This is a genomic window from Campylobacter sp. 1569 (assembly GCF_024723675.1).
Classification (GTDB): domain Bacteria; phylum Campylobacterota; class Campylobacteria; order Campylobacterales; family Campylobacteraceae; genus Campylobacter_D; species Campylobacter_D jejuni_C.
Map to the genome: position 1 here is coordinate 1 of NZ_JANQDB010000012.1, position 48,316 is coordinate 48,316.

Below are 48,316 nucleotides of genomic sequence, written 5' to 3' on the forward strand. Positions count from 1 at the left end.
GGGTTTTGGTTTTTATTGCTTATGTTTTTGCTTTTTTATTAATCTGATAAATTAGGTTTTTTATTTTTTTAGTTGTTTGGTTAGCTTGGTTGTTTTAGTTATTTTTTATGGCTTAGAATTTGTGTTGTTGGTTATTGAATTGTTTTAATGGTTTATTTGATGGGTTGGTTGTTTGGGAATTTAGTCGTTTTAGCTTTAAAATGTTTATGGTGAGTTTGATAAATAAGATATTTACTATGAATTAGAGGATTTAGTTGTTAATATAGGGTAGTGTTTTTTAGTTTACAAAATAAAAAGAAGATTTTAGTGTTTGTTAAGTGGTAGAAAATCAGAAAAGTTATTTAGAAATTTTATTTAGTAGTAATACTTTAATTTAATGTTTGAATCAATTGCGGATGATAGGTTTTAGTTTTTATTTGATTCTTTTATTGATTTGCTGAATTATATTTTTATATATTTATCGGAATTTTAGTTTTTCTTTTTTTAGCTATTGGGTTGAACGGTAGAGTACGTTTTATTGTGAAATTTTTAATTAATCTGTAGCTTTAAGATTGGATAGAATGCTTACTAAGAATTAGATGGTTTGGTTGTTTTAGCATATTGCAGATTGAAAGGGTATTTAGAGTGTTGTGCGGTTTTTTAGTTTTAGGTTGATATAAAGATTGAATAAATTAGTTTAATTTATTGGCATAATAAAGGTGTTAATATGGTGGTTGCTAGTTAAGAAGTATATTGTAGTTTTTTAGTTAGGTTGGATAGTTTAATGTTTGTAATAAGGTAATTGTTAATGGTTAAAAATTAGTGTTTTATATATCTTATGCTTTTTTGTTTTTATTATTAATAGTACTTGAAATTATTTATTAAAGGTTTGATCTAGTATAAGTGGAGTAGGTTGGTAGGGTGTTTTTTGGTAAATAAAAAAAGGTTTTTGATATAATAATACTATCATAAGGGTGCATGATGTTAGATAATAAGTATGATGATAATATTTTTTTTGATAAATATGCTTTAATGTTAAGATCTAAAGCAGGATTGGATGGTGCTGGCGAATGGGAGGATTTTAAAGCGTGTTTGCCAAGTTTAAAAGATAAAATTGTATTAGACTTAGGTTGTGGATATGGGTGGCATAGTGTTTATGCTTTAGAAAATGGCGCTAAAAAAGTTATTGCTGTTGATTTATCTTTAAGAATGTTAGAAAAAGCAAAGATTAAAACAAAAAAATATAAAAATAAAATATCCTTTTATAGAAATTCTTGTGAAGAAATAGATAAAATCATTAATTTACAAAATATAAAATTTGATATAGTTATTAGTTCTTTAGTTTTTCACTATATAAAAGATTATGAAAAATTAATTTTTAACATCTCAAATCTTCTTAATGAAAATGGTAGTTTGGTTTTTAGTGTTGAGCATCCTGTTTTTACCGCAAATATTTCTCAAGATTTTATATATGATAATTATGGGGATATTCAATGTTTTCCTATTAAAAATTATTTTTACGAAAATAAAAATAAATATAATTTTTTAGGCGAGGATGTAGTTAAATACCACCGTACTTTAACAAGTTATATATCTACTTTATTGCAAAATAATTTTAAAATAACTAATATTATTGAACCAAAACCTTCTGATAAAATTATCAATCTTTTTCCTGAATTTAAAAACGAATTTAAAAAAGAATGGCATAGGCCTATGATGTTGATAATATCCTGCGTGAAAGAGTAGCTTGAATTTAGTTGTAGATAATTTAAGATTTTTTTTAAAAAATAATAATGTATTTTTAAGTGGTGGTGCAGGTGTTGGTAAGTCTTTTTTAACTATGGAGCTTGTAAGATCTTATAGAGTTCAAGGGAAAATCGTCGTTGTGTTGGGTTCTACTGCACTTAGCGCTTTTAATATAGGCGGGGTTACTTTACATAGTTTTTTTGCTTTTAAAAGATGTCAAAATTATGATGAGTTATATTATGAAGATAGAAAGCAAAAAGATAAACTAGAAAAATTAAAGAGAATTTTAAAACAATGTGATTTGTTGGTTATTGATGAAATCTCTATGGTGAGTGCTTCATTGATGGAAATGATTTATTATAGATTATCAAGAAGTGGTTTTAATGGTAAAATTTTATTAGTTGGAGATTTTTTTCAACTTCCACCTGTGATTAATTATAGAGAAAATCAAATTCAAAGCACTTTATTTCAAAATACTTTATATGCTTTTTCTTCGCAAGCTTGGAATGATCTTAAATTTATTAATCTAAAACTTAGCGTTACAAAAAGAACTTTAGATAAGCAATTTTATGAATATTTGTTTTTTCTTAGAATGGGTGAAGTAAATAAAGAAATGCTAAATTTCTTTAAAAAAATGTTAATTAGTTCAAAAAATTTACTTGAATATATGGATGAGTATACTTTATTGTGTGCTACAAATAAAAAAACTAATTATATTAATACTGAAAAATTAAATCTTTTACAAGGCAAAGAAAGTGTATTTAAGGCAAAAGCTGAAAAACTAGATTCTACATTAGATGATAAAACTTACGAGCAGTGGATTAATGGGCTCAATTCTTTGGATGAATTAAAATTAAAAATAGGCGCTAAAATTATTTTTTGTGTGAATAATAAAGAAGAAAATTATTATAATGGGGAGCAGGGTGTTGTTTTAGATTTTATAAAAGATAAAGAGCAAGAATATATTCTAATAGAAAAAAATAACGGTGAAAGATTGAGGTTAAAACCATATGAATATACCTTAGAAGAGTATGAGTTAGACAAAGATGAAAAACTAGAAGTTAAGATAAAAGCTAAATTTGTTCAATTTCCTATAAAACTAGCTTATGCTATAACAATCCATAAATCTCAAGGTATGAGTATAGATAAATTAATATGTGATATTGATGGAATTTTTGAAAAAGGACAGTTGTATGTATGTTTATCAAGAGCCATTAATCCAAGTAATTTAAAAATCGTATATAATTATAAAATGCCTTTTGAGGATTATTTTTTAAAAATTTTAAAATTTGATAAAGAGGTAAAGCGATTTTATCTGCAAGAAAAGTTTATAAATTTAGAAGAAGATAGGGAGTGATTATGAGATGGGTAGTAATTTTATTTTTTTCTTTTTGCGGTATTTATGCTAATTCTTTAAGCATAGAAGATTTTAGAACAGATTTGTATTCAAAGGTTGGAAATAATACTTTAAAAAAGATTGAAATGACTTTAGATTTTGAAGGAGAAAATTTAGAACAAAAGAAAATCATAGATGCTTTAAATACTATTGTATCTAGTTATTTTTATGAAGATTTATTCACAGAAGTGGGAAAAAACAATTTCAAAGAAACTTTGCTTAAATTTAGCAATAAAAAATATAAAACCCAAATAAAAAATATTTACATTCTAAAAATTAATTCAGTGAGTCAATTTGATATAGAAGAGTTGAAGCGTTTTGTAAAAGATTTAGAAAAAAAGGAAGAAGATTTAAAAGAAACCACTAAGCAAGAAGAAATTCAAAATATTCTTAAAGTTACTAAAACTTCAGATCAAAATAATACTCAATCAAAAGATATGAATGCTACTCAAATAAGTAGTGTTAAAGATGGCAATATAAGTTTCAATCAAGATGTTAATACAAGTAAAGAAGCCATGGATATGATTTTAAAAACTATGGAAAATACACAAATGCAAATGTTAGCACCAAGTAAAGAACAAGATTTGTTTAAGGAGATACCATTTTGATTATTGGATTATATCAAAATGACTTGGGATTTTTGGTATAAAAATATTTTCGTTAATATTTTGATCAAATTTTTGGTTGTAAAAATAAATACTGACCAAATTTCCTAATTCATCTTTATAAGAAATACTGTTAAGGCTACCGTTTTCTAGTTTGATATTATATGTGATATTTTCGTATTTTGCCTCATAGCTTTCGTGAGATATTAATTTTGCATTTTTAAAAATTGCTTGAAGATTTGGTAAATTTTGCAATTGTGTATAAACGGCTTGTTCTAATTCAGGTTCTATGATAATAACTTCTTTATGATTGATATAAATTTGCTTTTTATTTGGTTTGGTGTAATTCCAAAAGGCTTTATTTTGAGTAATGATAAAATTTCCTTTATAATTTAGCGAAGAATTATTACTTTGCACTTTTTGCTCAAAATCACTGCTAAAATTTTTAAAATTTATATCAAAAGCAAAAATATTATAAGCAAATATCATTAAAAATATAAAATATTTCATAATTATCCTTTAAAATTTAACAAATTATATAAAATTTATGCAAATAAAACTTTTATATAGTTCTAATTAAAATCAAGGTATAATCTAGCATATATTTTTGTAATTAAAGGTAAAAAAATGTTTTCTAGCGTATTTAAAGCAATATTTGGCACAAAAAACGATCGAGAAGTAAAAAAATATTTAAAGAGAGTTGCACAAATTAATGCTTTAGAGTCAAAATACCAAAATTTAAGTGATGATGAATTAAAACAAAATTTTATAGATTTCAAAACACAAATTCAAAAAGAAGAAAAAACTTTAGATCAAATATTAAATGATGTTTTTGCAATAGTTAGAGAGGTAGGAAAAAGAACGCTTAATATGCGTCATTTTGATGTGCAATTAATCGGTGGTATGGTTTTGCATGAGGGAAAAATCGCTGAAATGAAAACCGGGGAAGGTAAAACCTTGGTTGCAACTTTACCTGTTGTATTAAATGCTATGAGTGGCAAGGGTGTACATGTAGTTACTGTAAATGATTATCTAGCCAAAAGAGATGCAGAGCAAATGAGTGCTATTTATAATTTTTTAGGTTTTAGTGTGGGGGTGATACTTTCAGAGCAAAATAGCGATGAGGCGCATAAAAAAGCTTATGAGTGTGATATAACTTATGGTACAAATAATGAATTTGGCTTTGATTATTTGCGCGATAATATGAAATTTTCAAAACTTGAAAAAGTGCAAAGAGAACATAATTTTGTTATAGTTGATGAAGTAGATAGTATTTTAATAGATGAAGCAAGAACTCCGCTTATTATAAGTGGGCCTACAAATAGAACTTTAGATGGTTATATTAAAGCAAATGAAGTAGCAAAACAGATGCAAAAAGGTCAAGCAGCTGCTACTCCTCAAGAATTACCAAGTGGTGATTTTATTGTTGATGAGAAAAATAGGACTATTATGATTACAGAGGCTGGAATTTCTAAGGCAGAAAAGTTATTCGGAGTAGAAAATTTATATAGCTTAGATAATGCAATATTAGCCCATCAGCTTGATCAGGCTTTAAAAGCACATAATTTATTTGAAAAAGACGTGCATTATGTATTAAGAGATAAAGAAGTTGTAATTGTTGATGAATTTACAGGAAGGTTAAGTGAAGGAAGACGTTTTAGCGATGGTTTGCACCAAGCATTAGAGGCTAAAGAAGGAGTAAAAATTCAAGAAGAAAGTCAAACTTTAGCAGATATTACTTTCCAAAATTATTTCAGAATGTATAAAAAATTAGCAGGTATGACAGGTACTGCACAAACTGAGGCAACGGAATTTTCTCAAATATATAATTTAGATGTAGTTTCTATACCTACAAATATACCGGTTGCAAGAATAGATAAAGATGATTTAATTTATAAAACTCAAGAAGAAAAATTTAAAGCAGTTATTGAAGAGATAAAAAAAGCAAATGCAAAAGGTCAGCCGGTTTTAGTAGGAACTGCAAGTATTGAAAGAAGTGAAGTATTTCATAATATGCTTGTAAAAGAACGCATTCCTCATCATGTGCTTAATGCTAAAAATCATGAGCAAGAAGCTTTGATTATTCAAGATGCGGGTAAAAAAGGTGCAGTGACTATAGCTACTAATATGGCAGGTCGTGGGGTTGATATAAAAATAGATGATGAAATAAGAGCTTTAGGAGGGCTTTATATTATAGGAACTGAACGCCATGAAAGTAGAAGAATAGATAATCAACTTCGTGGTCGTGCAGGACGTCAAGGTGATCCTGGTGTAAGTAGATTTTACTTAAGTTTAGAGGATAATCTTTTAAGAATTTTTGGTGGTGATCGCATTAAAAATATCATGGAAAGATTAGGTATAGAAGAGGGTGAGCATATAGAAAGTCGTATTGTTACAAGAGCTGTTGAGAATGCGCAAAAAAAAGTTGAAAGCTTGCATTTTGAAAGCAGAAAACACTTGCTTGAATATGATGATGTGGCGAATGAGCAAAGAAAGACTATTTATAATTATAGAAATGAATTATTAGATGAAGAATTTGACTTGCAAGATAAAATTTTAAAAAATATTGTTGAGTATAGTAATCACTTAGTAAGCCAAATTTATTTAAATGCAGAACTTGAAGATGATGTTAAGCATTTTGAAAGCTTAAAGCAAAAAGTAAGTTATGAGTGTAATCTTGAGCTTAGCGAAGCTGATTTTAAAGATTTAGGTGTAATTGAAGCAGAAAATAAATTAAGTGAAATTTTAGAAAAAGCTTACAAAGATAAAATGAGTATTATTGAAGATAAGGAAGCTAGAAGAATTGAAAGAATCTTATATCTTCAAATTTTGGATAATCTATGGAGAGAGCATTTATACCAAATGGATATTTTAAAAACTGGTATAGGTTTAAGAAGTTATAATCAAAAAGATCCTTTAGTAGAATATAAAAAAGAAAGTTATAATCTTTTCATGGAGCTTGTTGAGCGTGTTAAATTTGATAGTTTAAAATTGTTATTTAATGTAGTTTTTACTCAAAAAGAAGCACAAAATTTTGAAGAAAAAAGCCATGAGCAAAATGAGCAGTTTTTAGCTAATACCACAGAAAGTGGTGTTGATGAAAACGGTGAAGCACAAATTACTAAAGTACCTAGAAATTCACCTTGTCCTTGCGGTAGTGGTAAAAAATATAAAGAATGCCATGGTAAAAGTGGTCCCAAAAAAGGTATTTTAGCTTAAGGTTTGAAATGAATTTAGTTATAGTTGAAGATGATATAAATATGAGAAAATCACTTGAAATTGCTTTGAGTGAGTATGAAGAATTTGCTATAAAATCTTATAAATCAGCAACTGAAGCTTTAAAAAAACTAAATGATGATGTTGATTTGATTATTACAGATATTAATATGCCGGGTATGGATGGTATTGAATTTGTACAAGCTTGTGAGAATAAATATGATTTTATTATTATCACAGGTAATGCAACACTAAATCGTGCCATAGAAGCAGTAAGACTTGGAGTAAAAGATTTTCTAGTAAAACCATTTGATATTAATACTTTAGTAACTGCGATAAAACGTGCAAAAATAATCCAAGAAAAGACTTCTAAAAAAACAAATAAAAAGACTATTAAAAAAGAAGAAAATCAAGATTTTTATGGCACTTCTAAGGCTTTGGAAGATTGTTTAAAATTGGCCACTAAAGCTGCTAAGACAGATGCAAGTGTGCTTTTTTTTGGAGAAAGTGGAGTAGGTAAAGAAGTTTTTGCAAATTTTGTGCATAAAAATTCAAAAAGAGCACAAAAGCCCTTTGTGGCAATTAATATGGCAGCGATTCCATCAAATTTAATAGAAAGTGAGCTATTTGGTTTTGAAAAAGGTGCATTTACTGATGCTAATACTACTAAAATAGGTTTGTTTGAGCTTGCTAATGAAGGTACTTTGTTTTTAGATGAAATAGGTGAAATGCCTTATGAAATTCAAGCAAAATTATTAAGAGCTTTGCAGGAAAAAGAAATTACAAGATTAGGAAGTACTAAAAGTATAAAGATTGATGTAAGAATTATTAGTGCAACTAATGCTCATATAGAAAAAAAGATTGCAGATAATGAATTCAGACAAGATTTATATTATAGACTTAATACTATTCCTATTAATATACCACCACTAAGAGAGCGTCAAGAAGAAATTTTGCAAATTGCACAAAAGGTATTACTTGATACATGTAAAGAATATGATTTTAATGAAAAAACTTTAAGTCAAGAAGCACAAGATGCTTTGCTAGCTTATGATTTTCCAGGTAATATTAGAGAGTTGATTTCTATTATACAAAGAGCGTGTATTTTAAGTGAAAATGATGAGATTAGCGCCCAAGATTTATTTTTAGAAAGTAGAAAAAGTAAAGATATTAAAAATCTTGAAAAAGAATTAATTTTAGAAGCTTTAAAAAATTCACAAGATATTACAGAGGCAGCTAAGCTTATAGGGATGAGCGAGAAAATTTTTAGCGAAAAAATGAAAAAATACAATATTACTTAAAAAGGACGGACAATGAAAAAAATAGCTATTGTAGGTGCAACAGGAGCGGTTGGCGAAGAACTTTTAAATGTTTTAGATGAGCTTGATTTTCCAGTTGAAAGTATTTTACCATTAGCAAGTGCAAAAAGTGCAGGTAGTGAAGTAGAATTTAGAGGAAAAAGTTATAAAGTAAAAGAATTAACTCCAAGTGTTTTTAAAGAAAATCCTGTGGATATTGCTTTTTTTAGTGCTGGAGGAAATATAAGCGCTGAGTATGCAAAATATGCAGTAGAATGTGGTGCTGTGGTGATTGATAATACTAGCCATTTTAGAATGGATGAGAATGTTCCTTTGGTGGTTCCTGAATGTAATAGTGAAGATATTAAAGATTGGGAAAAAACAGGAATTATTGCTAATCCAAATTGCTCCACTATACAAATGGTGCATGTTTTAAAACCACTTGATGATGTATTTAATCTAAAAAGAGTAGATGTAAGTACTTATCAAGCAGCAAGTGGTGCGGGTAAAGAAGGTATGGAAGAATTAGTTCAAGGAATGCAAAGTTTTTTTGCTTTTAAATTAGATGAATTTGAAGCAAAAACTTTTCCATATACCTTAGCTTTAAATTTAATTCCTCAAATAGATGTTTTTAGTGAAAATGGCTACACTAAAGAAGAATTAAAAATGGTAAATGAAACGCAAAAAATATTGCATAAAAAACTTGAAATTTCAGCAACTTGCGTAAGAGTTCCTGTGCTTAGAAGTCATAGTGAGGCTATTACTATGCATTTTGAAAAAGATGTTGATGTTGTTAAAGTTAGAGAGATACTTTCTAAAGCACCAAGTGTTGTTGTGATTGATGATATAGAAAATAAAAAATATCCTATGCCACTTTTTACAAGCGATACTAATGAAACTTATGTAGGAAGAATTAGACGTGATATTAATCATAAAAACATTTTACATTTATGGTGCGTGGCTGATCAAATTCGTGTAGGAGCTGCTACAAATGCAGTGCGTATTGCACAAAAATGGCTAGAGTTAGTTTAAAAAGGAGAAAAATGTTAGAAAGATTTTTTGAAAATTTATTAGTTAAAAGTCGTTTGGTTACTATTTTACCTGTAATTTTTGGTTTAATAGGAGCTTTTGTTTTATTTTTTATTGCAAGTTATGATGTGATTAAGGTTTTAAAATATGTATTTGAGTATTTTATGTTGCCTAATTCTACAGTGGATTTGCATGAAGATATTGTTGGTTTGATTATAGGAGCTGTAGATTTATATTTAATGGCTTTGGTTTTATTTATTTTCTCTTTTGGAATTTATGAACTTTTTATTAGCGAAATAGAAGAATTTAAACAAACTAAGCAATCAAAAGTTTTAGAAGTACACAGTTTAGATCAACTAAAAGATAAACTTGCAAAAGTAATTATTATGGTCTTAGTTGTAAATTTTTTCCAAAGAATTCTACAAATGCAACTAAATACAGTTTTAGATATGACTTATCTTGCAGGTTCTATTTTGGCTCTTTGTATAGGACTTTATTTTTTACACAAAAGTGATCATTAAAATAAGGAATAAAAATGATTTTTATTGATGCGTGTTTTAAAAAATCAACCCCTTATACTCCAGTTTGGATGATGCGTCAAGCAGGAAGATATCTGCCTGAGTACATGGAAGTTAGAGCAAGTGCTGGAGACTTTTTATCACTTTGTAAGGATTATAAAAAAGCAAGTGAAGTTACTTTACAACCAGTAGATATTTTGGGTGTTGATGCAGCTATTATTTTTTCAGATATTTTAGTAGTACCTTTAGAAATGGGCATGGATTTAAAATTTGAAAAAGGCGAAGGGCCAGTATTTTCAAATCCCGTTAAAACTAAGGAAGATTTGGAAAGATTAGATGTTGAAAAAAGTGTTAAAAAACTTTCTTATGTTTATGATGCACTAGCGCTTACTAGAGAAAAACTTGCACTAGATAAAGCTTTGATTGGTTTTTGTGGAAGTCCTTGGACTATTGCTACCTATATGATAGAGGGTAGTGGTAGTAAAAATTATGCAAAATGTAAAAAATTAGTTTATCAAAATCCTGAATTTTTACATCAAATTTTATCTAAACTTACTTTGGCTTTAAAGTATTATATTCAAGAGCAAATTAGAGCAGGTGCTAATGCTATACAGATATTTGATAGTTGGGCAAGCGCTTTAGAAAAAGAAATGTTTTTTGAGTTTTCTTTTAAATATATGCTTGAAATTGCTGATTTTATAAAGGAAAAATATCCGCATATCCCTGTGATTTTATTTCCTAAGGGGATAAGTGGGTTCTTAGATGATATAAGTGGAAATTTTGATGTCTTTGGTGTAGATTGGAGCACCCCTTTAGAATTAGCTAAGGAAAAGCTAGGCACTAAATATACTTTGCAGGGTAATATGGAGCCTTGTAGATTATATGATAAAAAAGCAATTAAACAAGGCGTAGATAAAATTTTAAATATTATGCAAGATGGTGCACATATTTTTAATCTCGGACATGGAATTTTACCTGATATTCCTGTTGAAAATGCTAAATATTTTATCAAGCTAGTTCAAGAGAAATCTAAAAAGTGAATAAAATCACCTTTGGTCCTATAAGCTCAAGAAGATTTGGACTTTCTTTAGGGATTGATTTAAGTCCAAATCAAAAACAATGTAATTTTGATTGTGTATACTGTGAATTGCAAGCTGCAAAACCTATAGAGAAATCTTTGATATATCCAAAAATTCAAGATATTTTAGAACAAGTAAAACAAGCTTTAGCTAGTAATGTGAAATTTGATTTTCTTACACTAACTGCAAATGGTGAGCCTAGTTTATATCCTTATTTAAAAGAATTAGTTTGTGAGTTAAATAAAATAAAGAAAGATAAAAAACTCTTAATTTTAAGTAATGGTAGTGGTGTATTAAATATAAATGCATTTGATGCTTTAATGGATATTGATGTAGTTAAATTTAGTCTTGATAGTGCTATAGAAAAAACATTTTATAGAATAGATAGGGCTTTAAAGCAAATTAAACTTGAAACAATGATAGAAAAAATGATCGCCTTTAGAGAGAAATTTTTGGGTGAACTTATCATGGAAGTGTTGATTGTACAAGGTTTAAATGATAATAAAGAAGAAATATTAGCTTTAAATGAAGCATTTGGTAAAATAAAACCATCAAGAGTAGATTTTAGCACTATAGATAGACCGCCTGCTTATCCTGTTAAAGGGATATCTTTGGAAAAGCTGGAAGAATTAAGTATGCATATTACTAATGTGCCTGTTGTGCTTGCTAAACATTGCTATAAAGGTGAAAAGATTGATTTTAATTCTCATGAGCTTTTGAAGATGTTGCAGCTTAGAGCGCAAAGTGAATTTGATATAGAAAATAAATTTAGTCAATACAGTAAAGATATATTAGAAAAATTAATCAAAGAGCAAAAAGTTATTGTAAAAAATTTAGCAGGAGTAAATTTTTACAAAAAAATATAATTTTTTGCAAAAAAACTCTTGACAAGAATGTTTTTTTCTTATATAATACCATTTCTTATTTATTGATGTTCCGGATTAGCTCAGCGGTAGAGTAGTCGGCTGTTAACCGATTGGTCGTAGGTTCGAATCCTACATCCGGAGCCACTTCTTTATTAATTGAATTCATATATTTTTAATAATCAGAAATATTTTTATATTAATTAATATTTTCTTATGATTAAGAAAATATTAATTTTTAATATCAAATGTGAAAAATTTACTTTTAAAATCGTTCCCTACTTTTTCGTATTGAAATATAGCCGGTTCTATATTTTGTACTTCATGGTATAAAAGTCCCAAAGCAAGCCTTGCTTCCAAAGTTTCCTCGTTTTCTAATCTTGCAAGTTCTAGTAAAGCAATAGCTGAATTTGGATTATTTGAGCCTATTGCAGCAACTGCAGCTAAAAATAAAGTTTGAGCATCTTTAATTTTATAATCATCAATTAAAATATTATAAAGTGTGTATGCTTCTTGGTATTCTTTTGCAAAAATATCGATATAAGCTAGTGCAAAAATCAAACCAATGGAGTTTTTACTACTCGTGGCAAGTCTTTTTTTGATATCATTTCTAACATGATTAAGTAGGCCTGTGATTTGCATAAGTGTTACGTAACTATCTTTAACTATACCAGATCCACCAAATAAAGAATTAAAATCCAATTTTGCATTTAAGAAATATATTTGAGCTTGTTTGGCATATTCTTTAATATCAAGCTCCATATTTTTAGAATTAAAATATAAAATGTTGCTGATAATATCCTCACTAAGTAAATCCTTTAGTTCCTTGATTTTTTGATTTCTAAGGCTATCTAAGCTATTTCCATTTGCAGCTATAATAGTAAACATTAATTCCAAAGGTGTTGATTTTTTATTTGGAAGATTATCTAAGTAAGGAATCATAGAGGTATAGTCATTTCTAGATAGATATAATAAATATTTATAAATATTGTTATTTTGATCAATAGTGCTATCTGCTTGTAAATTTTCTAAAAATTCATTAATTAATTTTGTAGAATCTTTTTTTATTAAATCCATACAAAAAATAGCAAATATTCCAGCTATATAATTTTTTGGATTTAAGTGGTAAGCGGTTGAAAAATGTTTATAGGCATTGTTATAATCTTGTAATTGTGCATAGGTTAGTGCAAGATTATAATGAATTACATCATGGGCATGGTAAATTTCACTTAAGTTTTTAAATTCTTGGTTTGCTTCTCTTAAATGAAAATTAAAAGCTAAATTGATGGCATTAGATAATTCAACATTCACCCCAGATAAAGCTCTACTTCTAACAAGTAATTCATTTTCATACTCATAGCCTTGTATAAAATTTCCCAAGTCAGCTTTTGTGATAAGCTCCATGCTTTGTTTTATGTCAAAAACACGATAAGGTGCAAAATAAAATAACAAGTCATAAATTTGCTGTTTTCCTGTAATTAGCCTTTTAGCAAAATTTTGCTGAGCTATATCAATATTTGAAAAATTCCTTTTTAGTCTCGTTTTGATATTATAGTATTTTGCTCCTATATCTTTGTCTTTTATATATAAAGCTTTTAAAATCTGAGCTCCGCTATCATATTGCCCTGTTTTTAATTCTACTAAAGATAGAGCAACTTGACTCCTTGTTTTATGGGCGTCAATTTTGCTAGATTTTTCTAGATGTTCTTTTGCTTTAGAATAGTCTCCAATTCTAGCATATAGTAATCCTAGAGGAAGATTAACATCATATTCTTCTTGTTTTGATAAGAAATCAATTGCATATTTTTCGGATTGTAAAGCGGAATAAATTTTCCCACTAAGATAATAAGATTTGTCTTTGTATGACTGACTGTTAACTTTCATAAACATTTGTAATGCTTCTGGAAAATAGCCTTGGTAATAATTAATTAAACCAAGATAATAATCATATAGTGAAGATTTTGAGTCTTGAGGAAGATATACCTTTGCAAGGTCGATATAATAATCAAATTTTGTTTTATCTCCTAGATAAAAATAACATACTGCTAAATTAATTGCCGCTGCTACTTTGTGTTCTTCTAATTCTAAAGATTGTTTGAAATTTTCTATAGCACTAATATAATCTTTTTGTTTCATTTGGGCTACGCCAAGATTATAGCTAGATAAAGATTGATTAAAAATATTAATGTTATTATAAAGTTCTAGAGCACTTTCTACATCACCTTTTTCGTATAATAAATTAGCTTTTTGTACTACAAGATCTAATGCTGATTGTTTTACTTTTGTGATGCTTGTGCTAGCATTGTCATCTAAGACTTGAGTATTTAAAACGGATTTTTTGTCTTCTTTGAAAATTATGAGTAAAATTAAGACTATAAGTAGTATTAAAGCAAGACTTCCAAGTGCTGAAACTAAAATAATGAATTTTTTATCAAAATATTTTTTCTTTTCCTCATGTTGTGGCGTTTGAGGTTCATCTTCTACTCTTTGGAAAGTACTTTCTTCTTCTAGTTCAGGAGGAATTATTCCAGGAGGAATGGTTTGCTCTTCCACTCCTGGATTTTCATCAAGATCTGAAAATTGTTTGTCTAGTGCTACTTCTTCAGCCATGTTCCCTCTTAAAAGTATTTTCTTAACACATCAGGAATTCTTATATTTCCATCTTTTTCTTGATAATTTTCCATAATAGCTACCAACGTTCTACCAACAGCTAATGAAGAACCATTAAGTGTGTGAACCAATTCGTTTTTGCCTTTATCATTTTTAAAGCGAATTTTTGCACGTCTTGCTTGAAAATCTTTGCAATTTGACACAGAGCTAATTTCACGGTATTTATTTTGTGATGGAAGCCAAACTTCTAAATCTACTGTTTTAGCAGCTGAAAAACCTAAATCTCCAGTACAAAGCATCAAATGTCTATGTGCTAGACCTAAAGAACTTAGCAAATCACTAGCACAATTTAGCATTTCTTCAAACATCAATTCACTTTGGTCAGGCTTGCATATGCTAACAAGTTCCACTTTTTCAAATTGATGTTGTCTTATAATACCCCTTGTATCTCTACCTGCACTTCCTGCTTCTTGTCTAAAACAAGCACTATAACAAGTCATTTTTAAAGGTAATTCTTCTTGAGTTAAAATTTCATTAGAATAAAGATTAGTTACGGGGATCTCAGAGGTTGAGATGAGGTATAAATCATCATTTTCTATCTTATACATATCGTCTTTAAATTTAGGAAGTTGTCCAGTGCCATACATGGTTGTACTATTTACTAAAAATGGTACATTAACTAATTCAAAACCTCTACTTCTATTAAAATCTATCATATAATTTACTAAAGCTCTACTTAGCAAAGCTCCCTCATTTTTAAGTACACAAAAGCGACTTTGTGAGATTTTAACCCCTCTAGCAAAATCAAGCCAATTTAACTTTTCTCCCAAATCATGATGTTCTTTGATTTCAAAATCAAAGCTTGGTGGAGTCAGAATTTTTTTTAATTCTACATTCTCATCCTCATCTTCTCCAAAAGGCACACAATCATCAGGGATATTTGGTATTGCTAGGGCAATTTGTTCTAATTTTTCTTCTAGTGTGCTAACGATTTTTGATTGAGTATTAATTTTTTCTTTATTTTGACTTAGTTGCGCTTTTAAACTTTCTTTATCTTGCGCTGTTGCAAGTTCTTTACTAAATTTATTTTGAAAAGCTTGAAATTCTTCTAAAAGTGCTTTTTCTTTTTTTAAATTTATAAATAAATCACTCAGCTCTTTAAGTAAATTTTCATCCACTTTTTTAGCTTTTAGTTTTTGTGCAATTTCATCAAAATTATTTTGCAAAAGTTTTAAATCTAACATTCTAGCTCCTTTTATAGTCCTATTTTAGCATAAATTTTTTCCATTGTTTCTTGGGCTTGTTTTTTTGCTTTGCTTGCTCCAAATTCTAAAATCTCTTCAATTTTAGAAGGATTAGCTAGTAATTTTTCATATTCTTCCTTAGCCGAGGCAAAATACTCACTAATGATTTCATTTAGATATATTTTAAAATGCCCATAGCCTTCGCCACCTTTTTCATAGCGACTTTTTAAAGCCTCTTGTTTTGTATTGTCTAAAAATAATTTTGCGATTTTAAATACATTACAATTTTGCCAATCTTTTGGATCTTCTAAAGCTGTACTATCTGTGACAATAGATGAAATTTGTTTTTTAATAGCTTTTGGTGTATTAAAAATATCGATTGTATTTTGATAAGACTTGCTCATTTTGGCTCCATCAGTACCAGGTACTACTGCAACTTCATCATTAACTTTAGCTTGAGGTAGGGTAAAAATTTCACCCCATTCATTATTTACTTTTAAGGCTATATCTCTTGCTATTTCAACGTGTTGAATTTGATCTTTACCTACAGGAACTATTTGAGCATTAAAAAGTAAAATATCTGCAGCCATTAAAACAGGATAGGAAAAAAGTCCATGATTAGCATTTAAACCTTTGGCAATTTTATCTTTATAACTATGTGCTCTTTCTAAAAGTCCCATTGGGGTAAATTGAGATAGAATCCAATAAAGCTCCATCACTTCTTTTACATCACTTTGTAGCCAAAATACGCTTTTTTGTGGATCAATCCCTAAACTTAAAAAAGCTGCCGCAGCCTTAAGTGAATTTTGTTTAAGTTTTTCTCCATCAAAACTTGAAGTCATGGCATGATAATTTGCTATAAACATATACATTTGATTTTCTTCTTGCATATTTAGCATTTGTCTTATAGAGCCAAAATAATTTCCTATATGCAAATCCCCGCTTGGTTGCAATCCTGTAATAACTCTCATTTCACCTCTTTTTTAATTTCTTTAATAATCTCGTTAATGCTTTTATTTTCAATATTTATAGTAATGTTTGCTTTTTTTTCATATTTTTTTACTCTTTGATCAAAAAGAATTTTGGCATTATTTGTATTTGCAAGTAAAGGTCTAGTGGTTAATCCTTCCTTGTTTAATCTTTGTAAAAGATAATCAAAACTCGCTTTTAAGTAAACGATAGTGCCAATATTTTTTAATTTTTTTTGTTCTATGAAGCCACCGCCACTTGCAATAGAGCAATTTTGCAAACAATGTAAAAACAAAGCTATTTTTTGCTCTTCCTTGCGGAATTTTTTTTCTCCATATGTTTTGAAAAAATCATTAATTTCAAGATTAAATTTTTCTTTGATTAAACTGTCTGTATCTAAAAATACTTTATCATATTTTTTAGCATAAGCTCTTGCTATAGTTGTTTTACCACAGCCCATAAAGCCTACAAAAAGGAGATTATCCTTCTTGCTCATCTTTGCTACCTTTTTTTCTTGAAGCTAAAATCAAAGGAACACCTTCAAAGTTAAATTGTTTTCTAATTTGGTTTTGTAAATATCGTTTATAACTAAAATGCAAAGCTTTTGGTCTATTCATAATTAGAGCTATTTTTGGAGGTGCTAAGTCATATTGAACCGCATAATAAATTTTTACTAATTTACCATAATCATGTGGTAGTGGGTGGGCTTTAGTGGCTTCTTCTACCAAGGCATTTAATTTTGCAGTTGGAATTTTTTGTGTGAAATTTGCAAAAACCTCTAAAATTTTATCCAAAAGTACATGCACTCTTTTTCCGCTTAAAGCTGATACGCTTACAACGGGTGCATAAGCTAGAAATTTAAAACGATCTAGTTTTAATTCTTTTAAAGTTTTATCAAAATCAAGCTCACTTTTATCCCATTTATTAAGCACGATAATCACACCTAAACAATGCTTAGCAGCAAGTCCTGCAATACGCTCATCAAGCTCGTTAAAACCTTCAGTCGCATCTAGCACTAAAAGTGCAATTTGAGCATTAGCTAGGGCATATTCAGTTCTATTTAGTGCATAACGCTCTAAGCCTTGTATTTTCCCACGTTTTCTAATACCTGCAGTGTCTACAAATTCGATGATTTTACCTTTATGTATAATGCTTTCATTAACAGGATCGATCGTAGTACCTGCTATATCACTTACCACGCTACGTTCTTCTTTAACTAAGGCATTTAAAAGACTTGATTTTCCTACATTTACCCTGCCGATAATTCCCACTTTAATATGATTTTCATTGATGGTTTTTAGCTTAAAATCTCCGCTATTTTCATCAAAATTTTCTAAATAACTTTCAAAGTCTTCTTCTTCATCTGCATTTAAATAACTTTCATTTAAAAACTTACCAGCCCACATACAAAGTTCATCAATGCCTATATTATGTGTAACCGAGATGTTAAAAACTTCTTTTACTCCAAAATTAGAAAATTCCCAAGATCTTTCTTCGTCTTTTTTGTTATCGACTTTATTGATTACTAAAGCTATGGGTTTGTTAAGTTTTTTCATTTCATAAAAAAATGCTTTATCTTCATCATCAGGTAAAAATTTACCATCCACCATATAAAAGATAATATCGCTATTTTTAGCAGCTTTAAGCGAATTTGCTTTGACATTTTTAAAAAGCTCATTGCTCTCATCAAGTCCGCCACTGTCTATTAATAGGGCTTTTTTGCCATCAATTTCTACTTCTATTTTGTTAGTATCTCTTGTAGTTCCGCTTATGTCACTAGTTATCGCAATGCGTTTTTTTGCAAGTCTATTAAAAAGACTTGATTTACCAACATTTGGTTTTCCTATTAAAATAATACTTTGCATTAATACTCATTTTTTAAATTTTTATTTGTGATTATATAAAAATTGCCTTAAAATTAAGCAAAAAAGACTAAAATAACGGGAATTTTTATATGGAATTTATATGTTAAGAATAGTTAAAAAGAATTTAGGTATATATTTTATGATTATTGCTTCCATAGAATTTGCACTTGTAGGTGCTTGTGCAAAAATTCTTAGTGAAGAATTATCATCGATTGAAATTATGTTTTTTAGAAATATTATAGGAACAGCTTTTATGCTTTATGCGCTTTCAAAATTAAATTTTCATAAAAGTGGCGGACATCTTGGACTGCTTATTTTTAGAGGTATTATAGGAACGATTGCTTTATATCTTTTCTTTTATAATGTTTCTAATATTTCATTAGGCGGTGCTTTTGCTTTTCAAAAAACAGCACCTATTTTTATAGCTTTGATTGCTTTTTTGTTTTTTAAAGAAAGTTTAGGAATAAAAGCTTGTTTTGGGATTTTGATCGCTTTTATAGGAGTGTTGTTAATTTGTCAACCTTTTGCAGATAGCACTACGCATTCAGGTTTTGATTTAAAAAATAGTATTTTAGGAATTTTAAGTGGTTTTTGTGCAGCTTTAGCGCTAACTAGTGTAAGAGAACTTAGAAAATCATACCCAGCACCTTTTATAGCTTTATCTTTTGTTTTAATTGGTACTCTTATGCCTTTAATGTCTATGATTATAGGTTCTTTTTATGAAATAAAAGAGCTTGATTTTTTAATTGCTCCTTTTGTTATGCCTAGTCTTAAAGCTTGGATTTTTATTGTTTTGATGGGAATTTTTGGAGCAATGTATCAAATTCATGTTACTAAAGCTTATGGTGTAGCAAAAAAGGCAGGGATTGTTGCAGGGGTTAGTTATATAGATGTAGTTTTTACTTTATTTTTGGGCATATTATTAGGAGATGAATTTCCTAGTTTTATGGTTTTTATAGGAATTTTTAGCATTATTTTAGGAGGAATTATTTTGGTTAGTAAGCAAACAAAAGGAAAGAAAAATGGAAAATAAAGCAGATTTAATTTATGGTTTAGAAGATAAACCACCCTTTGCTAAGGCGTTTTTTGCTGCATTAGTGCATTTGATGGCTATGTTTGTGGCTGTGATTACACCTGCTTTGTTAATTTGCAAGGGTCTTGGAATAGATGATGCTAATACAGCTAGAATTATATGTATGTCACTTTTTGCTTCAGGTGTTGCTTCGCTTTTGCAGATTAAAACTTGGGGTCCTATAGGGAGCGGACTTTTATCTATTCAAGGGACTAGTTTTAACTTTGTTGCGCCTATTATTTTAGGTGGGCTTGTTTTAAAAAATAATGGTTTATCGCAAGAAGCAATGCTTGGAGCTATTTTTGGCACTTTGATGCTTTGTTCTACTACTGAAATGATTATTTCTCAAATTTTACCTTTTGTAAGAAGAGTGATTTCGCCTTTGGTTTCTGGTATAGTAGTGATGATTATAGGTCTTAGTTTGATTAATGTTGGCCTTGTAAGTGCAGGGGGTGGATTTGCGGCTAAAGCAAGTGGTGAGTTTGGTTCTTTGCAAAATTTATTATTAGCCGGAGTTGTAATTTTAAGTATTATTGTTTTAAATCGTTTTAATAATGCCTATATAAGAATTTCTTCTTTATTTATAGCTATGATAATAGGGCTTTTAGTAGCTATGACTTTTGAAAATTTTAGCTTTGATTTTAATGAAAATTTGCCTTTAGTGTTTTTACCTGATCCTTTGCATTATGGTTTGAGTATTGATTATAATCTCATTTTGCCTTTGATCTTGGTTTTTATGGTAACTTCTTTAGAAACTATTGGTGATATTAGTGCTACTAGCGAAGTTTCCAATCAGCCGGTTAAAGGTGAACTTTATGCAAAAAGATTAAAAGGTGGGGTTTTAGCAAATGGTTTTAATTCCTTTGTTTCAGCCTTTTTTAATACTTTTCCAAATTCATGTTTTGGGCAAAATAATGGCGTTATAGCTTTAACGGGTGTTGCAAGTCGCTATGTGGGGTTTATTGTAGCTTTTATGTTGATGATTTTGGGTTTATTTCCTATTGTGGCTGATATTACTTTGCAAATTCCAGAACCTATTTTAGGTGGAGCAACTTTAGTAATGTTTGGTACTATAGCCGCAACGGGTGTTAGGATTATTTCTAAAGAAAATTTAAATCGTCGCTCCATTATCATTATAGCTATGAGTTTAGGTATAGGGCTTGGAGTTTCTAATAATCCTGATATTTTAGAATTTATGCCAATGTGGTTTAAAACTTTATTTTCTTCAGGGATTGCAGCAGGTGGGATTACAGCTATTATTTTAAATTTTGTTTTCCCTCTTGAAGAAAATAATAAAAATAAAGTAAAATAATAAAAAACAAGGAAAAATGATGAAAAAAATGATACTAATAGCAGGGCCTTGTGTGATAGAAAATGAAGAACTAGTCTTTAAGGTAGCGCAAGAGCTTGAATGCTTTTTAAAAGATGATAGAATTGATTTTTATTTTAAATCAAGTTTTGATAAAGCAAATAGAACTAGTATTAATAGTTTTAGAGGACCAGGTCTTGAAAAAGGTTTGGAAATTTTGCAAAAAGTGAAAGATAAATTTGGTATGCAAATTCTTACTGATATTCATGAGAGTTCTCAGGCAAGTGTTGCGGCTGAGGTTGTAGATGTTTTACAAATTCCAGCCTTTTTATGCAGGCAAACTGATTTATTAGTAGCTGCTGCTAAAACAAAGGCTAAGGTAAATGTAAAAAAGGGACAATTTTTAAATCCTGAAGATATTAAATATAGTGTAGCTAAAATTTTACAAACTAGAGGCATCAACGAAGAAGGTTTTGAAATAGCCAAAGAAAATGGGGTTTTTGTAGCTGAGAGAGGTTCGAGTTTTGGCTATGGAAATTTAGTTGTAGATATGAGAAGTTTGGTTATCATGAGAAAATATGCTCCAGTTATTTTTGATGCTACTCATAGTGTGCAAATGCCAGGAGCAAATGGTGGAAGTAGTGGAGGCAAAAGTGAATTTGTAGAGCCTTTAGCAAGAGCTGCTGCTAGTGTAGGTATAGATGGATTTTTCTTTGAAACGCACATTGATCCTTGCAAAGCTTTATGCGATGGACCAAATATGCTTGATCTTTCAAGACTTAAAAACTGCGTAAATACGCTTTTAAAAATTCAAGAAATCATTTAAAAAGGAAAATTATGAATATAATAGAAGGAAATTTAAGTTTAAAAGGTGATGAGAAAATTGCGATTATCAATGCAAGATTTAATCATATCATCACAGATCGTTTAGTTGAAGGTGCTAAAGATGCTTTTTTAAGACATGGGGGTAAGGAAGAAAACTTAAGTCTTATTTTAGTGCCAGGTGCTTTTGAAATTCCTTTTGCATTAAAACAAGCTTGTGAGAGTAAAAAATTTGATGGAATTTGTTGTGTTGGAGCGGTAATTCGTGGAAGTACACCACATTTTGATTATGTAGCAGCTGAAACTACCAAAGGTATAGCAAGCGTAGGGCTTGGAGCTAATGTGCCTGTAAGCTTTGGAGTTTTAACAACCGATACTTTAGAGCAAGCTATAGAAAGAGCAGGTAGTAAAGCAGGTAATAAAGGCTTTGAAGCTATGCTTACTGTAGTTGAAATGCTTAATTTAATCCAAAAAATTAAGGCTTAAGATGGCTACTAGACACCAAGTAAGACAAAGTATAGTTTCTTTGCTTTATGCAGCACAGTTAAACCAAGAAAATAAAGATTTTATCAATGAATTTTTAGATGAGAAAAAAATTCGTAATGACCAAAGAAAATTCACTCTAGATTTATATAATGGTATTAATGAGCAACTTACTTTGCTTGATGAGAAAATCAATGAGTGTTTAAAAGAGCATAAGTTAGATGGAGTAGCTAATATAGAAAAGGCTATTTTGCGTTTGGGTGCTTATGAGATTTTATTTACATCTACACAAAAAGCGATTGTTATTAATGAGGCTATAGAGCTTGCAAAAGAAATGGCAGGAGATAATGCTCCTAAATTTATCAATGGAGTACTAGATAAAATCAACAAGGATGAGCAATGAAACTTTGTGTAGCTTTTGATGTAGCAAGTTATGATGAATGTATAAATTTAGCCAAAGAATTAAAAGGTTTAGATCTTTGGGTTAAAATAGGGCTTAGATCGTATTTAAGAGATGGAATAAAGCTTTTAGAGGCGATTAAAAAAGTGGATGATTTTAAAATCTTTTTAGATTTAAAGCTTTATGATATACCAAATACTATGGCAGATGCTTGCGAAGAACTTGCTAAGCTTGATGTGGATATGTTTAATATTCATGCAAGTGCAGGTAAAAGTGCTATGTGTATGATTATGGAGCGTTTAAACGCTTTAAGTAAAAGACCTTTGGTGCTTGCTGTATCTGCTTTAACTAGTTTTGACGAGCAAGAATTTTTTAGTGTATATAAACAAGATATTAAACAAGCCGTTAAGGATTTTTCTAAAATTAGCTATGAAAGTGATCTTGATGGTATGGTTTGTTCGGTATATGAAAGTTTATTGATAAAAGAAAACACTAATTCAAATTTTATCACATTAACCCCTGGAATTCGTCCATTTAAAGAAAATTCAGACGATCAAAAAAGAGTAGCTGATATACAGTGTGCTAAGGATAATTTGTCAGATTTTATCGTGGTTGGAAGACCTATTTATAAAGCAAAAGAACCTAGAAAGGTTTGTGAGGATATATTAGAGCATTTAAAATAAGCCTTTAGGCTTATTTTAAATATACTTTCATTTTTTTATTTTCCAAAACAATTCCATCATCATCGCTAGTAATTTGAAAATCTCCGTTGAAATTTCTTAAGAAATTATCTTCAAATTTCATAGATTCTTGATCACAAAGCATTTTTGTTGAAGCAAGATTATCTTCTATTTTAATGCTATTTCCTTGATCTTTATAGTTTCCAAAAAATCTATTACATCCTGAAATACCAAAAACTCTTTTGTCCTTATTATCAAAACTAATGCTTGCTTTAGAATTTTGAGGAAGTTCATAGCTTTTTCCATTAGCTTCATAAGAACTTATGGTAAATTCTTTATTTTGTAAATCATCAACACTTAAATTTGCCACAGAACACCCACTAAAAATAGCTAAGCTTGCTATACTTAATGTAATTATTTTTTTCATTTTGATTCTCCTTATACATGAAAATGTTTTAATTCATCTTCTAAATTTTGACAAACTACATTTAACTCATGAGCAACATCAAGTAAAATTTTTGAAATTTCTTCATTTTTGTCGCTTAATTTTACTGTTTCTTGCATTTTATCAAGCAAAGATTGTAAAGTTTCTTGTGTACTTGAGATTTTTTGCATACAAGCATTTGCTAAATCTCTTGCATTTTCATTGCAAACTTTTACTTCATTAGTTCCTTCTACAAGATCTTTTGCATCTTGATTTAAAGAATTAATTTCTTTAGCATTGTGTTTTAACTCTTTGGAAACTTCATTAATACTATCTACTAATTGCTTGGTCACAATAGCAATATTTTTTAAAAATTCTTCTGAGTTTTGAGCAAGATTTCTTACATCTTCAGCAATAACTGAAAATCCACGACCAAATTCCCCAGCACGTGCTGCTTCAATACCTGCATTTAATGATAAAAGATTAGTTTTATCAGCTATTTCTCCCATCATATCAGAAGCTTTTTTAATCTCATCTGCTTGTTTTTCCATAACTTCAACTTTTTGAGATAACACATCTTCATTTTCTGCAACAACTCTTACTTTGTCAACTACCTGATTTAGTGAATCAAGCATAGTGTTTAAAACTTCAAAAGATTTTGTATTTGCCTTATTTGCATTGTTTGAAAGTTCAGCAAGATCTTGCAATTCTGTATGTATTTGCTCGCTTAAATGATAAGATTCATCAGTTTTTGTATGGCCTTCTTTAGTTCTATTTGCTAGATCAAGTGCATTGGCATTTAAAAGTTTAGATTGTTTATCTACCATTTGAGAATTTTCATTGGTAGAAATCACTGCATTTTGAATTTTTTCAATAAATTGATTAATATAAGTACAAGCCTTACCTATTTCATCAGTACTTTTTATGTTAATTCTTGCGCGTAAATCTCCATCGCCACTAGCTAATTCTTTAGCGTGTTTTAAAAGATCTAAAACAGGATTACCCACAACTATTTTCAAGATATAAAGTACAGCAAAAACAGTAAAAAGTAAAGCTATACTAAAAATCACAATATAGGTTCTAGCTGAACTTGCCAAATCATCATCTACATGTTTTAAGTCATTATACATATCCATAACCCCTAAAACATCACCTTCTTTAGCATTAGCATGACAAGCTAAGCAACTTTCATTAGCAATTAATGGGCGTATGAGTCTTAGATAATGCCCTTGATCATTATTAATCTCAACCGCTTTAATTTCTGGTTTGTTAAATTGCTCATTGATAATACTTTCATCACTTTTTGTATATTTTTGCATTTCAAAAAGCTCAATGGTGCTTTTGGAAGGATAAATTTTAATATCTTTTATGCCTTCTATTTCACCTGCTTCTTTTATAGCTTGTTCTATGATGGCAGGATCACCCAAATTCATCGCCATTCTTAGTGTTTGAAAAACAGAAGTGCTTAAGGTATCTAAATTTGCACGGCTGATTCTATCGGTCGTTTGCTGAGAGTCTTTTTGTAAAATAATTTGCATAATAATAAAACTAATTAGCAATGTAGAAATCATTGCTAAAGATATCTTTGCACCTATGCTTTTAAACATTTAAACTCCTTGTATTAATGTAAAAAGTGTCTTACGCCACTAAAATATAATGCAATACCATATTCATTAGCAGCTTGGATGATATCCTCATCTCTTATACTTCCACCTGGTTCGATGATGGCTTTTACACCTATTTTGCTGGCCTCATCTATGCTATCTCTAAATGGAAAAAAAGCCTCGCTTGCTAAAACACAACCATTTAAATCAAGTCCCATTTCCTTGGCTTTATTAATAGCTGCTTTAGCTGCATCAATACGACTTGTCATGCCCATGCCAATAGCCACCATAGCACCATTTTTTACATAAACTACGTTATTTGATTTGGTAAATGCAGCAATTTTCATAGCTATTTCAAGATCTTTTAATTCTTGTTCGCTAGCTTTTCTTTCACTTTTTAACACCGCATTTTTTAATTCATCTTCTTTAACTTCATCACTATCTTGATATACAAAACCACCATCTATATGTTTAAAATCATATTTGTCATAAGCTCTAGTTAAAAATGGCGCTTTTTGTGTAAAGATTTTAATACGCTTTTTATCTTTAAATACTTCCAAAGCATCATCATCTACATTTGCTGCAATGATTACTTCTATATAAATTTCATTGATTTTTTGTGCCAATTCTTTATCTAAAGTTCCATTGATAGCTACAACCCCACCATAAGCACTTAAGGTATCGCATTTAAGCGCATGGATATAGCTTTGGAGTAAGTTTTCTTTTATGGCAAATCCACAAGCATTTGCATGTTTTACAATGGCTACTGCTGGAGCTTTATCAAAAGCACTTGCTAAATTTAAAGCTGCGTTGATATCGGTTAGATTGTTAAAACTTGCTTCACCCTTTAAGGTTGTAAAATTGTGTGTGAAAAAGTCATCAAATTCATATAAGGCGCCTTTTTGATGAGGATTTTCTCCATATCTTGTATCAAACACTTTTTGACCAACAATAAATTTACTTGCACCAAAACCACCATTAAAACGCTCATTCATATAATTTGCTATATAAGCATCATAATTTGCTGTATGCTCATAAGCTTTGATCATCAATGCTCTTCTAAAATCAAGATCTAAAGTATTATCTTTTAAGGCTTGTATGATTTTATCATAGTCTAAAATATCACAAACTACAATGACATTTTTAAAGTTTTTTGCACCACTACGTATCATAGCAGGACCACCGATATCAATATTTTCTACAATCTCATCAAAATCTTGGGTTAAAATTGTAGTTTTTTTGAAAGGATATAAATTCACACAAAGTAAGTCTATGCTTTCAATATTATGCTCTTTAGCTTGCTTTTGGTGATTTTCATCTTCTCTTTTGTATAAAATTCCACCATGAATTTTTGGGTGTAAGGTTTTTACGCGTCCTTCAAACATTTCAGGGCTTTGAGTAAAATCACTAACTTCTTGTACTTGCAAGTTATTTTCTTTTAAAAGCTTGTAAGTACCTCCAGTAGATAAAAGCTCAAAACCTAATTTTGCAAGCTCACTAGCAAATTCTACCACTCCTTCTTTATCACTAACACTAATTAGTGCTTTCATTGATTTTTCCTTTCTATGTATTGTTTTAAAAATTCATAAGATTCATTAACTTCTTGAAATTTTTTTACACCTTCTTTTATTTTTGCTTCATCGCTGTTGTTTGCGTTTAAAATATCAGGATGATATTTTTTAGCAAGTTCTCTATAGCGTTTTTTAAGCTCTTGTAAATTTACATTTTCGCTTACACCTAAAATCTCACATGCTTTTTGCAAATTCATACCTACTTTTTGAGTTTGCATAGAATTTAGAAGTCTCTCAAGTATGTTTACATCAAGATTAAAGGCTTTGATAATGGCTTTTAATACATCTTTTTTAGTGCTGTTAAGTTCCCCATCAATCAAGGCCATTGCGACCAAAACATTTAATATATTAATTCTTTCTTGTTGAGGTAAAGGTACTTCCTTGATGAGTTCTTTGGCTACTTCATAGGTGTCATTTAAGGTGTTTTTGTGTTCATTAAAACTTTGTTTTAAAAATTCTCTTTCTCTTGAATCTTTGGCATTGTAATCAAGAATTTGTGAGATCATGTTAGCTTCATTTTCACTAACTCTGCCATCGCTTTTTGCTATTTTTGCTAAAAGTGCTATAACATAGTAGTTTAATCTTCTTTTAAATCCATCAATTCTTTCTTCGTGATAGCCTTGTTTAAAACCTTGAGAGAAACTTTTAGCTCCTTTTTTAAAAGAGCCCAAAAGATCATCTTTACCCCATGTTTTATAATACCAATAAAATGCCAAAATTGCCAATACAAGTAAAACAAAAAGCATTTTTATCCTAAATATTCATTAAATTTATCAAAATAAATTGTTTGTAGTTTTGCTAAAGATATCTTAATATCATCTAAAATAAAATCTTTTTCATTTAAATTTCCAAGTTTTGTAAATTTAATTCCCATTTCATTTGCAAATTTGATAAATTTTTCTTCATTTTTAACACCAGCTATAACTCTTGTTGGACTTTCTTCAAAAATAAAACTCTTATCTTCAAAATCAGTCTTTACTTCAATACCTAAATTTGCCTTTGCGCTCATTTTAGCTAAAGTAATAGCAAGACCACCTATGCCTATGCTATTAGCACAATCAAGCAATTTTGCTTCGTTTGCTTTTAGTAAGAAATCCCATAGTTTTAATTCTGCGTTAAAATCTATATCTTCAAGCTCTCCTGCTACTTTTTGATCTAGTACTTTAGCAATCAAAGATCCACCAAAAGCACCTTTGCTTTCTCCAAGTAGATAAATAGCTCTAGTGTCTTTACTAAAATATGATTTTAAAACATTTTCTGCTTTTTCATTTACTCCAACACAAGTTATGGTTGGACTCGGAAAAATACTTACTCCATCGGTTTCGTTATATAAAGAAACATTGCCACTTACTACAGGGGTATTGAGTTCTTTACAAGCGAGCTTAATGCCTTCACAACCTTGTGCAAATTGCCACATTACTTCAGGATTTTGCGGGTTGCCATAGTTTAAACAATCACTAATTGCCAAAGGTCTAGCTCCTGAGCATGCTATTTTTCTACCTGCACTTGCAACGGCTGCTGCTGCCCCGATTTTTGGATTTACATAGTTTAATCTTGAGTTGCACTCAATTGCCATAGAAAGTAAGCAATTGTTTTCTTTAATTCTAATGCTATTTGCTCCTAAAGCTCCATCGCTTTTTAAAGTATTAGTTTGTACGCTTGAGTCAAATTGCTCATAAATATAGGCTTTATCGTTAGCATTTTCATTTGCAAGAAGTTTTTCAAATGCTTCTTGAGTAGGAATGTTAAGTTTAAATTGATAGTTTTTTATTTCATCTAAGTATTTTGGTTTAGCTACAGGTCTATCAAGTATAGGTGCTTTTTCACTTAGTGGCTCAATCGGGATTAAACCAACTAATTCATCATGCCAAAATAGCTCCATTTTGCCAGTATCTGTAACTTCGCCTATAATAGCTGCATCAAGCCCCCATTTATTAAAAATCTCAATAACTTTTTCTTCATAGCCTTTTTTAGCGCAAATTAGCATTCTTTCTTGAGATTCGCTTAACATTAACTCATAAGGAGTCATACCTTCTTCTCTCATAGGAGTTTTATCAAGGTAAAGTTTCATGCCGCTACCACTGCGTCCTGCCATTTCAAAAGAGCTTGAAGTAAGTCCTGCTGCACCCATATCTTGAATTCCAACTATATAATCAGTTTTGAAAAGTTCTAAACAAGCTTCCATTAATAATTTTTCAGCAAATGGATCTCCAATTTGAACAGTTGGCCTTAAGCTTTTACTAGATTCATTAAAACTATCACTTGCCATCACTGCTCCACCAAGCCCGTCACGGCCGGTTTTTGAACCTACATAAATTACAGGATTGCCTACACCTTCAGCTTTTGCATAAAAAATATCTTCGATTTTGCAAGTTCCAAGTGCAAAAGCATTAACTAAGATATTTCCATTAAAACACTCATCAAAAGCACATTCTCCACCTATGGTAGGTACACCCATGCAATTACCATAGTGTGAAATTCCGCTTACCACACCTTTAACTAAATATTTTTGATGTTTGCCTATTTTTTCATCATGGATATTACCAAATTTTAAAGAATTCATACCCGCAACAACTCTTGCACCCATGGTAAAAACATCGCGCAAAATTCCGCCCACACCTGTAGCTGCGCCCGCAAAAGGCTCTATAAAACTTGGGTGATTATGACTTTCTACTTTAAATACAGCCGCCATTCCTTTGCCTATATCTATTACTCCAGCGTTTTCACCAGGACCTTGGATTACCCAAGGAGCTTTAGTTGGAAAGCCATTAAGGTATTTTTTACTTGATTTATATGAGCAATGCTCGCTCCACATAGCAGAAATTACTCCAAGCTCTAGCAAATTAGGCTCTCTACCTAATATATTTAAAATTTCTTGATATTCCTCATCGCTAATTTTGTGTTGTTTTATAATTTCTTTATCCATTTTCTCTCCTTTTTTTATTTACCTAAACAAAAATTACTAAACATAGCATCTAAAATTTCATCTCTTTCAAAATCTTTTGTAAATTGGGCTATTTCTCCTATGGCTAAATTTAGTTCAAAAGCAAAAAGTTCTAAAGAACTTTCTTTTAATAAGTCCCTTGCGCGCAAAATAGCTTCGCTAGCATTCTTGCAGGCATTGAGTATTAAGGTATTGCTTATTAGCATTCCATCACCATCTAAAGTATTTAAGTATTCATTTAAATTTTCCTTTATGGCTTGGGTGTTTTCTTGAGCACAAATGCGTATACAAGAAGTACTAATTTCATGTTGAAATTTGGTAACTAGGTCGCTTTTATTTAAAACATAAATGATTTTTTTATCACAATTTTTTAAAGCTTGTAAAATACGCTCATCTTCTTCTTCAAATTCTTTAGATCCATCAAAAACAGCTATGATAATATCTGCTTCTTTAATACTTTCATAGCTTAGATTAACTCCGATTTTTTCTATCTCATCATCTGCATTTCTTATACCTGCTGTGTCGATGATTTTGATTAAATGTGAGCCTATTTTTAAACTTTCCTCGATACGATCTCTTGTGGTACCTGCAATATTAGAAACAATAGCCCTATCAAAAGCCAAAAGTGAATTTAATAATGAGCTTTTTCCTGCATTTGGTTTACCGATAATAGCAACTTTAAAGCCTTCTATAAGTCCTTTTTTGCTTAAAGAAATATCTACTATTTCGCGTAAAAGTTTTGAATTTTTTTCACACATAGTGATAATTTGATCAAGTAAATCTTGTGGTAAGTCATCATCTGCATAATCAATGCTTGTTTCTACAAAAGCAAGAGTTTGAACAAGATCTATTCTAATGGTATTTAAAAATTTACTTAAATCACCTTTAATATTTTTTGCTATGATATTTGCAGCGCTTGCTGATTTTGACATGATGGCATCTTGTATGCTTAAAGCTTTTAAAAGATCCATCTTACCATTTAAACAAGCTCTTTTACTAAATTCACCAGGGTTAGCAAGACGTGCTCCTGCTAAAATAAGCTCATCGAGTAAAATTTCACTTAAAGAAAAGCCTCCGTGGAGTTGAAATTCTACTATATCTTCTCCTGTAAAAGAGTAGGGCGCTTTAAAATAAATTACTAAAGCTTCGTCTAAAAAATCGTTGTTGTTTTTATAAAGTTTGCACAAATGTGCATAGCGTGGTGTTAGTTCTTTTTTGTGGGTAATTTTTAATGCAAGCTCTAAAGCTTTTTCTCCACTTACTCTAATAATACTTATAGAGCCCACTCCATGGGCTGTGGCAATGGCAGCTATAGTATCATTCATTCATTTTTCTTCAAAAAATCATTCACAACGATGTATCTTTGATCGTCATTTTGTTTGATAGCTACATATTTGTCAGGAAAGCGTTCTCTTAATTTTTCTAAAGCAAGTTTTAACCAAATTCCATCAAGTGGTTTTGTTTGAACTCTTCCTGTGTTTTCTACTTTTTCTATAAGAATTTTTAAATAATTTTCTATAGCTTGGGTTTGATTTTCTAAAAATTGAGCAATTTCTAGTCTTGGTTGAATTTTGTATTTAGCACTAAGCCAATTATAAAGCAAATAAGAAAAAGCCTTATATCTATGAGCTTCTTTGCCTATAAGTAAAGCCGCATCTTCTCCATCAAGTTTTATCAATACACAATTTTCATCCCAAACACTAACTTGTATAACCTTGATGTCAAAATCAAAAGTTGCTAGTAGCTTTTCTAATGAAATTTTTATCTCATCGATATAAGAAGTGATATTTCTTTCTTCTGAAGATTCTTTATGAAATGAATCAAAAATGGCATCATTTTTTACTTTATAATGCTCCTTAGGTTGAGCAATATCTTCAATTGGTTTTTGAAAATTTTCTTTGTATTCTTTTTTTGGTTCGTTTTTATCAAAGTTTTTTTGCGTATGCTTGTTAAATTTCTCATTATGAAATTTTTTAGTTTTTTCTTGATGAGGTTTTTGATTTTTTTTATGCCCTTTGATACAAATAATAGCATTTTTTCTAAACAAACCAAAAAATCCTGCTTTAGCATGCTGAATAACTTCATATTCTAGATCAATCACAGAGCACTCAAGTTGCTTTGAGGCTTCTATGAGTGCGGTTTGTAAGTCTTTAGCTTCTATGTTCATGTTTAGCTATTTCCTCTTTTTTGTGGTTTTTGAAAAGTTTATTTACGATCACTTGTTGAATAAGTGAACATATATTATTTACACACCAATATAAAGTTAAACCTGCTGGGAAGGTTAAGAAGAAGAAAGTGAAAATTAATGGTAAAAATTTCATAATCTTTTCTTGCATAGGATCTTGTATGGCCATTGGTGTGATAAGTTGTTGGATAAACATAGTTAGACCCATAAATATAGGTAAAATAAACCATGGATCCATTACAGATAAATCTGTAATCCAAAAAGCCCAAGGTGCAGCTTTTAGTTCTATGGCATTTAGTAAAACTCTATAAATTGCAAAGAAAATTGGAATTTGAATGAGTATAGGCAAACATCCGCTCATAGGATTTGCGCCATGTTTTTTATAAAGTTCCATCATATGTAAATTCATTTTTTGCGGATCACCTTTATAGCGCTCTCTGATTTCTTTCATTTTAGGTGCCAAATCTTTGAGTTTATTCATAGAAATCATTGATTTATAAGTAAGTGGGAAAAGAATAATACGCACGATTAAAGTCATCACTACAATAGCCCAACCCCAGTTACCCATGTAGCCATGTAAAAAATTTAAAAATTCAAACATAGGCTTGGCTATAAAAGTAAACCAACCATATTCTACAACATCATCTAAATCCGCATGAATGCTTCTTAAAATTTCATGCTCTTTTGAGCCAACATAACCGCTTGCTTTAAAAGTATTTGTCGCACTTGCAAAAACGATAGAGTTTTCGTGATTATCTTTAGTAACTACAGCATTAAGTGGTTTTTCAAAATTATAAAAGAAAGCACTATAATAGCGATCTGAAGCTGCCATAAGGGTTACATTAGAAAAACTTTCATCATTTTCTACATCACCATCTTCTAACATTGTGATTTTATCATCTTTATCTAAGATTAAAACGCCATGCACTGTATAGCTATCAACTGCTATATTTGGACGATAACCTGGAGTGATAAAATAAGCTGCGTCTTTGCTTAGATTAACCTCTAAATCATAGTTTCCATATTTATGGAAAGTGATTTTTTTAGTTACTACTAAATCATTTAGATTTTGAGTAAGGATTAAGGTTGTGTTTTCATCGCTTACATTGATAGTTTTTTGACTTGTGGTATATGAAGTATTAAAAGCTTCTTGATTGATTTTTACATCGCTAAATCTTACTTCTAGTGGTAAAGGCGATAAAGAAGTATCTATTAGATTAATACTTTTACCATTTTCGTCTTTATATTTTTCATCACTTAGATAAAATTTAGCTATTCTACCTAAAGAGTCAATATGTGCTTCAAAATGCTCACTTTTAACAACTGCTATTTCTTCTTTTTGATTAACACTAAGTTCTGTTTTTGGAGCTTGGGTGTTTGTGTTTGTAGTGCTTTGTGGGGCTGAATTATTTTGTTCTATTTGGGTGATATTTTGCTCAGTTTGTGGAGCTTTGGGGATAAAAAAATAATCATAAACTACAAAAAATAAAAATGATAATACAACAGCAATTAATATGCGTTTTTGTTGAGATAAATTTTCTGACACGGATTGTCCTTTGGAAATATAATCTTAATTAAAAAAAATTGATTATCGTTGCAAGGGATATAAAGATAGTTGAGTTGTTTTAAAGCATTAAAACTAGGTTTAAAACATATACCTGAGTTTAGATTATTCTTGCGTACTTTAGGATAATCAATACCACCTTTAAAAAACGGATTGCATTTTAAAATTCTTAAAAAAACTGCACCAAATGCTTTAAAAATATTATTTTTTTTAAATTGCCACAAGGCATATTCAGAGCAACTTGGGTAATACCTACAGCATTGTGGTTTAAAAGGACTGATAAAGAGTTGATAAAATCTGATAAGTTTTAGACAAGCTATTTTATACATCCTATTTTTTTCAAACCCCATTTCAAGTTTTTTTCTAATTTTAAAAAAGGAATTTCATTGATACTTGTTTTGGCTACAAGTATGTATTTTCCGTTTTCAACTTGATTTTTAACCTGAAAAAAAGCTGATCTTAAGAGCCTTTTGGCTCTATTTCTTACGACAGCTTTTCCAACTTTTTTGCTAGCAACAACAGCGAATTTTTTTTCATCACTTAAAATGTAAAAGATGATCATGCCTTCGCAATGCCATTTTTTACCTTCTTTATAAATTGTTGCAAACTCTCCTAAGTCGTTAATACTTAGAAAATCTTTTATACCGCTAATCTTTTTCTACCTTTAGCGCGTCTAGCATTGATCACTTTGCGACCATTTTTACTTTTCATACGTACACGAAAGCCGTGAGTTCTTTTTTTAGGGGTTTTATGTGGTTGGTATGTTCTTTTCATATTTTTTCCTTAACTTAAAATAAAAAACAAAATAATAAGCGAGTATGTTAGCAAAATCTTACTTAAATCTGCTTTTAATTAAGAGTTATTTTAAAACTTTTTGCTAAATTTTGATTTTATTTTTTAAATTAAGGAAAAATAATGGCTTTTGAAATTTGTGAGAGTAAAAAAGAAGATTTAGAAAAAATTTTGGAATTACTCAAAGAACTTGCTATTCATGAAAATATGCTTGATGATGTAAAATGCACAACTAAAGAACTTGAAGAATCATTTTTTAAACATGAATATGCTAAGGCTTTGAGCTTAAAGGTTGATGGTGAGATAATAGGCTATGTGATGTATTATTTTACTTTTTCATCTTTTTGGGGTTTGGGTGGATTATACCTAGAAGATATTTACATACAACCAAAATATAGAAAAAAAGGCTATGCTAGAGCTGTTTTTAAATATTTAGCACAAATTTGTAAAGAAAAAAATCTTAAAAGATTAGAATGGGTATGTTTGAACGATAATGATTTAGGGATTGAGTTTTATACTAAATTAAATGCAAAGCATATGAATGAGTGGAGAACTTATCGTTTAGAGGGTGAAAATTTAGAAGCATTGATGTGATGAATAAGCGTAGTTTGTATTATCTAAAAGCTTTTGGCTATGAATACTTTAACGAACAAAAGCAAATTAGACATTTTAACTTAAGCTTTAAAGAATTAAATGAAAGAGTGAAAACTTGCAATCTTTGTCATTTTTCCAAATTAAGAAAGTATAGTTTAATGGAAAAAGAAGCCAAAAATGCTAAAATTTTGATTTACCAAGCTTTTGTTGATAAAGAAGAAAATGAAAGTGGAAAGTTTTTTGCTTCTAAAAATAAGCAAGAGTTTTTAAGATTATTTAAAGAGTTTTTAAATTTAAAAGAAGATGAAATATATTTTTCTTATATGTTTAAATGTTTTAGTAATTTTAAAATAGATGATCAAGCATTAAAATTATGCTTGCCGTATTTTTATAATGAGCTTGATTTTGTAAAAGCAAAGATTATTTTATGTCTTGGTCAAGAAGCTTTTGCGAGTTTGGGTTTTGAGAATTTTCAAAAATACAAAGGGCAATGTATGCGTTTTAATAATGCTTTGCTTTTGCCAAGTTATGATTTGAATTTTGTGAGTAAAAATCCTAGCTTTTATACTGAATTTATAGATGATATTAAAAAAATAAAAGGTTATTTATGAGAAAAAGTTTAGTTTGTTTGATGATGAGTTTTGTTTTAACTTTAAGTGTTTTTGCAAAAGAACAAAAGCCATCACCCATAGAACCTAGCGAGTCTTTTTATCCTAATTTAGAATTTCAAAATTGTGACAACGATTGTTTGTTTACTTTGCTAGAAACAGGACTTTATTTTAATTTTTTATCAAGATTTAACAATGACAATGCAAATGAACTTTTGGTTAATATCTATACTAAACTTTTAAATTCTATTATAGATTTTGAAAAAAGAATTCAAAAAAATGCTAGCATAAAATTAGCTATTATTTTACCTGAGCAAACGATTAAAAGCTACTCTAATACTATTATAAATTCAAGCATAGCGTATTTATTAAGACAAAGAGCGCAAATAAAAGTAAAGGTGTTTTTAATAGGCACAGAAGATGAGAGCAAAATAGCTAAAGCTTTTAAACAAGCTCAAGATGAGAAATTTAATTATATCATCGCAGGTTTTACAGATAAGGGTGTGAAAATTTTATTAAAAGAAAATCTTGATTCTAATGTAAAAGTTTTCATACCAACTGCGCACAAAAGAAATTTTGATACGCAAAATGAAAATGTATATTTTGGAAGTATAGATTATCAAAAACAAATTCAAAGACTTTTAGAGTATTCAAATGGTAAAAATATTATTTTTTCAGATGGAACACCTTTGGCAAATCGCTTAGATGAGAATGTTTTAAACGCAGGGAATGGTAGTGAGAAAATTTATACTATTAATAGTTCTAAATTTGATTTTAGAAGCATTTTAAATCAAAATAGAAGTTTTCAAGATTCTAGTATTATTTTAAATACTTCTTTAATAAAAACAGCACTTATAAGCTCGCAAATAAGAACTTATGATATAGAACCTTTTGTGCTATTATCAACTCAGATTAATTATAATCCTATTTTGCTAAGTTTAACGCAAATTAATGATAGAAAAAAACTTTTGCTAGCAAATTCCATTTCTAATGAGGATCAAACTCTAAGCTATCTTAATGAGCTTTTTTCGCAAAATATTAATTATAACTGGATAGCGTATGCAACTAGCGTGGGTCTTGATTATTTTTATACGCAGTTTTTAGATAAAGACTCTCAAAGAATTTTCGATGAGAGTTTAAATAATAATCAATTTGACTATAAGGTTAAGATCATACGCTCGCAAGGCTTAGGTTTTACTCCTTTACAAGATCAGTAAAAACCCTAGCTATAGCCTCATCTATAGGGGCTACTTTTTCATTTTTTAAAAAAGCTAGGGTAAAATCAGCTTCAAAAAGCTTGGTGTTATCTTTGTAAATCTCTTGCTTTATACAAACTGAGGCTTTTTTAAGCTTTGTGATAAATGTTTTTACTTCTATAAGATCTCCAAGTTTAGCGGGTTTTAAAAAGTTACAATTTGCTTTAGTAAGTAGAAAATGTCCTGTGTTTTTATCAAAAGTTTTTGCGTTTCTTTGAAAAAAAATCTCACTTCTTGCTCTTTCGCAAAATTTTAAGTAGTTGCTATGGTATACCACTCCACCTGCATCAGTATCTTCGTAATAAATTCGTATTTGCATTTAAAATCCTTTTTTTGTTTTTTTATAATACATTATATTTAAAGTAAATCGAATATCAAAATGAACTTTAATCATTAATATTCTGTCTTAAATACATTAATAATTAGATATTATTCTATAATTTATATTTTATATTTGGAAATTACATGAAAAAAGTGAAAAATAAAACTTTGGCTGAACAAGTATATGATGAATTAGAAAGAAGAATAGTTTTTTGTGAAATAGAGCCTGGTAGTGTTTTGACAGAACAGGGCATAGCAAATATGCTTGATGTTGGACGTACGCCTGTAAGAGAAGCATTATTGTTGCTTTCAAAACGTTATTTGGTGAATATATCAAAAGCAGGAATAATGGTTCCACAAATGAATGCTTCTTTGCAAATGCAACTTTTGGAGGTAAGAAGAGTTATTTTGAAACTTTGTATAGAATGTGCTATAAAAAGACTTACTGAGGATGATAAAAAAGCTATAAATGAACTTTTAAATGAAATTGAAAATTATGATGAAATAAATTTTTTATCATGGCTTGATAAAAGACAAGATGTATTAGCTAAAGCTTCTAAAAATTATTTTATTTACGAAGAATTGAGAAATGTGCAAGGGATTTCAAGGAGATTTTGGTATCGCTATGCTCAAAATAGTCAACATGATATTGTAAAAGAAAAACACAAGAATATATTAAAAGCTGTGTATCAAAAAAACACAGAAAAAGCCTTGGAATATGTTGATGATATTATTGATTATTTTGAGAATTTTGTTAAACAATATTTGATTTGATATAATCATATAATAAACATATATATTCAATTTTACAACTAAAACTATCTTACTAACTTATTTGATATTTTAATCATAGGAATATCTTTTAAATATGTTTACCAATATTCACATATTTATATGTTTTTTCAAGGTAATAAAATATATAATATATTTATTGTCGGCATTAAGTATTTATTAAGTTTTTTTCCTATAGACTTGAGAATATAACAATACAAAAAGGAGTTGTATGTCAAGTAAAATAGCGGTTAAAACAAAATTATTTCCATCAAAATCTCCATTAGAATGGGCGGTTATATCAAATAATATTTTATATACAGCACAAATTCCTATTGATAAAAATGGAGAGGTTGTTACCGGTGGTATAAAAGCGCAAACCAAACAGGTTTTTTCAAATCTTATTCATACTTTAGAATGTGTTGGTTCTAAATTAGATGATGTGTTACAGATTTTAATTTATGTTACAAAAAGAGAAGATTTAAAATTTGTAAATTCGGTATATTCAACCTATTTCAATACAGTTTATCCAAATAGAGCTGCATTTATTGTTTCTGGTTTGGCTAGAGAAGAAATGCTGGTTGAATTTGTAGTTTATGCACAAACTTATAATTAAAATTATAAAGGAGATAAAATGTTAGATTGTACTAAGGGTTTATATATTAATGGTCAATGGGTAGAGGGTGTTAATACTATAAAAAATATTAATCCATCTGATATTGATAATGATCTAGGGGATGTAGCACAGGCTGATAAAAAACAAGTAGAGCTAGCTATTGATACTGCTAAAGAGGCTCAAGCTTCTTGGGAAAAAACTCCTTTAGAAGAAAAGGCAAATTTGCTTTATAAAATCGGTGAATCTTTAATGAATAGAAGCGATGAGATTGGAAAAATTATATCCCTAGAAGAAGGAAAAACAAAAATAGAAGGAAAAGGAGAAGCGTTTAGATCGGGTCAATTTTTTCAATATTATGCAGCTGAAGTATTAAGGCAAATTGGGGAAAATGCAGCATCTGTAAGAAGTGGTGTTGATGTTGAGATTACAAGAGAGGCTGTTGGTGTTGTTGGTATTATTTCTCCTTGGAATTTCCCTGTCGCAACAGCTTCTTGGAAAATAGCTCCTGCTCTTTGTTTTGGTAATAGTATAGTATGGAAACCAGCTAATACCACTCCAGCTTCTGCTGTAGCTTTGGCTGAGATTATTCATGAGCATGGATTGCCAAGTGGTGTATTTAATTTAGTTTTAGGTAGTGGTGGGGAAGTTGGTGAGACTATTATTAATTCTAGAAATATCAACGCACTTTCTTTTACTGGATCTGTTGATGTTGGTAGAAAAATAGCACGTGCTACGGCTGCAAATTTTGTTAAATGTCAATTAGAAATGGGTAGTAAAAATGCCTTAGTTATTATGGATGATGCAGATCTTGATCTTGCTGTTGAGTGTGCTATTGCAGGAGCTTTTTCAGGTACTGGACAAAAATGCACAGCAAGTTCTCGTTTGATTGTTATGGAAAGTATTCATGATGCTTTTGTTGAGAAAATGGTTTCTAGAATGAAAACATTAAAGGTTGGCCATTGCTTAGATGATGGAATTTTTATGGGACCAGTAGCCGATAACAAACAATTTGAATCTAATTTCAAGTGGGTTCAAAGAGCTAAAGATCTTGGAGCGGAATTGGTATTTGGTGGTGAAAAATTATCACTTGATAAAAATGGTTACTATATGTCTCCTACTTTATTTATTAATACTGAAAATGATTGGGATGTTAATCAGGAAGAAATTTTTGCTCCATTAGCATGTGTGATTAAAGCAAAAGATTTACAAGAAGCTGTTGCGCTTAATAATGGTACTCGTTTTGGATTGACTTCAGGGATTGTAACATCAAGTTTAAAAAATGCAAACATATTTAAAAAAGAAGCAAAAAGTGGTTGTGTTATGATTAATCTTCCTACAGCTGGAACAGATTATCATGTGCCTTTTGGAGGCAGAAAAGAATCTAGCTTTGGTTCAAGAGAGCAAGGTTCTTATGCGAAGGAATTTTACACAGTTGTAAAAACAACTTATGTAAAAGCTTATTAAATATTGTTTACAAAAAGGAGGTGGTTATGTTTGGGAAAGATATCATTATAGATGGTTTGCAATATTGCAAATGGGATAAAGAATATTTTAAATTTTTAAAATCAAGCGGTGTTAGTGCTGTGCATGTTACTTTAGTATATCATGAAAATGCTAGAGAAACACTCACTAGATTTGCCCAGTGGCATAGATTTTTTGAAGAATTTAATGAATATATATTGCCTGTTTTTTCAAGCGAAGATATTTTAAAAGCAAAAGCTCAAAATAAGGTAGGGATTTTTTTTGGAGCACAAAATTGTTCTTTGATTGATGATGAAATAGGGTTAATATCTATTATGAGACAGCTTGGTTTGTTGATTATGCAGCTAACTTATAATAATCAAAGCTTATTGGCTACTGGTTGTTATGAAAAAAACGACAGTGGTATCACTCGCTTTGGCAAACAAGCGATTGAAGAAATGAATAGGGTTGGTATGATTGTTGATATGTCTCATAGTAGTGATAGATCAACATTGGAAGCTATTGACATATCGTCTCGCCCTATATGTATATCTCATGCTAATCCTAAATTTGCGCACAATGGATTGCGAAATAAAAGCGATGAGGTGATAAAAGCTTTAGCTAAGAGAAAAGGTTTGATAGGTTTGTCTTTATATCCTTTTCATTTGCCAAATGGAAGTGATTGTACATTGGATGATTTTTGTAAAATGAGTGCTGATTTGGCAGATATGATAGGGGTTGATCATATAGGTATAGGAAGTGATTTATGTTTAAATCAACCATTAGATGTATTAGAATGGATGCGCAATGGTAGATGGTCTAAGATAAAAGATTATGGCGAAGGTAGTGCTACTAATTCCACATGGCCTAAAAATGTGTCTTGGTTTAATGATTCTAGTGGCTTATATAATATTTATAAAGGATTGATTAATTATGGGTTTTCTGAGAATGATGTAAAAAAAATCATGGGTCTTAATTGGCTTCATTTTTTACAAGATGGCTTAAAAGCTCAAACTTGCTAAGGAGTTAAAATGTTAAACAGTGCTCCTAAAAACAATACTCGTATTGATAAGTTGACTTTAATTTGTAGTAGTGGATTTTTGATGATATTTGTTGTAATAGCTTTAATTGATTCAAAGTTACTTAGTGCGATCGTTGAGTTTGGTTTTAATGTCTCAGCAAAATACTTTGGTGTTTATTGGCAAATTTTACTACTTTTGACTTTTATTATTGGGATCGGGCTTAGTTGGGGAAGAACAGGCGGCGTAGTTTTGGGTAATATTAAAAATCCTGAAATGAGTACATTTCAATGGATATCTATTATTATGTGTACTTTACTTGCAGGCGGAGGTGTTTTTTGGGCTGCTGGAGAGCCTATAGCTCATTTTGTTTCACCATCTCCTGTATTTGGAAATACTAGTAATATTTTTCAAAAAATCACAGAAGCTCTAGCACAATCTTACATGCATTGGAGTTTTTTATCTTGGGCTGTTTCTGGAACTATTACCACAATAGTGCTAATGTATTTACACTATGAAAAATGCCTTCCTTTAAGACCTAGAACTATTCTTTATCCTATTTTTGGTGATAAAGTTATACACGGATGGATTGGTTCTTTAATAGATGCTTTTTGTATTGTGGCTGTTGCTGCTGGCACTATAGGACCTATAGGATTTTTAGGTTTACAAATTTCTTATGCGCTAAATATGATTTTTCAAATACCAGATAATATAATCACTCAAATGAGTATTATTATTTTGGCTATTTTGGTTTATACTATATCCTCACTTAGAGGTTTAGCAAAAGGCATTCAAATTCTTAGTAAATGGAATGTTATTTTAGCTGTAGGTTTGATGTTTTTTATTTTTATTTTTGGTCCTACAAAATTTATTTTGGATGTTTATGTTCAAGGTGTTGGAACTTTGATACAAAATTTTATACCTATGGCTACTTATAGAGAAGATACTGTTTGGCTTGCATCTTGGACTTTGTTTTTTTGGGGGTGGTTCTTAGGATATGGTCCAGTATTGGCTATCTTTATTGCTAGAATTTCAAGAGGTAGGACTTTAAGAGAGCTTATTATAGCTGTGAGTATATGTGCGCCAATTATTACAATGTTTTGGTTTACTATTGTTGGTGGAACAGGATTGTATTTTGAAATAGAAAATCCAGGCAGTATAAGCTCTGCTTTTAAAGGTTTTAATATACCTGCTGCATTAATAGCAATAACACAGTCATTACCATTGTCAACATTTATTTCAGCATTATTTTTGATATTGGCAGCTATTTTTATTATTACAACTGGTGATTCTATGACTTATACTATGAGTGTTATTGTTAGTGGGAATACTGAACCTAGTAAGCTTCTTAGAGCTTTTTGGGGAATTTTAATGGGGGTATTGGCAATTATTTTAATATCTATCGGACAGGGAGGAATTTCGGCTTTACAATCATTTATAGTAATTACTGCTGTGCCTGTTTCATTTATATTATTACCAACCTTATGGAATTCTATACAGATTGCAATCAAAATGGCAGATGAGCAAAATTTACGTTAATACAAAAAAGGAGACAAAATGAAAAATGATATGAAATTAAGAAGTCCACAAGAAGTCATGTCTTTAGAAAGACTAGGTTCTATGCACTCATCTAGACTTAGTTTTACTAGAACTTTGATGAGGAAAATTGCTCAAGAAAAGTGGGTATTAAAAAATATTTTATGGGATTTAGATGATAAAGGATTTGGTGATGTAATATATCAAGTTAGAACACCTCATGGAATATATCATCTTGTTATATTTGCTAATTATATAAAAGATGAAGAAAGAAATGATAGAGTTATAGCAAATAAGTGGGATGTTACTTTTACTTTTGTAAATGGAGAGATTGATAGTGGATTATTGACTGTTTTAAAAGAAAATGTTCCACTGCAAGAAGCTGGTAGAAATTTTAACAATGCTTTTGTTTTAGCAAGGGCTAATAAAAGTGTAAGAATTTTTGAATATATTGTTAATTCTTTAGCTAATGGAAAACAACCTGATTTAGATGAACTAGCTAAAGTTGGTTATATATTAAGAACCACAGCTGTATATGGAAGTGGAAAATTTGGAATTTCTGATTTTGATAATCTGCAAAAAAATGGAGATTTTTCTCAGTCATTTTCTGCTGAAATGTGTGCTGTTTATATTGTAAGGCAATTTAGCTTAGATTGGGTAAATTATATAGCCAAACAGCGTGGTGGAGATAAAGCTGTAGAACTTGATAGAGATATTCAAAGATATTTAGGTGTGGGAAATGCTACTGGACTTGGTATGGCTCCTTATTTGATTAAACACCCAAAAGTTGTTGATAATTGGCTTTATCAAAGAGAATTAGCTTTGTCAAAAGTTATGCAACAAAAGCTTGATATGAGCAAGGCTAAAGAATTGATTGATTATTTAAAAAGAGCAAGTTTACATCTTAAAGAAATAACAACAATAGATTCAAGGCAAGATAATTTAAATAAAATAGCTTCAAGTGAGCTTTCTTATATAGTAAAAGAAATAAAAACAAAAATAAATGCTTCTATGATTATTGAAGAATTTGTAGAATATACAAAAAAATATTCTTTGGAAGCACAAGAAATCGTACTTTCGTGTTTATTAGAACTGTATCCTGAATTAGTTGATATACACGATAAAATGATGACAATCGATGAAACTCCATTAGAACTTACTGGTGTTAAAATTTCTGAAATTAAAAATGTAATAGAGAAAAAATATGATTGGGCTTTAGGTATTAATTTTGAAAATTCTGAAAATAATTATTGGTTTTGGTATATATCTGAAGAAAAAGAAGAGCCTAGGCTTGGAGTAAGAGGTATTGATAATGGAGATGAACTAGAACAACCTTTAGATATTGCTAGGCAAGTGGTTAAATTTTACAATGCTTTAAAAAATCAGGATGATTATTTACATATAAGTAAATTTTTACTAGAAAACCCTTGTTTTACATCTATAGCTAGAAGAGTTTGGACTATGGGAAACTGTGCAATGGGTGATATAAGAGCTAATGTTTTAGCAAAAGACTTTTTGCCTATGCATCTTTTAAGAGCTAAATTGTCTATGTTTGGTGCAACAAAGTATGATCCAAGATCAGATAGATGGGTTCAAGTGACATTGTTTCAGAATGCACCTTTAATGGATGAAATTCATGCTAATGAGTGGATGTTTCCATTATTGCCAAAAAATAAGCATAGTGTTTGTGATTTATCTAATAATAATGTTTATGTTTCCAAAAACGAACTTAAAGCTGCTTGTATTAAAGCTTATAATGGATTAAAATTAAATCTTGGAGAAGCTGATTTAATTGCATCTATGGTTATTGACATGCAAATGGCTGGATTAAATGGATTGTCAAATTTTCTTAAAGCTGCGCCTTATTTAAAAAGCGACAATTTAGATATAACATTAAATATTACAAATGAGTATTTAAGTGTTGATCTTAATCATCATAGCATATTATGTCATATTCAAATTATTATTGCGTATGCGCTTGATTTTTTAAATCAATATAATTCTTTAAACATAAAAATTTCAAAATGTTATAATAGGTGTTTTGTGTATTCTCAGTTAAAAAGATTATCAAATAAAAATTTATATGTTAAAGCTTATTGGTATGACATAAAACAATCTCAGTATGTGGAATACTTTATAAAAAATAATGAAGATTTTCCAGATGTTTTAATGAAAAATATACCTTGTGATTTAGATGAAAGAGTGCTTTATATTGAAATTTCTAAAAACTCTTTAGTTAGAAATGATGAGAATATAAGTATCTCTCATGACATTATTGAAAAAAATTACGAAGAGAGTGTTCAAAAAGGCATCTTATTACAAAAGAAAGAATGGGAAGAATTGTTGAAATACACAAAAGGAATTATGGTTCAATCTAGTGAGCAATCAAGAAAAGATGCTGGGGGCGTGGTTGAATTCTGATATTTATGATATTACAATATAATTATATTGTAATATCATGATATAGGAGTTAAAATTGAATTTAAAAAATATCTTTTTGATTGTCTGTTGCGTACTCGGTTTTGCTATAAACGCAAATGCATTAAGTGAGGGTAAAGAGTATATTACCTTAAAAACGCCTATCCCAAATGCACAAAATTCTTTGATAGAAATTTTTTCTTATCGTTGCATTCATTGCTATAATCATCATCAGTTTCACACTCTAGCAAAGGTTAAAGAGGCTTTGCCAAATTTAAAATATGATCTTTTTTCGGTAAGTTCTATGCTCGAATATGGTGGTGCTTTAAATGAGATGTTTGCTTTAGCTTCTTTTAAAGAAAAAGCTTTAGGTTTAGATGTTACTAGTGAAAAAAGTCTTACCTATAAGCTTGCTGATGTGTATTTTATAAGTCATTTTGAGCAAAAGTTAAATTTAAACAATCTTGATTTATTTTACAAAATAGGCTTAAATGCTATCGGTGCTAATAAAGAAGAATTGCAAAAATTTTTACAAACTAAAGAAGCCAAAGAGCTTTTAGCTGCTTATGATGTGGCTAATGAAATTTCAAGAAATTATGGCACGCCTGCTTTTGTAGTAAATGGTAAATATCAAATCAATCCTGAATATATCACTTCTTTAGAAGAACTAATCCGTATAGTTAAAGAACTTTCTACTAAATAAATATACAAAACATTATATCTTTAGTTTCAAGATATAATGTTTTATTTAAATAATAATAAATTATTATTTAATTTTTATTTTGTATTTTTATCATCATTTAAGTTAGATTAGTATAATCTAATATTGTTTGTAATATTTTTTAATAATTAATTATAAACACAATAAAAGGAGGTTTAAATGCAAAACAAATTTAACATGTTTTTAAGATCGGCTTTGTTGGCTGCTTTTGTTTTTGGTGTGAGTGCAAATGCGCTTAGTGAAGGCAAAGAGTATATTACCTTAAAAACGCCTATCCCAAATGCACAAAATTCTTTAATAGAGGTGTTTTCTTATCGTTGTACGCATTGTTATGATCATCATAAATTCAATACAATCTCAAAAGTTAAAGAAAAATTACCACAATTAACTTATAAATTTTATCCTGTTAGTTCTATGGGTGATTATGGAAAGCAAGCTAATGAAATTTTTGCTTTTGCTGCTTTTAAAGATGAACAAAATAAAGTAAGTCAAAGTGATAAAAATAGTTTAACTCATAAAGCTTCTGAAGCATATTTTAATGCTTATTTTAAGAAAAAACAAAGATGGGGAAATGGAGCCAATCCTGAAGCGTTTTATGAAGTAGGATTAAAAGCAATTTCAGCAAGCAAAGAAGATTTAGATAATTTTTTAAAAACTCCTGAAGCGGGTGAAATTTTAAAATCTTATGAAAGTGCTAATGATATTTCTAAAAACTATGGCACACCTGCTTTTGTAGTAAATGGTAAATATCAAATTACACCGCAAGCTATCACATCTCCGCAAGCTTTGATAGAAATAACAGAAGAGTTAAGTAAGATGTAGTTTTTGGAGTATTTTATGAGTTCTTGTCCTGTTAGTAGAGTTAGTGCTTGGCAAAACACTAGAATACCTTGGTTGATAATGGTTGTAGCTATGATAAGTTTAACTTTCATAGCACACTTTTTGTTTCAAGAATACCTTTATATGGAGCCTTGTGAGCAGTGTGTTTATATAAGATTTGCCATGTTAACTATGGCTTTTGGTGGTATTTTAGCCTTGATAGATCCTAAAAATGATTATTTGAAAATTTTTGCATATACTTTTGTATTTTGGGGTATATGGCTTGGTATAGAGTATTGTCTTACTCTTAATCATATCCACGAAGTAGTACATTCAGAAAATCCTTTTGCTGGTGTTGATGGGTGTAGAGAAATTCCTATATATCCTTTTAATTTACCATTGCATGAATGGGCACCAGGATGGTTTTTACCAACAGGTGAGTGTGGTATGGATACACCTATAGTACCTGAAGATGTTTATGGTAGTTTAAATGCTTTTCAGAAATTTTTTGTTGGAACTCCTCCAAATTTTGAAGATGGGTTGTATAGTAATGGTTGGTATTTGATTCCTAGTATGGAATTTATGAATATGGCGGTTTGTTGCTTATTGGCTTTTGTTGTTTGTTTGGTGATTTTAGGAGGCATGTTTGTTTCTTATGCATTTTCACATCCTAAGGCTAAAATTTATGCTTTGATTGTTTTGGTGTTTATAATTATTCTTAAAATTTTAGGTGAGCCAAATTCTGTTGTGTAAATATAAAAGGAAAACAATGAAAAAGAATAATTTAATAAAAAAATATATTTTATTTGTAAGTTCTATAGCGGTGTTTTTTCCAAGTGTTGTTATGGGCATAGGAGGCGCAAGTGGCCCTAAGACATATCCATCTCAAGGAAAAATAGGGGCTGTTGTAATGAACCCATATAAAACAGCCCCTTTAACAGCATTAATAAAAAATGGTGGATATGACATAAAAAATGTAAAAGTTGAGGTTCTTGGAAAAGACAAGGATGGCATTAGCATTAGATATAATCCTAGCAACAGAGAAGTTTTAACGCATGGTGGAATTCCTATTTTCGGTCTTTATCCAGATTATATTAATAGAGTAAAGGTTTATTATGAAAGAAGTATAGATGGATTGAGATCTGAGAAAATTTTAGAAGAATATAAAATTTATGCACCACCTATATATATCGAAAGTACTGGTGTTAATCAAAATGGAATATTACCTAAAGCTAGAATTGTTATTAAGGCGGATAAAAAGTTTAAAAATAATCTTTATTTGATTAATCATTTGATTAGATATCCTTTAGCAAATAGCGCTCAAGCTGTATGGAATAATCCAACAGGTGGAGCAATGGAATGGGATTTGCAAAGTTATAATTGGATAGTAGATACCAATGGAGATGTTAGATGGTATTTGAAAAATGATGAGTTGAGAGATCCTGAAAATATATATAAAAAAGGCAATATGATGGGCTTTGTTCAGTTAGAAAATGGAAGTTTATTGTGGGGTATGGGGCAAAGATATATGAATTATGATTTAATGGGTAGAGAAATTTTTAATCGAAGATTACCTATGGGTTATATAGATTTTTCACATCATATTGAATACACAGAGAAAGGAACTTATTTGCTTCGTGTTGCTAGTTCTGATCAGAAAAGAAAAGATAATAAAAATGTTAGAACTGTAAGAGATGTTGTTATTGAAGTGGATAAAGATGGAAAAGTGATTGATGAATGGAAATTGTATGATATTTTAGATCCGTATAGAGACGTAAATTTACTTGTTTTAGACCAAGGAGCTGTTTGTCTAAATGTGGACAAAGATAAAGTTGGTACAACTTCAAAAAAAGAAGACTTAGAGGATAAAAATGCTCCATTTGGAGATGTTACAGGTGTAGGTGCTGGT

At 29.8% G+C, this 48,316-nt stretch carries 46 protein-coding genes and 1 tRNA gene; 29 read left to right on the forward strand and 18 right to left on the reverse strand.

The features are described from left to right. Positions 1-960 precede the first annotated feature (960 nt). Genes CAMP5060_RS06295 through CAMP5060_RS06305 form a run of 3 tightly spaced genes read left to right on the forward strand, consistent with a single transcriptional unit; the run spans position 961 to position 3,729 of the window. Positions 961-1,725, forward strand: a complete 765-nt coding sequence (locus CAMP5060_RS06295) for a class I SAM-dependent methyltransferase (RefSeq protein WP_214100511.1) — start codon at positions 961-963, stop codon at positions 1,723-1,725. 1 nt (position 1,726) lies between these two features. Further along, positions 1,727-3,082, forward strand: coding sequence for an ATP-dependent DNA helicase (locus tag CAMP5060_RS06300; RefSeq protein ID WP_337218091.1), 1,356 nt, complete (start codon positions 1,727-1,729; stop codon positions 3,080-3,082). Between the two features lie 2 nt (positions 3,083-3,084). Further along, positions 3,085-3,729 (forward strand): flagellar basal body-associated FliL family protein, encoded by a 645-nt coding sequence (locus CAMP5060_RS06305; protein WP_214126091.1) that lies wholly within the window; start codon positions 3,085-3,087, stop codon positions 3,727-3,729. Here the strand turns inward: CAMP5060_RS06305 and lolA are convergent, their stop codons facing one another. Further along, complete coding sequence (gene lolA, locus CAMP5060_RS06310; RefSeq protein ID WP_087699518.1) at positions 3,730-4,236, reverse strand: LolA-like outer membrane lipoprotein chaperone; 507 nt, start codon at positions 4,234-4,236, stop codon at positions 3,730-3,732. A 117-nt stretch (positions 4,237-4,353) separates the two neighbouring features. Between lolA and secA the strand changes: the two genes are divergently transcribed. The 7 genes from secA (at position 4,354) to CAMP5060_RS06345 (ending at position 11,876) form a co-directional block, all read left to right on the forward strand. Further along, positions 4,354-6,945 carry a preprotein translocase subunit SecA gene (secA, locus tag CAMP5060_RS06315; protein WP_214126094.1) on the forward strand — a complete coding sequence of 864 codons (2,592 nt, stop codon included), beginning with the start codon at positions 4,354-4,356 and terminating at the stop codon, positions 6,943-6,945. A gap of 8 nt (positions 6,946-6,953) precedes the next feature. Continuing rightward, positions 6,954-8,243 (forward strand): sigma-54-dependent transcriptional regulator, encoded by a 1,290-nt coding sequence (locus CAMP5060_RS06320; RefSeq protein ID WP_087699514.1) that lies wholly within the window; start codon positions 6,954-6,956, stop codon positions 8,241-8,243. A 12-nt stretch (positions 8,244-8,255) separates the two neighbouring features. Beyond that, positions 8,256-9,272, forward strand: coding sequence for an aspartate-semialdehyde dehydrogenase (locus tag CAMP5060_RS06325; protein WP_214126095.1), 1,017 nt, complete (start codon positions 8,256-8,258; stop codon positions 9,270-9,272). An 11-nt stretch (positions 9,273-9,283) separates the two neighbouring features. Continuing rightward, the gene (locus tag CAMP5060_RS06330) at positions 9,284-9,790 is read left to right on the forward strand and encodes a YqhA family protein (RefSeq protein ID WP_087699510.1); all 507 of its coding nucleotides are present in this window, start codon (positions 9,284-9,286) and stop codon (positions 9,788-9,790) included. Positions 9,791-9,804: 14 nt separating this feature from the next. Further along, positions 9,805-10,827, forward strand: a complete 1,023-nt coding sequence (gene hemE, locus CAMP5060_RS06335) for a uroporphyrinogen decarboxylase (RefSeq protein WP_263667337.1) — start codon at positions 9,805-9,807, stop codon at positions 10,825-10,827. Then, positions 10,824-11,732, forward strand: coding sequence for a radical SAM protein (locus tag CAMP5060_RS06340; RefSeq protein WP_337218092.1), 909 nt, complete (start codon positions 10,824-10,826; stop codon positions 11,730-11,732). The genes hemE and CAMP5060_RS06340 overlap by 4 nt, the downstream gene beginning before the upstream one ends. Before the next feature lie 69 nt (positions 11,733-11,801). Continuing rightward, positions 11,802-11,876: transfer RNA gene (locus CAMP5060_RS06345), tRNA-Asn, on the forward strand. An 84-nt stretch (positions 11,877-11,960) separates the two neighbouring features. On the opposite strand, the gene CAMP5060_RS06350 is transcribed toward CAMP5060_RS06345, so the two are convergent. The 5 genes from CAMP5060_RS06350 to der are packed head-to-tail and all read right to left on the reverse strand — an operon-like array spanning position 11,961 to position 18,417. Continuing rightward, positions 11,961-14,339: a tetratricopeptide repeat protein gene (locus CAMP5060_RS06350; protein WP_337218093.1), complete on the reverse strand. Its 2,379-nt coding sequence runs from the start codon at positions 14,337-14,339 to the stop codon at positions 11,961-11,963. Positions 14,340-14,347: 8 nt separating this feature from the next. Further along, the gene (serS, locus tag CAMP5060_RS06355; protein ID WP_087699504.1) at positions 14,348-15,583 is read right to left on the reverse strand and encodes a serine--tRNA ligase; all 1,236 of its coding nucleotides are present in this window, start codon (positions 15,581-15,583) and stop codon (positions 14,348-14,350) included. An 11-nt stretch (positions 15,584-15,594) separates the two neighbouring features. After that, positions 15,595-16,554, reverse strand: a complete 960-nt coding sequence (trpS, locus tag CAMP5060_RS06360; RefSeq protein WP_261530257.1) for a tryptophan--tRNA ligase — start codon at positions 16,552-16,554, stop codon at positions 15,595-15,597. Then, on the reverse strand, positions 16,551-17,048 hold the full coding sequence (locus CAMP5060_RS06365; RefSeq protein WP_261530258.1) for a shikimate kinase: 498 nt from the start codon (positions 17,046-17,048) through the stop codon (positions 16,551-16,553). Before CAMP5060_RS06365 ends, trpS begins: the two co-directional genes overlap by 4 nt. Beyond that, a complete protein-coding gene (der, locus tag CAMP5060_RS06370; protein ID WP_337218094.1) occupies positions 17,032-18,417 on the reverse strand; it encodes a ribosome biogenesis GTPase Der in 1,386 nt (461 codons plus the stop codon). Before der ends, CAMP5060_RS06365 begins: the two co-directional genes overlap by 17 nt. Positions 18,418-18,517: 100 nt before the next feature. Here der and CAMP5060_RS06375 point away from each other — a divergent pair, with 100 nt between their 5' ends. Genes CAMP5060_RS06375 through pyrF form a run of 6 tightly spaced genes read left to right on the forward strand, consistent with a single transcriptional unit; the run spans position 18,518 to position 23,186 of the window. Then, positions 18,518-19,450 (forward strand): DMT family transporter, encoded by a 933-nt coding sequence (locus CAMP5060_RS06375; RefSeq protein ID WP_214100520.1) that lies wholly within the window; start codon positions 18,518-18,520, stop codon positions 19,448-19,450. Next, positions 19,440-20,801 (forward strand): uracil-xanthine permease family protein, encoded by a 1,362-nt coding sequence (locus tag CAMP5060_RS06380; RefSeq protein ID WP_214100521.1) that lies wholly within the window; start codon positions 19,440-19,442, stop codon positions 20,799-20,801. Before CAMP5060_RS06375 ends, CAMP5060_RS06380 begins: the two co-directional genes overlap by 11 nt. Positions 20,802-20,820: 19 nt before the next feature. After that, positions 20,821-21,624, forward strand: coding sequence for a 3-deoxy-8-phosphooctulonate synthase (gene kdsA / locus CAMP5060_RS06385; protein ID WP_087699493.1), 804 nt, complete (start codon positions 20,821-20,823; stop codon positions 21,622-21,624). A gap of 11 nt (positions 21,625-21,635) precedes the next feature. Further along, a complete protein-coding gene (gene ribH, locus CAMP5060_RS06390; RefSeq protein ID WP_214124644.1) occupies positions 21,636-22,106 on the forward strand; it encodes a 6,7-dimethyl-8-ribityllumazine synthase in 471 nt (156 codons plus the stop codon). Between the two features lies 1 nt (position 22,107). Further along, positions 22,108-22,506 (forward strand): transcription antitermination factor NusB, encoded by a 399-nt coding sequence (gene nusB / locus CAMP5060_RS06395; RefSeq protein WP_214126102.1) that lies wholly within the window; start codon positions 22,108-22,110, stop codon positions 22,504-22,506. Then, positions 22,503-23,186, forward strand: a complete 684-nt coding sequence (gene pyrF / locus CAMP5060_RS06400) for an orotidine-5'-phosphate decarboxylase (RefSeq protein WP_337218095.1) — start codon at positions 22,503-22,505, stop codon at positions 23,184-23,186. The genes nusB and pyrF overlap by 4 nt, the downstream gene beginning before the upstream one ends. Before the next feature lie 10 nt (positions 23,187-23,196). Here pyrF and CAMP5060_RS06405 read toward each other — a convergent pair whose 3' ends face one another. From CAMP5060_RS06405 to rpmH, 11 genes are read right to left on the reverse strand one after another with little or no spacing between them, the layout of a single operon-like run. Beyond that, positions 23,197-23,610, reverse strand: a complete 414-nt coding sequence (locus tag CAMP5060_RS06405) for an META domain-containing protein (protein WP_214100524.1) — start codon at positions 23,608-23,610, stop codon at positions 23,197-23,199. An 11-nt stretch (positions 23,611-23,621) separates the two neighbouring features. Then, on the reverse strand, positions 23,622-25,214 hold the full coding sequence (locus CAMP5060_RS06410) for a methyl-accepting chemotaxis protein (protein WP_261530262.1): 1,593 nt from the start codon (positions 25,212-25,214) through the stop codon (positions 23,622-23,624). Positions 25,215-25,228: 14 nt separating this feature from the next. After that, positions 25,229-26,761: a bifunctional phosphoribosylaminoimidazolecarboxamide formyltransferase/IMP cyclohydrolase gene (gene purH / locus CAMP5060_RS06415; protein WP_214126107.1), complete on the reverse strand. Its 1,533-nt coding sequence runs from the start codon at positions 26,759-26,761 to the stop codon at positions 25,229-25,231. Continuing rightward, positions 26,758-27,528, reverse strand: coding sequence for a TerB family tellurite resistance protein (locus tag CAMP5060_RS06420; RefSeq protein WP_087699476.1), 771 nt, complete (start codon positions 27,526-27,528; stop codon positions 26,758-26,760). The genes purH and CAMP5060_RS06420 overlap by 4 nt, the downstream gene beginning before the upstream one ends. 2 nt (positions 27,529-27,530) lie before the next feature. After that, positions 27,531-29,708 (reverse strand): phosphoribosylformylglycinamidine synthase subunit PurL, encoded by a 2,178-nt coding sequence (gene purL, locus CAMP5060_RS06425; protein ID WP_261530263.1) that lies wholly within the window; start codon positions 29,706-29,708, stop codon positions 27,531-27,533. A 14-nt stretch (positions 29,709-29,722) separates the two neighbouring features. After that, entirely contained in the window at positions 29,723-31,051 is a 1,329-nt protein-coding gene (gene mnmE, locus CAMP5060_RS06430; RefSeq protein ID WP_214100528.1) for a tRNA uridine-5-carboxymethylaminomethyl(34) synthesis GTPase MnmE, read from the reverse strand. Next, positions 31,048-31,893: a Jag N-terminal domain-containing protein gene (locus CAMP5060_RS06435; protein WP_261530264.1), complete on the reverse strand. Its 846-nt coding sequence runs from the start codon at positions 31,891-31,893 to the stop codon at positions 31,048-31,050. The genes mnmE and CAMP5060_RS06435 overlap by 4 nt, the downstream gene beginning before the upstream one ends. After that, positions 31,877-33,457 (reverse strand): membrane protein insertase YidC, encoded by a 1,581-nt coding sequence (gene yidC / locus CAMP5060_RS06440; protein ID WP_261530265.1) that lies wholly within the window; start codon positions 33,455-33,457, stop codon positions 31,877-31,879. Before yidC ends, CAMP5060_RS06435 begins: the two co-directional genes overlap by 17 nt. Next, positions 33,421-33,804 (reverse strand): membrane protein insertion efficiency factor YidD, encoded by a 384-nt coding sequence (gene yidD / locus CAMP5060_RS06445; RefSeq protein WP_261530266.1) that lies wholly within the window; start codon positions 33,802-33,804, stop codon positions 33,421-33,423. Before yidD ends, yidC begins: the two co-directional genes overlap by 37 nt. After that, entirely contained in the window at positions 33,792-34,118 is a 327-nt protein-coding gene (gene rnpA, locus CAMP5060_RS06450) for a ribonuclease P protein component (RefSeq protein ID WP_192866626.1), read from the reverse strand. The genes yidD and rnpA overlap by 13 nt, the downstream gene beginning before the upstream one ends. After that, positions 34,115-34,249, reverse strand: a complete 135-nt coding sequence (rpmH, locus tag CAMP5060_RS06455) for a 50S ribosomal protein L34 (RefSeq protein ID WP_012661270.1) — start codon at positions 34,247-34,249, stop codon at positions 34,115-34,117. Before rpmH ends, rnpA begins: the two co-directional genes overlap by 4 nt. 138 nt (positions 34,250-34,387) lie before the next feature. Between rpmH and CAMP5060_RS06460 the strand changes: the two genes are divergently transcribed. Genes CAMP5060_RS06460 through CAMP5060_RS06470 form a run of 3 tightly spaced genes read left to right on the forward strand, consistent with a single transcriptional unit; the run spans position 34,388 to position 36,686 of the window. Beyond that, entirely contained in the window at positions 34,388-34,861 is a 474-nt protein-coding gene (locus tag CAMP5060_RS06460; RefSeq protein ID WP_261530269.1) for a GNAT family N-acetyltransferase, read from the forward strand. Next, on the forward strand, positions 34,861-35,472 hold the full coding sequence (locus CAMP5060_RS06465; protein ID WP_337218096.1) for a uracil-DNA glycosylase family protein: 612 nt from the start codon (positions 34,861-34,863) through the stop codon (positions 35,470-35,472). Before CAMP5060_RS06460 ends, CAMP5060_RS06465 begins: the two co-directional genes overlap by 1 nt. After that, on the forward strand, positions 35,469-36,686 hold the full coding sequence (locus CAMP5060_RS06470; RefSeq protein ID WP_337218097.1) for a hypothetical protein: 1,218 nt from the start codon (positions 35,469-35,471) through the stop codon (positions 36,684-36,686). Before CAMP5060_RS06465 ends, CAMP5060_RS06470 begins: the two co-directional genes overlap by 4 nt. On the opposite strand, the gene CAMP5060_RS06475 is transcribed toward CAMP5060_RS06470, so the two are convergent. Continuing rightward, on the reverse strand, positions 36,664-37,044 hold the full coding sequence (locus CAMP5060_RS06475; RefSeq protein ID WP_337218098.1) for a YbgC/FadM family acyl-CoA thioesterase: 381 nt from the start codon (positions 37,042-37,044) through the stop codon (positions 36,664-36,666). The genes CAMP5060_RS06470 and CAMP5060_RS06475 overlap by 23 nt on opposite strands. Positions 37,045-37,190: 146 nt before the next feature. Here CAMP5060_RS06475 and CAMP5060_RS06480 point away from each other — a divergent pair, with 146 nt between their 5' ends. From CAMP5060_RS06480 to CAMP5060_RS06525, 10 genes are all read left to right on the forward strand, one after another. Beyond that, on the forward strand, positions 37,191-37,820 hold the full coding sequence (locus CAMP5060_RS06480; RefSeq protein ID WP_214126118.1) for a GntR family transcriptional regulator: 630 nt from the start codon (positions 37,191-37,193) through the stop codon (positions 37,818-37,820). A 229-nt stretch (positions 37,821-38,049) separates the two neighbouring features. After that, positions 38,050-38,433 carry a RidA family protein gene (locus tag CAMP5060_RS06485; protein WP_337218099.1) on the forward strand — a complete coding sequence of 128 codons (384 nt, stop codon included), beginning with the start codon at positions 38,050-38,052 and terminating at the stop codon, positions 38,431-38,433. An 18-nt stretch (positions 38,434-38,451) separates the two neighbouring features. Next, on the forward strand, positions 38,452-39,897 hold the full coding sequence (locus CAMP5060_RS06490; protein WP_214126121.1) for an aldehyde dehydrogenase family protein: 1,446 nt from the start codon (positions 38,452-38,454) through the stop codon (positions 39,895-39,897). Between the two features lie 26 nt (positions 39,898-39,923). Further along, positions 39,924-40,916 (forward strand): membrane dipeptidase, encoded by a 993-nt coding sequence (locus CAMP5060_RS06495; protein WP_337218100.1) that lies wholly within the window; start codon positions 39,924-39,926, stop codon positions 40,914-40,916. A gap of 9 nt (positions 40,917-40,925) precedes the next feature. After that, a complete protein-coding gene (locus CAMP5060_RS06500; protein WP_337218101.1) occupies positions 40,926-42,452 on the forward strand; it encodes a BCCT family transporter in 1,527 nt (508 codons plus the stop codon). Between the two features lie 18 nt (positions 42,453-42,470). Next, positions 42,471-44,870: a DUF3726 domain-containing protein gene (locus CAMP5060_RS06505; RefSeq protein WP_337218102.1), complete on the forward strand. Its 2,400-nt coding sequence runs from the start codon at positions 42,471-42,473 to the stop codon at positions 44,868-44,870. Positions 44,871-44,925: 55 nt separating this feature from the next. Then, a complete protein-coding gene (locus CAMP5060_RS06510) occupies positions 44,926-45,570 on the forward strand; it encodes a thiol:disulfide interchange protein DsbA/DsbL (RefSeq protein ID WP_214135821.1) in 645 nt (214 codons plus the stop codon). A gap of 177 nt (positions 45,571-45,747) precedes the next feature. Continuing rightward, positions 45,748-46,410, forward strand: coding sequence for a thiol:disulfide interchange protein DsbA/DsbL (locus CAMP5060_RS06515; RefSeq protein ID WP_442863350.1), 663 nt, complete (start codon positions 45,748-45,750; stop codon positions 46,408-46,410). A gap of 15 nt (positions 46,411-46,425) precedes the next feature. Continuing rightward, positions 46,426-47,160, forward strand: a complete 735-nt coding sequence (gene dsbI, locus CAMP5060_RS06520) for a protein-disulfide oxidoreductase DsbI (RefSeq protein WP_337218103.1) — start codon at positions 46,426-46,428, stop codon at positions 47,158-47,160. Positions 47,161-47,176: 16 nt separating this feature from the next. Then, positions 47,177-48,316, forward strand: a 1,140-nt coding sequence (locus CAMP5060_RS06525; RefSeq protein ID WP_337218104.1) for an aryl-sulfate sulfotransferase, incomplete at its 3' end; no start/stop codon positions are given.

What these genes read in the sequence shown, in the direction of transcription:
- hemE (WP_263667337.1), top strand. Translation starts at nt 9,805, where the DNA reads ATGATTTTTATTGATGCGTGTTTTAAAAAATCAACCCCTTATACTCCA.
- CAMP5060_RS06515 (WP_442863350.1), top strand. Translation starts at nt 45,748, where the DNA reads ATGCAAAACAAATTTAACATGTTTTTAAGATCGGCTTTGTTGGCTGCT.
- purL (WP_261530263.1), bottom strand. Translation starts at nt 29,708, where the DNA reads ATGGATAAAGAAATTATAAAACAACACAAAATTAGCGATGAGGAATAT.
- CAMP5060_RS06470 (WP_337218097.1), top strand. Translation starts at nt 35,469, where the DNA reads ATGAGAAAAAGTTTAGTTTGTTTGATGATGAGTTTTGTTTTAACTTTA.
- CAMP5060_RS06420 (WP_087699476.1), bottom strand. Translation starts at nt 27,528, where the DNA reads ATGCTTTTTGTTTTACTTGTATTGGCAATTTTGGCATTTTATTGGTAT.
- CAMP5060_RS06295 (WP_214100511.1), top strand. Translation starts at nt 961, where the DNA reads ATGTTAGATAATAAGTATGATGATAATATTTTTTTTGATAAATATGCT.
- CAMP5060_RS06490 (WP_214126121.1), top strand. Translation starts at nt 38,452, where the DNA reads ATGTTAGATTGTACTAAGGGTTTATATATTAATGGTCAATGGGTAGAG.
- trpS (WP_261530257.1), bottom strand. Translation starts at nt 16,554, where the DNA reads ATGAGAGTTATTACAGGATTGCAACCAAGCGGGGATTTGCATATAGGA.
- CAMP5060_RS06375 (WP_214100520.1), top strand. Translation starts at nt 18,518, where the DNA reads ATGTTAAGAATAGTTAAAAAGAATTTAGGTATATATTTTATGATTATT.
- CAMP5060_RS06405 (WP_214100524.1), bottom strand. Translation starts at nt 23,610, where the DNA reads ATGAAAAAAATAATTACATTAAGTATAGCAAGCTTAGCTATTTTTAGT.
- CAMP5060_RS06435 (WP_261530264.1), bottom strand. Translation starts at nt 31,893, where the DNA reads ATGAACATAGAAGCTAAAGACTTACAAACCGCACTCATAGAAGCCTCA.
- serS (WP_087699504.1), bottom strand. Translation starts at nt 15,583, where the DNA reads ATGTTAGATTTAAAACTTTTGCAAAATAATTTTGATGAAATTGCACAA.
- CAMP5060_RS06495 (WP_337218100.1), top strand. Translation starts at nt 39,924, where the DNA reads ATGTTTGGGAAAGATATCATTATAGATGGTTTGCAATATTGCAAATGG.
- CAMP5060_RS06320 (WP_087699514.1), top strand. Translation starts at nt 6,954, where the DNA reads ATGAATTTAGTTATAGTTGAAGATGATATAAATATGAGAAAATCACTT.
- CAMP5060_RS06485 (WP_337218099.1), top strand. Translation starts at nt 38,050, where the DNA reads ATGTCAAGTAAAATAGCGGTTAAAACAAAATTATTTCCATCAAAATCT.
- CAMP5060_RS06380 (WP_214100521.1), top strand. Translation starts at nt 19,440, where the DNA reads ATGGAAAATAAAGCAGATTTAATTTATGGTTTAGAAGATAAACCACCC.
- CAMP5060_RS06500 (WP_337218101.1), top strand. Translation starts at nt 40,926, where the DNA reads ATGTTAAACAGTGCTCCTAAAAACAATACTCGTATTGATAAGTTGACT.
- dsbI (WP_337218103.1), top strand. Translation starts at nt 46,426, where the DNA reads ATGAGTTCTTGTCCTGTTAGTAGAGTTAGTGCTTGGCAAAACACTAGA.
- der (WP_337218094.1), bottom strand. Translation starts at nt 18,417, where the DNA reads ATGCAAAGTATTATTTTAATAGGAAAACCAAATGTTGGTAAATCAAGT.
- yidD (WP_261530266.1), bottom strand. Translation starts at nt 33,804, where the DNA reads ATGTATAAAATAGCTTGTCTAAAACTTATCAGATTTTATCAACTCTTT.
- CAMP5060_RS06365 (WP_261530258.1), bottom strand. Translation starts at nt 17,048, where the DNA reads ATGAGCAAGAAGGATAATCTCCTTTTTGTAGGCTTTATGGGCTGTGGT.
- CAMP5060_RS06325 (WP_214126095.1), top strand. Translation starts at nt 8,256, where the DNA reads ATGAAAAAAATAGCTATTGTAGGTGCAACAGGAGCGGTTGGCGAAGAA.
- CAMP5060_RS06330 (WP_087699510.1), top strand. Translation starts at nt 9,284, where the DNA reads ATGTTAGAAAGATTTTTTGAAAATTTATTAGTTAAAAGTCGTTTGGTT.
- nusB (WP_214126102.1), top strand. Translation starts at nt 22,108, where the DNA reads ATGGCTACTAGACACCAAGTAAGACAAAGTATAGTTTCTTTGCTTTAT.
- mnmE (WP_214100528.1), bottom strand. Translation starts at nt 31,051, where the DNA reads ATGAATGATACTATAGCTGCCATTGCCACAGCCCATGGAGTGGGCTCT.
- CAMP5060_RS06465 (WP_337218096.1), top strand. Translation starts at nt 34,861, where the DNA reads ATGAATAAGCGTAGTTTGTATTATCTAAAAGCTTTTGGCTATGAATAC.
- CAMP5060_RS06305 (WP_214126091.1), top strand. Translation starts at nt 3,085, where the DNA reads ATGAGATGGGTAGTAATTTTATTTTTTTCTTTTTGCGGTATTTATGCT.
- CAMP5060_RS06480 (WP_214126118.1), top strand. Translation starts at nt 37,191, where the DNA reads ATGAAAAAAGTGAAAAATAAAACTTTGGCTGAACAAGTATATGATGAA.
- CAMP5060_RS06475 (WP_337218098.1), bottom strand. Translation starts at nt 37,044, where the DNA reads ATGCAAATACGAATTTATTACGAAGATACTGATGCAGGTGGAGTGGTA.
- rpmH (WP_012661270.1), bottom strand. Translation starts at nt 34,249, where the DNA reads ATGAAAAGAACATACCAACCACATAAAACCCCTAAAAAAAGAACTCAC.
- purH (WP_214126107.1), bottom strand. Translation starts at nt 26,761, where the DNA reads ATGAAAGCACTAATTAGTGTTAGTGATAAAGAAGGAGTGGTAGAATTT.
- lolA (WP_087699518.1), bottom strand. Translation starts at nt 4,236, where the DNA reads ATGAAATATTTTATATTTTTAATGATATTTGCTTATAATATTTTTGCT.
- CAMP5060_RS06505 (WP_337218102.1), top strand. Translation starts at nt 42,471, where the DNA reads ATGAAAAATGATATGAAATTAAGAAGTCCACAAGAAGTCATGTCTTTA.
- kdsA (WP_087699493.1), top strand. Translation starts at nt 20,821, where the DNA reads ATGAAAAAAATGATACTAATAGCAGGGCCTTGTGTGATAGAAAATGAA.
- secA (WP_214126094.1), top strand. Translation starts at nt 4,354, where the DNA reads ATGTTTTCTAGCGTATTTAAAGCAATATTTGGCACAAAAAACGATCGA.
- pyrF (WP_337218095.1), top strand. Translation starts at nt 22,503, where the DNA reads ATGAAACTTTGTGTAGCTTTTGATGTAGCAAGTTATGATGAATGTATA.
- CAMP5060_RS06350 (WP_337218093.1), bottom strand. Translation starts at nt 14,339, where the DNA reads ATGGCTGAAGAAGTAGCACTAGACAAACAATTTTCAGATCTTGATGAA.
- ribH (WP_214124644.1), top strand. Translation starts at nt 21,636, where the DNA reads ATGAATATAATAGAAGGAAATTTAAGTTTAAAAGGTGATGAGAAAATT.
- CAMP5060_RS06410 (WP_261530262.1), bottom strand. Translation starts at nt 25,214, where the DNA reads ATGTTTAAAAGCATAGGTGCAAAGATATCTTTAGCAATGATTTCTACA.